Annotated in this window: 51 protein-coding genes and 1 other RNA gene (1 of these 52 running past the window's edge); 28 read left to right on the top strand and 24 right to left on the bottom strand. The window is 59.8% G+C overall.

Features of this window, described 5'->3' with window-relative positions; translation table 11 throughout:
- The 4 genes from BV106_RS01885 to BV106_RS01860 all read left to right on the top strand — a co-directional run.
- On the top strand, positions 1-9 hold the 3' portion of the coding sequence (locus BV106_RS01885) for a hypothetical protein (protein WP_038159644.1). Its footprint begins 495 nt before the window's first position; only the last 9 of its 504 coding nucleotides appear in the window; its start codon lies beyond the left edge, outside the window; its stop codon occupies positions 7-9.
- Positions 10-14: 5 nt separating this feature from the next.
- Positions 15-170, top strand: coding sequence for a hypothetical protein (locus tag BV106_RS37970; protein ID WP_265595229.1), 156 nt, complete (start codon positions 15-17; stop codon positions 168-170).
- 1,538 nt (positions 171-1,708) lie between these two features.
- On the top strand, positions 1,709-2,113 hold the full coding sequence (locus tag BV106_RS01865; RefSeq protein WP_038159634.1) for a hypothetical protein: 405 nt from the start codon (positions 1,709-1,711) through the stop codon (positions 2,111-2,113).
- Between the two features lie 295 nt (positions 2,114-2,408).
- On the top strand, positions 2,409-3,149 hold the full coding sequence (locus BV106_RS01860) for a hypothetical protein (protein WP_038159631.1): 741 nt from the start codon (positions 2,409-2,411) through the stop codon (positions 3,147-3,149).
- 634 nt (positions 3,150-3,783) lie between these two features.
- Here BV106_RS01860 and BV106_RS01855 read toward each other — a convergent pair.
- Both BV106_RS01855 and BV106_RS01850 read right to left on the bottom strand, forming a co-directional pair.
- The gene (locus tag BV106_RS01855) at positions 3,784-4,311 is read right to left on the bottom strand and encodes a DUF1269 domain-containing protein (protein ID WP_051944773.1); all 528 of its coding nucleotides are present in this window, start codon (positions 4,309-4,311) and stop codon (positions 3,784-3,786) included.
- 65 nt (positions 4,312-4,376) lie between these two features.
- Positions 4,377-4,799, bottom strand: a complete 423-nt coding sequence (locus tag BV106_RS01850) for a hypothetical protein (RefSeq protein WP_265595228.1) — start codon at positions 4,797-4,799, stop codon at positions 4,377-4,379.
- Positions 4,800-5,320: 521 nt separating this feature from the next.
- Here BV106_RS01850 and BV106_RS01840 point away from each other — a divergent pair.
- The 3 genes from BV106_RS01840 (at position 5,321) to BV106_RS01825 (ending at position 9,373) form a co-directional block, all read left to right on the top strand.
- The gene (locus BV106_RS01840; RefSeq protein WP_038159622.1) at positions 5,321-5,620 is read left to right on the top strand and encodes a hypothetical protein; all 300 of its coding nucleotides are present in this window, start codon (positions 5,321-5,323) and stop codon (positions 5,618-5,620) included.
- Between the two features lie 558 nt (positions 5,621-6,178).
- Entirely contained in the window at positions 6,179-6,502 is a 324-nt protein-coding gene (locus tag BV106_RS01830) for a hypothetical protein (protein WP_038159616.1), read from the top strand.
- A 189-nt stretch (positions 6,503-6,691) separates the two neighbouring features.
- A complete protein-coding gene (locus BV106_RS01825) occupies positions 6,692-9,373 on the top strand; it encodes a DUF4838 domain-containing protein (RefSeq protein WP_081891440.1) in 2,682 nt (893 codons plus the stop codon).
- A gap of 237 nt (positions 9,374-9,610) precedes the next feature.
- Here BV106_RS01825 and BV106_RS01820 read toward each other — a convergent pair whose 3' ends face one another.
- The 8 genes from BV106_RS01820 to BV106_RS01785 form a co-directional block, all read right to left on the bottom strand.
- Positions 9,611-10,207: an O-methyltransferase gene (locus BV106_RS01820; protein ID WP_038159613.1), complete on the bottom strand. Its 597-nt coding sequence runs from the start codon at positions 10,205-10,207 to the stop codon at positions 9,611-9,613.
- A gap of 105 nt (positions 10,208-10,312) precedes the next feature.
- Entirely contained in the window at positions 10,313-11,101 is a 789-nt protein-coding gene (locus BV106_RS01815) for an SDR family oxidoreductase (RefSeq protein WP_038159611.1), read from the bottom strand.
- Between the two features lie 53 nt (positions 11,102-11,154).
- On the bottom strand, positions 11,155-12,174 hold the full coding sequence (locus BV106_RS01810) for a zinc-binding alcohol dehydrogenase family protein (RefSeq protein ID WP_038159610.1): 1,020 nt from the start codon (positions 12,172-12,174) through the stop codon (positions 11,155-11,157).
- Positions 12,175-12,291: 117 nt separating this feature from the next.
- Entirely contained in the window at positions 12,292-13,206 is a 915-nt protein-coding gene (locus BV106_RS01805; protein ID WP_265595227.1) for a helix-turn-helix domain-containing protein, read from the bottom strand.
- Between the two features lie 55 nt (positions 13,207-13,261).
- Positions 13,262-14,197, bottom strand: coding sequence for a twin-arginine translocation signal domain-containing protein (locus tag BV106_RS01800; protein ID WP_038159605.1), 936 nt, complete (start codon positions 14,195-14,197; stop codon positions 13,262-13,264).
- Positions 14,198-14,246: 49 nt separating this feature from the next.
- Positions 14,247-15,779: a N,N-dimethylformamidase beta subunit family domain-containing protein gene (locus tag BV106_RS01795; RefSeq protein WP_038159603.1), complete on the bottom strand. Its 1,533-nt coding sequence runs from the start codon at positions 15,777-15,779 to the stop codon at positions 14,247-14,249.
- A 30-nt stretch (positions 15,780-15,809) separates the two neighbouring features.
- Positions 15,810-16,679: a DUF1080 domain-containing protein gene (locus BV106_RS01790; protein WP_051944770.1), complete on the bottom strand. Its 870-nt coding sequence runs from the start codon at positions 16,677-16,679 to the stop codon at positions 15,810-15,812.
- A gap of 84 nt (positions 16,680-16,763) precedes the next feature.
- On the bottom strand, positions 16,764-17,633 hold the full coding sequence (locus BV106_RS01785) for an AraC family transcriptional regulator (RefSeq protein WP_038159601.1): 870 nt from the start codon (positions 17,631-17,633) through the stop codon (positions 16,764-16,766).
- A gap of 161 nt (positions 17,634-17,794) precedes the next feature.
- Between BV106_RS01785 and BV106_RS01780 the strand changes: the two genes are divergently transcribed.
- The 3 genes from BV106_RS01780 (at position 17,795) to BV106_RS01770 (ending at position 21,033) form a co-directional block, all read left to right on the top strand.
- Positions 17,795-19,219 carry a neutral/alkaline non-lysosomal ceramidase N-terminal domain-containing protein gene (locus BV106_RS01780; protein ID WP_265595226.1) on the top strand — a complete coding sequence of 475 codons (1,425 nt, stop codon included), beginning with the start codon at positions 17,795-17,797 and terminating at the stop codon, positions 19,217-19,219.
- A gap of 85 nt (positions 19,220-19,304) precedes the next feature.
- A complete protein-coding gene (locus BV106_RS01775) occupies positions 19,305-20,261 on the top strand; it encodes an ABC transporter ATP-binding protein (RefSeq protein ID WP_051944765.1) in 957 nt (318 codons plus the stop codon).
- Positions 20,254-21,033, top strand: coding sequence for an ABC transporter permease (locus tag BV106_RS01770; protein WP_038159598.1), 780 nt, complete (start codon positions 20,254-20,256; stop codon positions 21,031-21,033). Before BV106_RS01775 ends, BV106_RS01770 begins: the two co-directional genes overlap by 8 nt.
- A 157-nt stretch (positions 21,034-21,190) precedes the next feature.
- Here BV106_RS01770 and BV106_RS01765 read toward each other — a convergent pair whose 3' ends face one another.
- From BV106_RS01765 to ffs, 3 genes are all read right to left on the bottom strand, one after another.
- The gene (locus BV106_RS01765; RefSeq protein WP_038159595.1) at positions 21,191-22,597 is read right to left on the bottom strand and encodes a DUF1501 domain-containing protein; all 1,407 of its coding nucleotides are present in this window, start codon (positions 22,595-22,597) and stop codon (positions 21,191-21,193) included.
- A 25-nt stretch (positions 22,598-22,622) separates the two neighbouring features.
- Complete coding sequence (locus tag BV106_RS01760) at positions 22,623-25,736, bottom strand: PSD1 and planctomycete cytochrome C domain-containing protein (RefSeq protein WP_038159590.1); 3,114 nt, start codon at positions 25,734-25,736, stop codon at positions 22,623-22,625.
- 309 nt (positions 25,737-26,045) lie between these two features.
- An RNA gene (gene ffs, locus BV106_RS36765) (signal recognition particle sRNA small type) lies at positions 26,046-26,140 on the bottom strand.
- Positions 26,141-26,314: 174 nt separating this feature from the next.
- Here ffs and BV106_RS01755 point away from each other — a divergent pair.
- The 3 genes from BV106_RS01755 (at position 26,315) to BV106_RS37965 (ending at position 28,542) form a co-directional block, all read left to right on the top strand.
- Positions 26,315-27,388: a hypothetical protein gene (locus BV106_RS01755; RefSeq protein WP_038159587.1), complete on the top strand. Its 1,074-nt coding sequence runs from the start codon at positions 26,315-26,317 to the stop codon at positions 27,386-27,388.
- Between the two features lie 75 nt (positions 27,389-27,463).
- Positions 27,464-28,249 (top strand): hypothetical protein, encoded by a 786-nt coding sequence (locus BV106_RS01750; protein WP_038159584.1) that lies wholly within the window; start codon positions 27,464-27,466, stop codon positions 28,247-28,249.
- Between the two features lie 89 nt (positions 28,250-28,338).
- Positions 28,339-28,542, top strand: a complete 204-nt coding sequence (locus BV106_RS37965; protein ID WP_265595225.1) for a hypothetical protein — start codon at positions 28,339-28,341, stop codon at positions 28,540-28,542.
- A 536-nt stretch (positions 28,543-29,078) separates the two neighbouring features.
- Here the strand turns inward: BV106_RS37965 and BV106_RS01745 are convergent.
- The 3 genes from BV106_RS01745 to BV106_RS01735 all read right to left on the bottom strand — a co-directional run bounded on the left by BV106_RS01745 (position 29,079) and on the right by BV106_RS01735 (position 32,098).
- A complete protein-coding gene (locus tag BV106_RS01745; protein ID WP_038159582.1) occupies positions 29,079-30,398 on the bottom strand; it encodes a GTP-binding protein in 1,320 nt (439 codons plus the stop codon).
- 59 nt (positions 30,399-30,457) lie between these two features.
- Positions 30,458-31,369 carry a sulfate adenylyltransferase subunit CysD gene (cysD, locus tag BV106_RS01740; protein ID WP_038159579.1) on the bottom strand — a complete coding sequence of 304 codons (912 nt, stop codon included), beginning with the start codon at positions 31,367-31,369 and terminating at the stop codon, positions 30,458-30,460.
- Between the two features lie 66 nt (positions 31,370-31,435).
- The gene (locus tag BV106_RS01735) at positions 31,436-32,098 is read right to left on the bottom strand and encodes a phosphoadenosine phosphosulfate reductase family protein (protein WP_038159577.1); all 663 of its coding nucleotides are present in this window, start codon (positions 32,096-32,098) and stop codon (positions 31,436-31,438) included.
- A 174-nt stretch (positions 32,099-32,272) separates the two neighbouring features.
- Between BV106_RS01735 and clpS the strand changes: the two genes are divergently transcribed.
- The 6 genes from clpS to BV106_RS01705 all read left to right on the top strand — a co-directional run bounded on the left by clpS (position 32,273) and on the right by BV106_RS01705 (position 39,083).
- Complete coding sequence (gene clpS, locus BV106_RS01730) at positions 32,273-32,569, top strand: ATP-dependent Clp protease adapter ClpS (protein WP_038159574.1); 297 nt, start codon at positions 32,273-32,275, stop codon at positions 32,567-32,569.
- A 15-nt stretch (positions 32,570-32,584) separates the two neighbouring features.
- Positions 32,585-33,127 (top strand): hypothetical protein, encoded by a 543-nt coding sequence (locus tag BV106_RS01725; RefSeq protein WP_038159570.1) that lies wholly within the window; start codon positions 32,585-32,587, stop codon positions 33,125-33,127.
- Positions 33,128-33,204: 77 nt separating this feature from the next.
- Positions 33,205-33,936, top strand: a complete 732-nt coding sequence (locus BV106_RS01720) for a VTC domain-containing protein (protein ID WP_038159568.1) — start codon at positions 33,205-33,207, stop codon at positions 33,934-33,936.
- Positions 33,933-34,649, top strand: a complete 717-nt coding sequence (locus tag BV106_RS34905; RefSeq protein ID WP_051944763.1) for a DUF4956 domain-containing protein — start codon at positions 33,933-33,935, stop codon at positions 34,647-34,649. The genes BV106_RS01720 and BV106_RS34905 overlap by 4 nt, the downstream gene beginning before the upstream one ends.
- Before the next feature lie 28 nt (positions 34,650-34,677).
- Complete coding sequence (locus BV106_RS01710) at positions 34,678-36,162, top strand: CotH kinase family protein (RefSeq protein ID WP_038159565.1); 1,485 nt, start codon at positions 34,678-34,680, stop codon at positions 36,160-36,162.
- A gap of 44 nt (positions 36,163-36,206) precedes the next feature.
- Positions 36,207-39,083, top strand: coding sequence for a c-type cytochrome (locus BV106_RS01705; protein ID WP_081891435.1), 2,877 nt, complete (start codon positions 36,207-36,209; stop codon positions 39,081-39,083).
- A 16-nt stretch (positions 39,084-39,099) separates the two neighbouring features.
- Here BV106_RS01705 and BV106_RS01700 read toward each other — a convergent pair whose 3' ends face one another.
- Complete coding sequence (locus tag BV106_RS01700) at positions 39,100-39,858, bottom strand: hypothetical protein (protein ID WP_038159560.1); 759 nt, start codon at positions 39,856-39,858, stop codon at positions 39,100-39,102.
- Positions 39,859-40,232: 374 nt separating this feature from the next.
- Here BV106_RS01700 and BV106_RS01695 point away from each other — a divergent pair, with 374 nt between their 5' ends.
- On the top strand, positions 40,233-40,655 hold the full coding sequence (locus BV106_RS01695) for a hypothetical protein (RefSeq protein ID WP_038159557.1): 423 nt from the start codon (positions 40,233-40,235) through the stop codon (positions 40,653-40,655).
- Here the strand turns inward: BV106_RS01695 and folP are convergent.
- Both folP and BV106_RS01685 read right to left on the bottom strand, forming a co-directional pair.
- Positions 40,639-41,535, bottom strand: a complete 897-nt coding sequence (gene folP / locus BV106_RS01690; RefSeq protein WP_265595224.1) for a dihydropteroate synthase — start codon at positions 41,533-41,535, stop codon at positions 40,639-40,641. The genes BV106_RS01695 and folP overlap by 17 nt on opposite strands.
- An 18-nt stretch (positions 41,536-41,553) precedes the next feature.
- Positions 41,554-42,345: a histidinol-phosphatase HisJ family protein gene (locus BV106_RS01685; RefSeq protein ID WP_038159552.1), complete on the bottom strand. Its 792-nt coding sequence runs from the start codon at positions 42,343-42,345 to the stop codon at positions 41,554-41,556.
- 82 nt (positions 42,346-42,427) lie between these two features.
- Here BV106_RS01685 and BV106_RS01680 point away from each other — a divergent pair, with 82 nt between their 5' ends.
- From BV106_RS01680 to tsf, 5 genes are all read left to right on the top strand, one after another.
- Positions 42,428-43,243, top strand: coding sequence for a hypothetical protein (locus BV106_RS01680; RefSeq protein ID WP_038159548.1), 816 nt, complete (start codon positions 42,428-42,430; stop codon positions 43,241-43,243).
- An 82-nt stretch (positions 43,244-43,325) separates the two neighbouring features.
- Entirely contained in the window at positions 43,326-43,853 is a 528-nt protein-coding gene (locus BV106_RS34900) for a type II secretion system protein (protein WP_051944758.1), read from the top strand.
- 301 nt (positions 43,854-44,154) lie between these two features.
- Positions 44,155-45,687 carry a proline--tRNA ligase gene (gene proS / locus BV106_RS01670; RefSeq protein ID WP_038159544.1) on the top strand — a complete coding sequence of 511 codons (1,533 nt, stop codon included), beginning with the start codon at positions 44,155-44,157 and terminating at the stop codon, positions 45,685-45,687.
- Between the two features lie 581 nt (positions 45,688-46,268).
- A complete protein-coding gene (gene rpsB, locus BV106_RS01665) occupies positions 46,269-46,961 on the top strand; it encodes a 30S ribosomal protein S2 (protein ID WP_038159541.1) in 693 nt (230 codons plus the stop codon).
- Between the two features lie 93 nt (positions 46,962-47,054).
- Entirely contained in the window at positions 47,055-47,645 is a 591-nt protein-coding gene (gene tsf, locus BV106_RS01660; RefSeq protein WP_038159538.1) for a translation elongation factor Ts, read from the top strand.
- A gap of 119 nt (positions 47,646-47,764) precedes the next feature.
- On the opposite strand, the gene BV106_RS01655 is transcribed toward tsf, so the two are convergent.
- On the bottom strand, positions 47,765-48,640 hold the full coding sequence (locus BV106_RS01655) for a DUF6263 family protein (protein ID WP_265595223.1): 876 nt from the start codon (positions 48,638-48,640) through the stop codon (positions 47,765-47,767).
- A gap of 230 nt (positions 48,641-48,870) precedes the next feature.
- On the opposite strand from BV106_RS01655, the gene BV106_RS01650 reads away from it, so the two are divergent.
- Positions 48,871-49,218 carry a P-II family nitrogen regulator gene (locus BV106_RS01650; protein WP_009958904.1) on the top strand — a complete coding sequence of 116 codons (348 nt, stop codon included), beginning with the start codon at positions 48,871-48,873 and terminating at the stop codon, positions 49,216-49,218.
- Between the two features lie 319 nt (positions 49,219-49,537).
- Here the strand turns inward: BV106_RS01650 and BV106_RS01645 are convergent, their stop codons facing one another.
- The 3 genes from BV106_RS01645 to BV106_RS37960 form a co-directional block, all read right to left on the bottom strand.
- Positions 49,538-49,999, bottom strand: a complete 462-nt coding sequence (locus BV106_RS01645) for a bifunctional nuclease family protein (protein ID WP_038159527.1) — start codon at positions 49,997-49,999, stop codon at positions 49,538-49,540.
- Between the two features lie 162 nt (positions 50,000-50,161).
- Positions 50,162-51,715: a 2,3-bisphosphoglycerate-independent phosphoglycerate mutase gene (gene gpmI, locus BV106_RS01640; protein WP_038159524.1), complete on the bottom strand. Its 1,554-nt coding sequence runs from the start codon at positions 51,713-51,715 to the stop codon at positions 50,162-50,164.
- A 120-nt stretch (positions 51,716-51,835) separates the two neighbouring features.
- Complete coding sequence (locus BV106_RS37960; protein ID WP_050030717.1) at positions 51,836-52,081, bottom strand: hypothetical protein; 246 nt, start codon at positions 52,079-52,081, stop codon at positions 51,836-51,838.
- A gap of 159 nt (positions 52,082-52,240) precedes the next feature.
- Between BV106_RS37960 and BV106_RS01630 the strand changes: the two genes are divergently transcribed.
- Both BV106_RS01630 and BV106_RS01625 read left to right on the top strand, forming a co-directional pair.
- Complete coding sequence (locus BV106_RS01630) at positions 52,241-53,560, top strand: homoserine dehydrogenase (protein WP_038159518.1); 1,320 nt, start codon at positions 52,241-52,243, stop codon at positions 53,558-53,560.
- Positions 53,561-53,635: 75 nt separating this feature from the next.
- Positions 53,636-55,792, top strand: coding sequence for a hypothetical protein (locus BV106_RS01625; protein WP_265595222.1), 2,157 nt, complete (start codon positions 53,636-53,638; stop codon positions 55,790-55,792).
- Positions 55,793-55,839: 47 nt separating this feature from the next.
- Here the strand turns inward: BV106_RS01625 and BV106_RS01620 are convergent, their stop codons facing one another.
- Positions 55,840-56,295, bottom strand: coding sequence for a hypothetical protein (locus tag BV106_RS01620; RefSeq protein ID WP_265595221.1), 456 nt, complete (start codon positions 56,293-56,295; stop codon positions 55,840-55,842).
- Positions 56,296-56,447 lie beyond the last annotated feature (152 nt).

The following is a 56,447-nucleotide window of genomic DNA, read 5'->3' as shown; positions in this document are numbered from 1 at the left end:
TCGCAGTGACGTCCATGATGGCCCTCATCCCCCTCGGCGACATTCGCCTAGTGAAAGACAAACTCATGACAGAGCATGCGAATTCTGTAGCAGGACTGAGTTGGCGTGAATCTGATCAGTTGATTTATGCCGGACGCAGGATCTATGGAGCGAAGATCACGGGCATTTGATTTTTTGTGGTGGCGTTTACGCCATGTGAGCACTCGATTTAATAAGGTATACGGGCACTTTTGAACCTGTTGACAGGTCCCCAATTTCTGGTTCATGGGGTGTGGGTGATTTCATTCAATAGCGCATCTTGTGAAACTACGTGCAACTATCACTCCGAAGAGTAAGTTCATCCATTTTGAGGAGATTGTCAGTACGGTCGTACACAATAGTCACGTCTGGGGGGAGGTGCCTTTAAAGATGGTAATTGGGGCGAGGGAGTTTCAGATGTTCCAAGGGGAGAAGGATAATTGTGTTGCGAGGATGGTTCAGTCCAAGGTGCGGAGGCCGTGGTACATTCGTCTCTTTGGAACCACCGAATGGTCGATTGAGTGTGGCGGTCGAATCTTGGCGAAGGCCATTTTGCCACTGGACGGTTTCGTCGTGGTCAAGTACGGAGACCGGGAGTTCAAAGTGCCTATCGGATGCGACTATTTTGCAAATGAAGATCTAAGTTGGCAGGTGTTCTTCTATCCTGTGATGCACGTGTACGTGGCGGCAGATGACGACTCGAGTCTCATTATCGCAATGTTCTTGGGATTGTATTCGGCGAAATATAGCTGGTATAGTGCATAGTCTGATTGCTCGAACCATGAATAGTGCGAATAGGCAGGCTGGAATGGCGGCGCTTTGATTTTTGGTGGTGGCGTTTACGCCATGTGAGCACTTGATTTAATAAGGTATACGGGCACTTTTGAACCTGTTGACAGGCACCAACTTTCTGGCTCATGGGGCGTGGGTGATTTCATTCAATAGCTTAACTTATGAAACTACGTGCAACTATCACGCCGGAGCGCAAGTTCATCCATTTTAAGGAGATTGTCAGTACGGTCGTGCACAATAGTCACGTCTGGGGGGAGGTGCCTTTAAAGATGGAAATTGGGGCAAGGGAGTTTCATATGTTCCAAGGGGATAAGGAGAATTGTGTTGCGAGGATGGTTCCGTCAAAAGTGCGGAGGCCGTGATACATTCGCCTCTTTGGAACCCCCGATTGGTCGATTGAGTATGGCGATCGAATCTTGGCGAAAGTCAATTTGCCACTGGATGGATGCATCTCGGTCCAGTACGGAGATCGCGAGTTCAAGGCGCCTATTGGATGCCGCTACTTTGCAAATGAAGATATGAGTTGGCAGGTGTTCTTCTATCCTGTGAAGCACGTGTACGTGGCAGCAGATGACGATTCAAACCTCCTGATCGCAATGTTCTTGGGATTGTATTCGGCGGATGATTGCTGGTTCAACACTTAGTCTGATTGTTTGAATGACGAGTAGTGCCGATGGGCAGGCTAGAATGGCGTCACTTTTATTTTGGTTGTGGTGTCCACGCAGGGGCGGTACTTGATCTGATAAACTATAAGAGTACAATTGAACACGTTGACCCGCATCAATATTCACGCTCATGTGGGGCAAGTGAATCCATCCAGTAATGATGAGCTATGAGATTGCAGGCTACAATCACGCCCCTGGTACGTTGCATCAATCCCGCAGATTCTGACTGCGTCGTGGCACATAACCTGCAGCTTTTGGATTCATCGTTGAAGACTAAGATTAAGAATGGAGAGCTTTTCCTCTTCACTGATGACTCCGTTTGCCTCGCAAAGATGGTGCATAGGAAGCGGCAGGGGACATTTTGGGAATCTCTCTTTTGGGCTGACGCTTACGATATCCTCCTCGATGGTCGTATCGTGGGGGGGGTTGATTTTACATGGAAGGGGACGTTGGAGATGCAGTATCTTGAGGAGAGGTTTACCTTGCCCCACGGAGCGTACAATTTCTCCAATCGTGATTTAGAATGGAAAATTTACATTGTGCCCAAGCGGCATGTGGTGGTCTCGGCCGAATCTGAAACAGTATTGATAGCCGCAATTTTTATGGGTCTGCTCTCAGGGCGTCACTATTGGTATTGACGCCGTTAATCGGGTGCCTCGCCTCCCAGTAGATGACTTTGAACTGGTGCAGTGCAGATAGGCGCGATCAGTTTGACTCTGACGAAAGCGTGGAGCACGCCCGATGCGGGCGGGCGCTATGGTGCAAACCGTCAGAGTTAAATGGTGTTGACCCAAGCCCCTTCTCTGTTCGAATCTGTGGTGGGGATCACATCTTGGGGTTCTTACGGCGTTTCGCTCGTCTAGAAGTTGAAAGGGAGAGGGATCATGGAAAACTCTTGCGCTGGAATACTCATTCAATAAGCAGGATGCTGACATGGAATCAGTTGCGAAATTAATCGCCCGATCGGGAGGCAAGGTGGCTGGAGAAAGCGCAGTGTCTTCCGAAGTGGAGCGTTTGCTGGATGAAGTGGGAGAGTTGGGCCGGGCGGCAAACAATCCGGATTTCCAGCGGAGAATCATCAGGGCACAGTTCCGACGTGCCAGTACGGTGCCCCGCATGAGCGATGTCCTTTTCTGGAGCGACATTCCAGTGGGAGTGGTGGTCGGGGACGGGGTCAGACGCTCCCAATCGTTAGTCATGGTTTGTCCATTTGACGCGGTTGTCGCCACCTCAGAGGTTGGAGAGGGCTCTTCGGTGCGATGGGGCCCTTCGGTGGTGCGCATATACCGTGAGGGCACAAATGTCCTGACCGTGCGACGCCATTCAACCGCGCGTTCAAAATGGGAGATCTGGCGGGTTTCGAGTCAGCACTGGTCAATCACTGATGCTCACGGGAACGAGATCTGGAGGGTAACATCAGTAGACCGTTGGCTGCTTGGTGCGAATTCTCTGCGTGCAAAGCATTCGGAGACTGCCATGGAGTTTGTCTTCAGGCTTTCTTCGAATCACTACGAAATGTCAAAGCTCGATCAATCCTACGGCAACCACAAAAACGTTCTGTCGGCCGAAGCGTTAACATCGGGATTGCCAGAAGATGACCTTGACGCATTGTTCCTGGCAAACATCGTGTTTCGGTTCATGATTTTCAACTTTGACTACGACAGCGGATCCTGAAGGCGATGATTGATCTCTAGGATCGAAATCGATAAGGCTGCTCGGGGGCCAACGTTACATTGCCGATTCATTGCCTGCGGTTGACAATTTGGAGGCGGGCGGAATGTCTTCGTGGTGGGCGTTCCAGCGGGCTACGTTGGGTATGGGCGTTGGAGAATTCTACTTGCGGCTCGTTCGGACTGTGTCGGAGCGGCAGAAGGCATAACGTAGGGAGGTTGAGGATTTTTGCCATCAGCATGAGTGGTTAGAATGTGGAGTAAGAGCGCGACGCCAGTCCCCAATTCTTGCGAGCTCCAGTACGGAAGTCCCAGAATTGGCAGCTCTGAAAAGTCGATCTCGTAGTGGCGCATGCACGTCAGTTTGTGCACCTGAGGTTGTCCAAGTTGCCCTTTGGACCAGCTATCCAAGGAGCGGCGGTTTGTGCTTGCACAACCGCCGGAGGTGGCCGGAGCAAGGTAGTCCCCGAGCCTGCAAGCAGCGGTGGAGCCGCACCAGGCGATGGGCAGGTGGCTGCCAACCACTCCGCTTCCCCTCGGCGGTTGTGCAAGCACAAACCGCCGCTCCTTGACATGCATTGGCCTTTATAAATACGGGAACGTGGACTGATCGAACCCTTAGGCGCTTCCAAGGCCCCCTATCGTTCCTCGGTGCCGGCAGAAGAAGCCGGCTCTTGCTTCCCCTCGATGAAGGCTCGCAGTTCCTCCTCCTTGTCGGTTGTCAGTGAGGTCTGAAGGATGGTGCCTTTGCCGGCGAAGGGCTTGAGAGCTTCGAGTATTTTGTCTGGCGTCGCCTTGCGCACCAGCAGGAAGAGCGCGGAGGTCCCGGCGGTCAACGTTGCGCCTAGGTGCTTCATGAACAGATCGTTGATGCCGATGTCCGAAAGTTTGCCAGAAAGCGCACCGGAACCGGCGCCGATCGCTGCACCTAGCAGGGGATTCAGAAAGAGCATGCCCAGCAGGGTCCCCCAGAACATGCCCCCAACGGCCCCGCTGGCGGTGAGATTCACGGCCTGATGCAGCTGTGGCCTACCTCCCGCATCGCGCGTCACCACGACCGCGTCTTCCATTTCGATCAGGTACTGGGTTTGCAATTTCGCAAGTTCCGCACGCATGGCAAAGGCGTCGGCTTCGTTGTTGAACCCAATGACAATGAGACTGCTCATGGAGAGACGCTACTCATGCGGTGCGAGCGATGCTATCGGACTTTGGCCCTATGCCGTGCCGAAGCCTACCGGTAGTGAATGACCCGTCCGTAGCCCATCGGCCAGCCACCCCAGGCACCCCAGTTCATCTGATGAAACGCCGCCGCCTGGTCCATCTGTTCTGCCGCCCGTTCCTCCTCGCGCAGCTTCTTCATGCAGAGGTGTTGATACGTCGTGAACTCCATCTTGCCCCCTACGAAGGCCTGGTTGTTCTCGGCGTCAGGCAGGATGTAGTACGTCTTGCCCTGGTAGTTGATGGGGGTGACTTTGTCTTTGGGCAGTGACGAAAGGATGGCCACCTGGTCCGGCTTCACTGGATGGATGACCTTGAATCCAGCGGAGTAGGCGATGGTCTTGTGTTCCTCGAGCCGGCTGCTGGTGGCGCAGCTTACGAGCAGCATGGCGAGAGCTGCCGAGGCGATGAATCTCACCGAGGGCGTTAACCTCATCAAGGTGAGTGATGGGATGGGGGGTGACACAGGCTTCATGCAGTTTGGTATTTACACAGAGTAACAACATTGCCTGCGCACTCGAGTAGGACCTAGGTCTGATGGATGCGCCGGATAAGTGTGCCATGCGGCAGGTTGTTGCGAGAAGCCTCATCTGAGCCCAGTAATGGCAACCGCCTCCTTTGCAGCCAGATGTCACGCTGTCCCTCGGAGGTGTGGAATCGGGGGTGGATGAAGAGTTGATACATGGCAAGCGCAGGGGCGTAATTGAAGGTGCTCGGCTGGAGAAATGTGTCCGGTGAGCGTGCGTCGGCAGCTTCCCCAGTACAGAGCGCGGAGAGCAACTCAGAATCCTCGCGGCGATACATAAAAATCGATGGCCGGCGTTGCCCGAAGGCTTGTCTTCGCCGAACAGTGCCAGACGGGAGGGTGTTTCGATGGGCGGAACCGCACGATGGCAAACGCCATCACATCTCCAGTCTCAGCTGGTGATCCCAATCGGAAATGAAAATAATCGGGTAATGAAGAACTCAGTCGTCACTTTTTTCACTATTCTGCAGTTAAGCGGACTTCTCGTCAGTGGATACTACCTTATTGTCGCAGGGAGTTTGCAGAACGCAGGCGACTGGGTGAGAATCAATGCCGAAGCGGAAGCCTATTGGCCCATGTTGATAAATACGATGTTGTGCATATTTGGCTGCGGTTTTCTTTTCGGGCGCTTGATTGAAGGTGGAAGAGCGTTGGCATTTCAGGCCGTATCTCAGGTCGCATGGGTTAGCCTGACTTTCTTCTCAATGTATGGTGTGTTTTATTCTGAATAGATGAATTGCGATTAGGCAGTGCGAGAAGACCTCCATTCCGAGGGGGAATCACAGAAACCTCGCGACCTTCTAGAAACGACGAACATGAGCATTGGGGAAGGGCCAGTTTGCGGATTGTTGAGCTATATCTTTCGGGCGTTGAGCGATGGGCCGCCGCAATTTCACGTTCGCGTGTGCGATCTCTACGAAAACGTATATGGAGGGCGTGGGGCTCAGCGAACGGGGGAGGATGTTGATGCCATCTTGAAGGCAGTGGAACGATTGAACCAGCGATGGCCGGGAATGTTCGTGCCGATCTGGCCTCCCGTGCCTCGGCCCGATGACAGGCTGCAAACGATCTGGATTTTCGATTCATTTGCTTTTTGGGATGTGTTGCAGTCTCCTGGTGCATTCCGAACTTTGCTCAATGTCGCTCAGGACGGAGAAGCGTAGTGCATGCAGACATCGGTCAGAGCTTGCGGCGTCGAATTGGGAAGAGGGGTGATTGCCGAGCAAATCTGGTTCCCGGGTCAATTCAACTCTGTACCTTTGGAACAAATCTGTTAGTCAAGTATTTGAATGGCACTCCCCTTCGCGGTTCTGGCAGCTTTATTCGTCAATACTTGTGCGACGATTTTCATGCACAAGCTGGCCTGGGCGTGGCGGATGTTGACCCACCTGGCAGTTTGGAGTGCTTTTGGGTTTATTGCATATACTGTCGATTGCACGCATAGCGCAGGCAATGATGTTCGCCTTGCCCTCGTCTATCAAAATTTTACCTCCGCCTTGGCCGCAGGGGGATTCCTCTTTGTGTGGATGCATGATGGGATGGTTTCTCTGGTGGTATCTTTTCTTCGTTGGTCGTTTCTGAAAATGCGGCGAATGCTGCGGCATGACGCTTGAAAATATCAACCGTTGCGTTCCGACTTCAGAGTTCCGGCAGGAACTGACTTTCGGATCTCTTGAGTGCAGTCATCAGGGCATTGGAAAGATACCTTGATCCCACACAATCGCTTCTGGGACAGTTTCGACTCTTCATCGTGACAAAAAAGCCGGGCTGCCCGCGTAGTCTGTGCGTTCGCCTTCCTTTCCATGAACCTTCGTTTCTCCCCGCCGGTCGATGTCCGTTGCCTCCTTACGTGGGCCGCGGCCTGTTTGATCCCCGCGTCTTTGCACTCGCAGTCTGCCAATGGAGATCTTTCTCTGTGGAGCGCTGGCAAGACGGACTATCAGATTGTGCTGCCGGATTCCGGTGCACTGCCGGCCACGACCCTCACGGGTTCTTTGCAGCAGACGGCGCGGATGTTGCAGACGGCGTTTGAGGCCAATGGCGTAAAGGTGTCGGTAGTGCAGGAGTCGCAACGCGAGCCGTCCAAGCCGGGAATCTACCTTGGACAGACGAAGTATGCCGCCCAGCAGGTGCCTGACGCCCTTCGACTGGAAGGCTGGGGCTATGTGCAGCAAGTCGTCGGGGAGAATGTTATCATTACCGGGCATGACGCACCTTCTCGACTGCCCGCCGGGACCAAGGACCGCCGGCAGCCTGGGTGGGACTTTGTCGGGACGGCCAAGGGTGCGGCGGACTTTGCGCGGGAGCATCTGGGGGTGCGTTTCCTGTATCCCGACCTGCCCTCCTACAGTCAGGTGGCGGATGCTGCCAAGGTGGACCTGATGAACTCGCCGGGGATTGAGTTTCTCAAGAAACCGGCGGCCATCGTGCCGCGGAATCTCAAGGTGAACCACGCCCCGTTGTTGAAGGTCAACACCTCCCATCCGGCGAATGCGGGCTTCTATGATCTTTCCTTGAACCGGTTTCCCCGGGTGGATTCTCTCTTTGGTGGGCACACCTGGGCACGGGCCATCCCGCCGGAGCAATACGCCAAGAGTCACCCTGAGTACTTTGCCCTGATCAATGGCGAACGTCAGGCCGCAGCATCGGGCAATGCCCAGTACTGCCTTTCCAATCCTCAGGTGCAGGAGTTGATCTACCAGGATCTGGTGCGGCAGTTGGAGAACGGATACACCTCGGTGGATCTGGGTCAGCCGGATGGGTATCAGGAATGCCAGTGCAGGGAGTGCGGGGCGCTCTATGGCACGGGGGACGACTGGGGTGAGAAGATCTGGACCTTTAACCGGCAGGTGGCGGAAAGGCTTCTGAAATCGCATCCGCAGGGGCGGATCACCATGATGTCGTACATCCTCACGGCACGTCCCCCCAAGACCTTCAAGGCGTTTCCGGCGAACGTGAACATCATGCTCACCGGCACGAATGAAACCGACATCGCTCCCTGGCGGGACTATGAGGTGCCGGGTGGATTCAGCGGATACGTTTACAACTGGTGCCCGAATCTGGTGACCCGCTACACTCCCATGCGCACTCCGGGCTTTGTGGAGACCCAGGTGAAGAGACTGGCGGAGAACAAAACACAATCTCTGCTGCGCGACGGGCCGGGCCAGCTCTTCGGGCTGGAAGGGCCGGTGTACTACACCATGGGCCGAATGTTTGACAATCCCACAGGCAACTCCGCGGCCAAGCTGGTGCCAGAGTTTTGCGAGGCGGCCTTCGGGAGCTCGGCTCCAGCCATGCTTTCATTCTATGACCGGCTCTACCACGCCATCAATCTCTACTCAGATCACATCGGCACCCGGGGCGATGCGTGGAGCTACCAAACCTATGACGGGCGGCGGCGCAAGACGGTGACGGATCCCTTCCCGCTGATTGCTTTCCTCTATCCTCCCCAAGTCCTCGCTGCGTTGGAGAACGATCTCGCACTGGCGGAGTCGCTGGCTGCGACACCCAAGGTGAAGACGCGTCTGGCACTGGTACGGACCGAGTTCGACTACCTCCGTCACCTCGCCAAGGTGGTGCATCTCTACCAAGCCTTCGTCCTGCTGGCGGATGCTCCCTCCCGCGACCAGTTGCTGAACGCGATCGATGCCCGCAATGAGGCGATTGAAGCGCTTTACAAGAAGGGGCCGCGCACCAAGACGGCAGGAGACTGGGCTCAGGTCTTCTTTCCCTTCTCCGGTCATTCGGCCGAGCACTTGAGGCTCGCTCACGATGGATACCAAGAGCCCTTCGCGAACACGTGCTTCAACTGGGACACCAAGAGCATGCGCAATGCGCCGCTGCCGGGCAAGAAACGGCTGCCCGTGGCCGCAGCCTCTTCGGCCGTGAGCCTGGAGCCCAGTGTCTGGGCGAAGGCCGAGGAAGCGGACTTCACGCGTGTTCCTCCCTTCCACAAGCTTCCTCGCAAGTCGTCCGTGCGGGCGCTGTATGACAAGACGAACTTGTACTTGTTGCTGACCAGCGAACTGGAGCCTGATGCGAAGCCGCCCTTGCCCGGCACACGGCGGGAGCAGCCTCTGGGGGACAAAGAATCCGTGGACATCTACCTGGCCCCTCAAGCAGGCCAGGAGCTGGCCTATCGCTTCATGACGGGCATTCATCCCACGGCCCGTTACGACGCGCTGAATGGAGCGGTGACAGACGTCATGGATCCGCGCCATGGCAAGGATGATCCCGTCTTCAAAGGAGAGTGGGAGGTGCAGTCCCGCACCGACGTGGCAACTCGAACCTGGCAGGCACTCGTCACCATTCCTTTCAAAACGTTGGGAACCACTGCCCCCACGGCTGGCACCATCTGGAGGGCGAACTTTGCCCGCAACCATCCCCTCATCCGCGATCAGATCGATCGCTACATCTGGTCTTCAGCCATTGGGAATGGCAACATGAATGACCGGAACCTATTCGGGGATCTGGAGTTTAGGTAATCGGAGCCCTCCAATCGGTCAAGTACAGCCTCCCTCCTGTCGGCGGGGCTGTCCATTGCGAGCTTCGTTCGATCTTGTACGATGCCTGTCAGTTGGCATTTCCTTCTGCTGGATCGCGCGAACGGGTCCGGGACTGGAAAGTCCCTGCCTCCTTTTACTGAGTGCGTTATAGAGGGCGTTGTCAGCAGAAGGAGCGAGGGACATTCCTGTCCCGGTTTGAGCCAAGTGTCTTTCCTCTTACAGAGCCTTCACCGCCACGAACTCCCCTTTGCCCACTGGCACCAGCGCGGTGGTGAACGCTTCATCGGCATTCACCACTGCCACGAAACCCGCGACTTCCTCGGGGTGGGAGGTGGCGTTGTCCACTACCACGGTGCCGCCGGGGCGGAGGATTCGTTTCAGGTGGGGCCACCAAGCCAGGTAGTCGGCCCGGTTGGAGTCGAGGAAAATCAGGTCGGCGCTGCCACTGTCGGCGTTGCTCAGGAACTCGCCGGCATCTCCTTCCATCAGGGTGATCAGTCCCTGCAACCCGGCCCGCTCATAGTTCTGCCGCGCCATGGCCACCTTGGCGGCGGAGCGCTCCAGCGTGGTGATGTGCCCGCCCAGCGGCTGGGTGGCGAAGGCCAGCCAGAGGGTGGAGTAGCCGTTGGAGGCGCCCACCTCAAGGATGCTGCGGGTCCCGGTTGCGCGGATAAGCGCTGCGAGAAACTCCCCGGTGTCGCGGGTGATGTTGAGCATCTTCGATCCCCGCGGCGTATCGCCGTGGTCGTTCTCTTCCCCGAAGCGTTCCAGCTCAGAGAGCAGACTGTTGAGGGAGTCGGGGAGCTTTGACATTGGGAGCAGGCAGACGGGGTGAAGAAGAGCCAAAAGAAAAACGCACCTCAACGGCGGTTGAGATGCGTCGAGTTGTTCGGGCCAGGGGCTCATCGCCCAACTCCCTTACGCGATCGCTTTCACGAGACCGCCTTCCACCCGGACGGAGGAGCCGTTGATGCCGGAGGCGAGGGGGCTGCAGACGAAGGCCACAACATTCGCAATCTCATCCACGGTCTCGAACCGCTTGAGCAGGGAGGTGGGGCGCACTTTCTCAAAGAACTCCTGCTCAAAAGCCTCGAAAGGCTGCCCGCCGCTGAGTTTGTCCACGAACTCTTCCACGCCTTCGGACCGCGTGGGGCCGGGTAGGACGCTGTTCACGGTCACCGCCGTCCCGGCGCTCAGTTCTGCCAGGCCGCGGGCCACGGCGAGCTGGGCGGTCTTGGTCATGCCGTAGTGGATCATCTCAGACGGGATGTGCAGTGCACTCTCGCTGGAGATGAAGATGATTCGACCGCGATTGCGCTTGATCATGCCGTCGAAGTAGAGGCGGCTGAGGCGCACACCGCTGAGCACATTCACATCAAAGAACCGCTGCCACTCCGCATCAGGGATCTCGGAGAAAGGCTTGGGATCAAAGATCCCCAGATTGTTCACGAGGATGTCCACTTCAGGGTAGGCTGCCGCGAGCTTCTCCGCCGTGGCGGCGTCAGAGAGATCCCCGGGGAACTTCTCAAGCTGGGCGTTCGGCACCGCCTCAAGGATCCGGGTCACGGCTTCATCCACGGAGGCAGCGCTGCGACCGTTGATGATGACGCGGGCACCCTCACGGGCGAGTGCTCTGGCAATGGCCAGACCGATGCCCTTGGTGGAGGCGGAGACGAGGGCGAGTTGATTTTCGATTTGCAGGTTCATGGTGATAACTAGGGTGAGATGTTAGGGATTGGGTGTTAAGAGTTGAGAAGAGTTCAGCTCCAGCCTGTCAGCACGGTTTTACCGATGCTGCGCTTGCTCTCCAGCAGGGCATGGGCCTGTTGCAGATTCGTGGCGTTGATCGGTGTCAGGATGTCGCGATGGATGGGTTTGATTTCGCCCGCATCGATCAGGCGCGCCACTTCGGTAAGGATGCGGCCTTGCTCGGTCATATCGGGCGTCTGGAACTTCGAGCGGGTGAACATGAACTCCCACACGAACGTGGCGCTCTTCGCCTTCAGTTCATCGATGTCCACCGGCTGGTCATTCTCCACGATGCCCACGATCTTGCCCTGGGGTCGGATGAGCTCTGCCATGGCCGACCAGTAGATGTCGGTGTTGAAAAAGTTGGCGATGTAGTCCACCTCGGCGAATCCCAGGTCCTTGAGCTGCGGGCCCAGGGGTTCGCGATGGTCCACGATGTGATCCGCACCCAGGGCCTGCACCCATACCGTCGTTTCCGGACGGGAAGCCGTCACGATCACCACCAGACCGGCACGCTTGGCCAGCTGGATGGCGATGGAGCCCACTCCGCCTGCGCCGCCGATGATGAGCAGCGTTTTTCCTGTATCCTTCTTCCCTTTTGGATCGATGCCGAGACGGTCAAACAGGGCCTCCCAGGCGGTCAGGGTCACCAGCGGGAAGGCGGAAGCGCCGGCGTCGTCCAGGGAAGCGGGCTTGTGGCCCACGATCCGTTCGTCCACCAGTTGATACTCCGCATTCGAGCCGGGGCGGGTGATGTCGCCAGCGTAGTACACCGCATCACCGGGTTGGAATCCGATCACTTCCGGGCCCACGGCTTCCACAATCCCGGCTGCATCCCACCCGAGCACCTTGGGCGTGGTTTCCACCGCGGGTTTCGGGGAGCGCACCTTGGTGTCCACCGGGTTCACGGAGACAGCCTGCACCTTCACCAGCAGGTCGCGGCCGCTCGGGATGGGCTTGGGCAGCTCGGTGTCGAACAGGGAATTCTCGTCGGCAATGGGCAGATAGTGAGTGAGGGCAATCGCTTTCATGGCTGGTGGGAGCATCTCTCACTACGCCCATCCGCACAATTCTGGATCCCAGCACTATCCGCGGACCGACCAGTACTTTTCGAGGATGACGTTCCGATCCGGGGTGGGGCGACCCCTTCAGGCACCTGCTCCAGCCCGGCAGGTCTCACGGATGGCGGTACGGAAATCCGCCGGGGCCTGGCCGGTGCTCTTGCGGAACACCCGGGCAAAGTAGGAGGGGTCCTTGTACCCCAGTTGATAGGCAATCTCCGAGACACTGAGCTCCGTGTGCATGAGCAACCGTCGGGCCTCCAGGAGCTCCCGGGCGTGGATCAGCTCCCCCGCCGTGCCAGCGGTGAACTGCCTCACCACATCGTTCAAATGCCCCGCTGTCACGCCCAGCCGCCTGGCGTAGGAGGCCACGGACATTGGCTGGCGGAAGCTGTTCTCCACCTCCGCCTGGAAACGCTGGAGTAGCTCCCGTGAGCGCCCCGTCTCCCTGGGCTCCGGTTGGTGTCGCAACCAGGCGCGACTGGCGAGCAGCAGGATGAGCCGGATGCTGTGCCGGCAGACTTCCATCCATCCCTCCCCGCGGCTGGCATACTCCTGCTCGCACCGGGCTATGAGCGGGGTGACATCCTCCTCAAGGTCGGCGTCCGCCGTGAGGACCGGTGGGTAGCACATGCGATTCACGAAACCCAGTTGCATGAGGCGGCTGGGCGGAGGCTCTCTGCCATCGAAGAACGCCGTGGTGAAGGAGATCAGCGTGCCGCGAATGTCATCGGCTCCCTCCCACCGGTGCAACTGGCCTGGGCTCACCAGAATGAAGGAGGGGCGCTCTGCCGGGAGCTTGAAGTGCTCAAAGTCATTGAAGTGCTCCGCAGGACCATGCAGCCAGAAGAGCTCGAAGTGCCCGTGGCGATGCATGCCGGGCGGGCGGTCCATCTGGGTGTTGAGCACCTCGAAACGTCCCACGTACAGGCCCAGCTCGGCGATCTCCGGCTGCACGTAGTCAGTGAGCGGATAGTCAGGGATGTCGCGCGTCTCGGCCATGATGCACTGGGAATGCATACATCAGCCTGGAGGACGATTCACGCATTTTAGACGCTCATGGCCGCACCACGTCGTTCGCGTGACGGGCGATCCAGTCCTTGGACCATTCCACGGCCTCCAGCTTCATGCCGCAGAGAGGCGTGCAGTGGAAGATGAGCCCCTCGATCTGGCCCTGCTTCAGCCAGTCCAGCCCGAGACGGCACTGGTGCTCCATCAGGGAGACGGGGATCGTCTTCTTCTCGCCAAAGTCCCACATGTAGATGCCCAGTAACGTGGGCTTGGTGGGGGCAATCTTGCGATACGCGGCAAAGTTTGCCTCCAGGTTCGCCAGCTCCCGGGCCTTCCAGGTCCAGAGGTACACCTGATCCACCACATCCACGTGGGGCTGGATCACCGGATGAAGCTGGTTCGTGTAAATCACCATGGAGAGATCCAGCGGCCGGCTCAGGGCCTTCAGGTCCTTCCTGATCTGGGCGACTTGCGCCACGGTCAGGTGCGCGGCAGCATCCGTTCCGCCGTTCTTGGGCAGGGCATCTCCCAGGAAGAAATCATCCATGTCCAGCCCGGTCAGGTGCGGGTTCTGCTTTGCGAGGTCCAGCGCCTGCTCAAGCTTCTGCGCGGTGGTGAAGTTCTTTCCTCCATCCACGAAGCTCCAGGTGAGGCGGCGGGTCTTGGCGAACTGCTTGACGTAGTCGTCGAAAGGGGGAAGTGGCGTGCCCGTGAAGCGCACCATACAGCAGTTCGGGATGCCCAGGTACTCCAGCGCGGCCGCGGGCTCGATGTCGCTGCCCTTGCTGCCAATGCCATAGCCCTGTACGAGCGAGCCGGAGTCATGCCCCCACATCCAGAGGCGGTCCCTCAGGGTGCGCTCATATGGCGGCTGGGCGGCCGTGGCCTGGTGGGCGGCTGGCAGCAGGCAGGCGCCGGCGGTGAGTGCCGCGTGGGTGAGGAACTGTCGGCGGCTCGGGGCAGGGGAGAGTGGGGGAGTCATGAGAACGGGTCGGAGCTGGGTGAGTCGATGAAATTACAAGCTGAGGGGATCAGCGGGATGCCAGGGCGCGGGTCAGCAGATTGCGCGTCATCCGCTGCACGCGCTCATCCGGGCCGTGGGGGCGGCTCCAGTGGGACCACGGCAGCACATGGCCGGGCGGTGTGGAGAGACCCTGGGCCCAGAAGATGGTGGAGGCGTTGAAAACAAAGTTGCCGCGGGGACCGGGATAGATCGTCGCCGTCCATTGCTGGGCAGTCGTGCCGCTCACCCAGGCCGTGCCACCACCCACCACTTCCAGGCCGGGAATCTCAGTGGCAGGCTGTCCATGGTACTCCCAGCCGATGAGACCAGGGATGGCCTCCCCCTTCTTCATCCCGGTGCCTTCGAAGATCCAGTGGTCCGGTTTCTCACAGATCCAGTCTCCGCCGCCATTCACTGGGCGGACATTGCGCGCGCCCATGAGGAGCCCTTCGTCCGGTCCCCGCTCGGGGAAAGGTCCGTGGTTGGCCTCCCGGTTCCTGGCGTACTCCTGCTCGGCCCCATAGGGACCGTCGCGTGAAATGATGCGATGTGGCACGCCGTCACTGCTGGGGCGCATGGGCGTGACCCAGCACACCGAGTTGCCAGAGAGAAAGAGCAGGTTGACTCCTGCATCCCTCATGGCCTCCACACTGCGGAACTGGCGGATGTCCCAGTACTCGTCATGCCCCACGCTCAGGAAGGCCTTGCAGCGCAAACCGCGGTCTGGGGTGACCATATCGCTGTTGGAGCAGTAGGTGACATCGTAGCCGTGTTGCTCCAGCCAGTAGGCGAGGGGAAACTCAAAGGGCAGAAACTCCCCGGAGCCGACCGTGAGAGGATCGTTGACCACCCCGTTGTACTGCGCCTCGCGGCCATAGGGCCGGTCAAAGCTGACATCCGCCCAAGGGCCCTGGCCGCCCTGCGGATGGGTGTAGAGGGAGAAGTCACTGGGCCAGCGGTTGTAGGCCTGCCAGGTGTTGTCACTGCACTGGAAGAGGATGTCTGCCGGGCGTTCATCCCTCACGATGAAGGTCACATAACTCTGCCAGTACGCCTCGTCTGCCGCGTCCGGGAGGGTCGTCATGCGACCGATGTAAACACCGCTGCGCCAGTCGGGTGGAATGGTCAGGGTGACGGTGGGCTGCCAGCGGCATTCGTGCAGGTTTTTTGCCCCGGGCTGCGGCGTGGGCTGGGTGGTGGCCTGCAGGGGACCCAGCTCATGCACTTTCCTCGCACCCCGTCCGCCGTAGTAGCCGAGCCGGAAGATTTCCAGGTGGAACTTCCGCGCCGGCTTGGCGGAGACCATGATGTCCAGCGTCTGGCCGGCCAGCACGCTCTGCCGGGAGCAGTAGCCTTCGATCCAGGGGGAGCGGAAGTTTTTGCCATCCACCCGGACGCGAGTGAGCTGCCAGTTCAGGGAACCCGGCAGGGCGTTCTCCTGCGGGATCGCCCCCGGGCTGGGAACGGCTTGAACCGACGTTGACCCAAGCGGCCCCGCCATGACGGCAGCACCGGTGGCAGTGAGAAAGTGACGTCGGTTCAGCGGAGGCGGCGTGCTCATGGTGAGGTGCGAGGAAACTGAGAATGGGCTCTACTTGGCGTCGGCCACCGTGGCGGGCTTGGACACCTTGAGGGCCCCCAGGGGATGCAACTCAAATTGGCGCACGATCATTTCTGCCCCTTCCGTCTGGAGGAGGATCTTACCCTGGCTGGGCTTGCACTCGAACGCCTCGTTCACCTTCGCGCCATTGACGAAGTATTGCAGCGTGTCGCCCTTGGCGATGACCTCCAGGCGTGTCCATTCACCGAAGGGCGACTCCACGTCTTCCTTGCCACGGAAGTTCACCACGTCCGCCCAGTCCACATCGCGTTTCTCCCAGTTGATGCGGCCCGCTGTCACCGTTTGGCGGGGAGCGCCGGGTTTCCAGATCTTCTCCTTGTCCCGGTCCAGTGCGAACTCTGCGCTCAGGGAGGTCGTCAGCGTCGTGCCGTCGGGCATTTTGGGAGAGAGGACCAGAATGTCACCCACTCCGCCTTCAATGATCTGCGCCTCGATGCTGGCCATCCAAGTGTCGCTGTACGCACCGTGAGGTCCGTGGGAGTGCAGGAGCAAGCCGTTGTCACGTGCCTTGGTCTCGCGTTTGCCCCAGGTCTTCGCACCCCACTTGAACTCCAGCACCAGGTGGTAGTCACGGTAGTCCTGCTTCGTGGCCACATAGCCGTAGCCGCGCCCGCTCACGTGGAGGTTCTTGTCCGGCTGGATGGTCCAGATGTCCTTTGGAGCATCGTGGAAGTCCGCCTTGGGGTTCACGTGGTAGTCCACATCACCGGTCTTGATGCTCTCCAGCAGGTCGATCTTGGTTTTGACCGGTTCTGCGGCGCTGACAGGCAGCAAGGAGGCCATGGGGAGCAGCAGGACACTGAGGGCCGTGGCTGCGGATTTTTTGGAGGGGATAATCATGGCCGATACTTACGCAAGGCCACGGCCGACGCTGTGTCGTCATTTCCGGCGAAGAAATCTCCTTTTCCGGCGTGGATGCATTTGTCATCCGCGGGCTCTTACCGCAGCGCGGTAGGCGAGCGGGGAGCGCTGTTGATGCCGATGAAACTGCCGCTGAAAGTTTGCCGGGGAGGGGTAGCCGCAAGTGGTGGCGATGCGGGCCACGGTGTCGTCCGTCTCAGCGAGCAGCCGACAGGCCCGGCCAATGCGCAGTTCATTGAGGTACTGCGGCACGGAGCGGCCGGTGCATTTCTTGAACAGACGACTGAAGGCGCTCTCACTCAGCCCCGCCATGAGGGCCAGATCGTGCACGTGGATGGTCGCGGCCAGGTGGGACTCAATGTGCGTGATGATGGGCGCGATGCGGTCTGTCGAGCCATGGCGGGCCGGTGCGTGGAAGCCCGGTGAGGCGATCTCCACCAGATCCTTGGATTTCGCCAGGTCTTCCAGGATCTCCAGCAGCAGCACCACGCGTCGCAGCCCGGCCGCCCGGGACAGTTGTTTCAATCTCAAGGCAGTCCGCCTCCGGGTGGCACCACGGACCTCCAGACCAAGTTGAGAACGATGAAACAACTGATGAACCCGTTGCATGGAAGCATGCTGCAGCCAGCCCTCCCCCAACAGATCCGGCATGAACTGCACCACGATCGCTTCCACCCGTGACCGGCGACCCGTGGCGGGGTGATCGTTGCGATAGTCATGCGGCAGATCTGACCCGAGCAGCGTGAGATCCCCCGGGCGCAGGTGGGTCAGCTTGTCCCCCACCATACGTTCGGTCCCGCCGCGCAGCACGAGGGTGATCTCGCATTCGGGGTGGTGGTGCCAGACGCAGCCGAAGTCGTCCCCCCGCACGACCTCACACGCCACCAGTTCCGTGGCGGCCAGGGGCGAGGGCTTTTCAACGACGAGATGCACGGTAGGAAATGTCCGCCTGGATCAGACTGTGACAAGTATTTGCGCCGAAGGAAATGCGAGTCATCTGCCTGATACTTATGTGCCCATGACTGGTCATCCCGGCACGGGCATGGCAAGCTTGGCCAAAACGGTCCGTAGGCAGGATACCTATGAGATCATGGATGCCTGTTTTCCTCGTGATGTGCCTCTCCGCAGGCCTGGTGGCTGCGGCGGCACCTTCGTCAGCCCCACTGCGTGCTGGGGCGGCCACGAGCAACATCACTCCAGAACTGGGGGCGAAGATCATCGGTGGCTTTGTGCCATTCCCGGCCACCGGCGTGCATGATGAATTGCACGCCCGCTGTCTGGTGTTGGATGACGGAAAGACCAAGCTGGCGCTGGTGGTGTGCGACCTCCTCGGCCTGCACCGCAGCGTGAGCATCGAGGCGCGACGCTTGATCGAGGAGTCAACCGGCATCCCGCCTGCGCAGGTGATGATCTCCGGCACTCACACCCACTCGGCAGCCAGTGCCCTGGGGGACAGCCGCTATGTCTCGGAACAGCCTCTCGATGCCTATCAGCAGTTCGTGGCCCGTCGCATCGCCGACGGCGTGCGTCGTGCGGTAAACACGCTGCGGCCAGCGCAGATCGGCTTTGTCACCGCGGAAGCGCCTGAGCATGTTTTCAACCGGCGCTGGGTGATGAAGGACGGGACCGCTCCCGTGAACCCGTTTGGCAAGGTGGACAAAGTGAAGATGAACCCACCGGGAGGCAGCCCTAACTTGGTGGAGCCAGCTGGTCCCACCGATCCCACGGTGACCATCCTCGCCCTGCGGGAGCCGCAAGGGCGGTTGATTTCCGTCTTTGCCGCGTATTCGCTGCACTATGTGGGTGGCGTGGGCAATGGGGAGATCTCTGCAGACTACTACGGCATGTTTTGCTCGGCGCTGGCGCGGCTCAATGGGGCAAAGGACGATGAATTTCCGCCGTTTGTGCCCATCCTGGCCAACGGCACCAGCGGGGACATCAACAACGTCAACTTCCGCAACCCACGCCCCTCGTCACCGCCCTATGCCCAGATGAGAAAGGTGGCGGAGGATGTGGCGGCCAAGGTGCAGGCCGCGCTGGCGGGTGTGGAGTGGAAGGATCAGGCGGCCCTGCAGGCGCGTTTCCGCGAACTCGAACTTTCCTGGCGCGTCCTGAGCCCGGAGACGCTGGCTTGGGCGAAAGAAAAGCTGCCCAATGCCGACGTGCCCTCTGTAAAGGCCGATCTGCCTGCCATCTATGCACGGCGGGTGCAGCAGCTCAGCGAGGGGAAGAGCCCCGCGCTCATTCCGTTGCAGGCGTTTCGGATTGGTGACATCTGCATCGGAACCTTTCCCTGTGAGACCTTTGCGGAAACAGGTCTGGAGTTCAAAAAGCGCAGCCCGCTCAAGCACTCGTTCATGGTGGAGCTGAACCACGGTTACTTTGGGTACCTGCCCACCCCGCGTCACTTTGAACTCGGCGGGTATGAGACCTGGCCGGGCACGAACTCATTGGAACCTCAGGCGGCGGTGAAGATGCTGGACGCCCTGCTGGAGATGACGGGAGAGATGTCGCGGTAGGCGGGCAGCCCGTATGGTCGGACGGTGTGCTGCGGAGGCACCCGTTGTGCTTGCACTTTGCCTCAGCGTCCCTACCATCGGGCGCGTGAGCATTGCCCCTGACACTCCGGCCGCTGCGGTCTCTGATGCTGAACCTGTCATCGTGGCCCGGGCTGTGGCCAAAAAGTTTGGCGACTTCGCCGCATTGCAGGGGCTGGATCTGGAGGTGAAAAGAGGGGAATGTGTCGGCCTGTTGGGGCCCAACGGCGCTGGCAAGTCCACCTTCATCGGCTGCTTGTACGGAGCGGTGCTGCGTACCGGCGGTGACCTCAGGGTCTTCGGCTACGATCCTGCGGAGAACCCGCGCAAGATCAAGGAAAGGCTCGGCGTGGTGCCTCAGGAGAATGCTCTGGATGAAGGGCTCACCGTCATGGAGAACATGCGGCTCTACGCGCGTTTTGAGGGGGTGGACAAGAAAGCTGCCCTGCCCCGCATTCAGGATCTGCTGGCCCACATGTCTCTGGATCACAAGAAGGAGGCCCCCATCAAGACACTCTCCGGGGGCATGAAACGCCGTCTCGCATTTGTGCGGGCGCTTCTCTCGGATCCTGAGGTCCTCATTCTGGATGAGCCCACCACCGGGCTGGACCCCGCCGTGCGTCACTTGCTGTGGGAAAAGGTGATTTCCTATCGCCAGGCGGGCAAGACCGTCATGGTCACCACCCACTACATGCATGAGGCGGAGATCCTCTGTGACCGCATCATCATTCTGAACCGCGGCATCGTGGTGGGAGCGGGGGCTCCACGTGCGCTCATTGATCAGGAGACGCCCGGGTTTGTGGCCACTTTCGGCCATGACCTGGAAGAGCAGATCAAAGCGGAGCTTCAGACAGGCTGGGAGTTGTTCCATCAAGGGCGACAGTGCTGTGTGCGTGCTCCGCGGATCGATGATCTGCTAGCCCTGCAGCAGACGCTGGGTGCCACCGCCCTGCAATTGCGCCCTTCCAATCTCGAAGACGTTTACCTGAAACTCACCGGCCGCGAGCTCGACGACAATGACTGACGAATTCCGCACCTCCTTTCAGCTCGCCTGGCATGTGGTCGTCCGCAACTGGGTGGTGTATCGCAAGGATTTCCTGGCGAACATCTCCCCCACGCTGGCAGATCCTGCGCTCATGCTCACCGCTCTGGGCATGGGCCTCTCTCCGTTCATTGGCGAGATCGGTGGCCTGTCTTATGCCCAGTATCTGGCCCCTGGCATGGTCGCCACGACTGCGCTCTTCACGGCCTTTTTTGAAAGCAGCTATGGGTTCTATGTGAAGATGACCTTCGAATCCGTCTTCAAGGCCATGCTCACCACCCCCATCGGGGTGAAGGAGGTGGTGATCGGGGAGTTTCTCTGGGGTTACATCCGCGCGGCGATGATGGGCGGCACGGTCGGGATCTTCCTCCTGTTTATGGGGCTGCTGAGCAATCCGTGGGCAGTCTTTGCCTTCCCGGTGATTTCTGGACTGCTTGCCGTGCCCTGTGGAGCCATCGGTCTGCTGGCCTCCGCCATGGTGCGGAACATCAACCAGTTCCAGACGGTTTATTCCTTCCTCATTGCACCCATCTTCTATCTGTCGGGCGTGTTCTTCCCGTTGGGAGACCGGCCAGTGCTGAGCGTGATTGTGCAGTTCTCCCCCTTCTACCACGGGGTGCGACTGCTCCAGCTCAGTGCCTGGGGGCAATGGCATCCCGGAGAGATCGCCTGGCATCTAGGGCTCTTGCTCGCCTTCACCGCCGGCCTGGGATATTGGGCTTACCGGAAAGTGCAGAAGATTCTGACGACGTAGGGGGCAAGGAAGCGCTGGGGCGCAAGGGAATGTAGAAGAGCCGTCCCGGCTCTTGGGGGGGCTGGGTGATTCGGGAGCAAGAACCGAGACGGTTCTTCTACAATGGCAGGCTCTGCACCTCAGGAACGCCCTTGCCTTCTTCCCCTCTCCACCTCCATCACGCCAACACACCTTTCACCACATGCCCGTGCACATCCGTGAGGCGGAAGTCGCGCCCCTGGAAGCGATAGGTGAGCTTCTCGTGATCAAAGCCCAGCTGATGAAGTAGGGTCGCGTTCAGGTCGTGCACATGCACGGCATCCTTGACCACATTGAAGCCTAGTTCGTCGGTCTCACCGTGGATGTGCCCTTTTTTGAATCCACCGCCTGCGACCCACATGGTGAAACAGCGGTTGTGGTGATCGCGGCCGTCATTGCCTCCTTGAACCATGGGCGTCCTTCCGAACTCGCCGCCCCACACCACCAGGGTGTCATCCAGCAGGCCGCGTTGTTTCAGGTCCTTCACCAGCGCCGCGCTGGCCTGGTCGGTGTTCTGGCAGTTTTCCTTGATGGCCTTGGTCAGGTTGCCGTGCTGGTCCCACGCCTCGTGAAAGAGCTGCACGAAGCGCACGCCGCGCTCAATCAGCCGACGGGCAAGCAGGCAGTTCCGGGCATAGGAGGCTTCCTTCACGTCCTTGATCCCGTACATCTCCAGGATGTGCTTGGGCTCCTGGCTGAGATCCATCAACTCCGGGGCGCTGGTCTGCAGGCGATACGCCATTTCATAGGCATCAATGCGCGCCGAGATCTCAGGGTCTCCGGCATCGCCCAGGGCCAGACGGTTCAGCTCATTGAGCGTGTCCAACGAAGCCCGCTGGGCCGGGGCGTCAATGCCTCGCGGGTTCGAGAGATAGAGTACGGGGTCCCCAGCGCTGCGGAAGGGGACACCACCATAGGAGGTGGGCAGGAAACCGCAGCCATAGTTGCTCGCGCCACCGCTGGTGCCTTTGGCACTGGTCAACACCACATAGCCCGGCAGATCCTCACACTCGCTGCCCAGGCCGTAGAGCGTCCAGGATCCGAAGCTGGGTCTGCCAAACTGCTGTGATCCTGTGTTCATCAGGATCTGGGCCGGCGCATGGTTTACCGCATCCGTCTGCATGGAGCGAATCATGCAAAGGTCATCCGCGATGCTGGCCGTATGGGGCAACAGCTCACTGATGTCCATGCCGCTGGCACCGTGTTTGGCAAACTTGTACTTCGCGCCCAAGAGGGCGGAGTTTGGTTTGATGAAAGCGGCACGATACCCGTTGAGCAGTTCTGGAGGAGGCAGCTTGCCATCCCGCTTGGTCAGCTCGGGCTTCGGGTCAAAGAGCTCCAGGTGACTGGGGGCTCCGGCCTGGAACATGTAGATCACCCGCTTTGCCTTTCCAGAGAAGTGCGGTGTCGGGAGGCTTCCTGAGGACGAGGAAGACATCGCTGCTGAAACCTCACGGGCCAGCAAGGAGTTGGCCGCGATCCCGGCCAGGCCCAGGCCGCAGTCGCGCAGGAACCAGCGTCGCTTCAGGTAATTGGTCGCAAACATGGGGAAAAGAAGAGGGCGAGGTCCGTCAGGACTTGGTCATGGTTTCGTCCAGATTCAGGAGGACACGGCTGACCACCGTCCAGACCGCGATATCGGTGGGAGTCGCGTTGGGAGGCAGGAGCTCGGGCTTGGTGAACGCAGAAAATGCGATCTGGCCTGCCTTGAGTTCACCTTTGATCAGCCGCTCCCGGGTGGTTTGCGCCAGACTTAGGATCTGGTTGCGTTCAGCTGGCTGGATGGCGCGCGAGGTGCACAGGCGGATGGCATACTCCGCCCTCGTGGCATCGTTGTCTCCACCTTCCCTCAAGACTCGCTGGGCCATGGCTTGTGCCGCCTCGACAAAGATGGTCTCATTGAGCGCTGTGAGCGATGATAACGGCGTGTTGGAACGCGGCCGCCGTGCGCAGGCCAGGTCGCCGTTCGGAGCATCGAAACTGCTCATCACTGGGTCTGGCATGGAGCGCTTGCGGAAGAGATACAGTGCCCGGCGATAGCGTTCTGGGCCATCGGGAGGCAGCCAGTAGGTGGGTCTTACATAATTGTAGTCCAGCACGCTCTGGGGCACAGGTGGGAAGATGCTGGGGCCACCCACTTCCTGATGCAGTAGCCCCGCCATGGTCAGGGCGGAATCGCGCAAGACCTCCGCCTCCATCCGGAAGCGTGGCCCCCGGGCCAGCAGGCGATTGTTTGGGTCGCGTTCCCGCGCTTCCGCGGTCACCCGGGAATCCTGCTGGTAGGTGGCACTGGACAGGATCGTGGAGATGAGGTGCTTGTGACTCCAGCCGTGGTTCATGAAATCCACGGCCAGCCAGTCCAGCAACTCCTGATGTTCTGGAACCGGTGCCCGCATGCCGAAGTCCTCGGACGTCTCCACGAGGCCGCTGCCAAAGAGGGCCTGCCACACCCGGTTCACCGCCACCCGTGCGGTCAGGGGCGCCTGCGGATCGGTGAGCCATCTGGCAAAGGTCAGCCGGTCGTTCGAGGTAGTTGGCGCCGCGGTCCCACGCGTGAGCTGGAGTGCCGCCGGGATGTGCGGGGGGATGAGTTGCTTGGGGCGGTCCCACGAGCCGCGATCCAGCAGATGGGTTGGGCGCTGACTATCCCCGCGACGCTCGGCGAGGTGCAAAATGGAGGTGCTTGCTGGCGGCAGCTTCTTCCATGCGGCGGCGATCTGGTCGTTCATGGGCGCGGCCTCCTTCACTGTCTTCCGCCACGCCGTGAACACAGCCTCTTGTTGGGCAGCCGTGCGCTGGTCCACCGGCGTTGCGATCGCCAGTGTCGCGGCGTGGTCCACGGGTGGGGCCTCCGGGTTGGTGGCCTCCGTCAGACTCACCCGGCAGCGACCCAGTTGGGTGTTGTGCCGACCATTGTCGCTGCCACTGTGGTAGAACTTGAGCAGAACCTTCAGTTTGGTGCCGGGTGGGAGATCCAGCGGCTTTTCGAACTGTACCACCGCCACGCCCTCCTGGTTGCGCAGGCCGGGGCCGCGATCTGCTCTCCATCCGGTGTCATCATTGCCATCAATGAGGTAGCTCACCGGGCCGCGCACCCGCTTTTGCTCCTTGTCGAAGTCCGCCTTCCAATCTTCCTCCATGCGTCCATCGGGTTCGGAGAAGTCGGCCGTTGCCCGAGTCAGTTTCACCGGCGTCCACTGCTCAGAGCCGGGAGCCTGGGTGGTCACCACCATCTCACTGATGGCCCAGGTGCCGTACTTGCTCCGGCCCGGTCCGTTAAAGGGCAGGTCTCCGTGGCAGAGCGCCTCCAGTTGCAGGCCGGTTGCTCCTTTCAGAGCAGGTTCAAAGATGGCGTAGATATCGCCCTTCGTGGTGGGGTGACCTTGGGTGAGGATGGAAAGATCGACTTCCTGGGTGGGGTGATTCAGTCCGGAGGTGCTACCCAGTTCGGTGGCCTTCAGTGGGTTCCAGGCGGGCTTGCCGACTTTAATTCCGGTTTCCCAAGCGGCGATTTCCTTCTGCCATTCCGGTCGGGAGCGTTTCAGCTTCTCCTCCACTCCGCGCACCGTGGATTTTACCTGTGCCACCTGCTTCTGCTCCTCAGGCGTGTACACCCACGACTGGGCTTCGTACGCGTTATTAAAATACGCGAAAATCCCGAAGTACTCTTCGTGGGAAATCGGGTCGAACTTGTGGGAGTGGCACTGGGCGCACTGAAGGGAGATTCCCAGGGTGGCTTTCCCCAGGCAGTCCATGCGGTCGAACATTTCATCCATCCGGAACTGCTCAGGCACGATCGCCCCCTCCTCATTGACCATGCTGTTCCGGAGCAAGCCTGTGGCGACGAGTTGGTCCTGCGTGGGTTGAGGCAGCAGATCCCCTGCCAGTTGCTCGGTGAGGAATCGGTCATAGGGCATGTCCGCGTTGAAGGCCCTGATCACCCAGTCGCGCCAGGCCCATTGCTCGCGGGGCAGGTCTTTTTCATACCCGTTGCTGTCTGAGTAGCGGGCCGCATCCAGCCAGTGCCGGGCCCACTTCTCTCCATATTGGGGAGTGGCCAGCAGTTTGGCCACCAGCGCCTTGACGGCCGATGGCCGATCTTGCCCCGCAGCGGCTTCAAACGCTGTCACCTCCGCGGGTGAGGGCGGAAGACCAGTCAGATCAAGGTACAGGCGTCGGGCCAAGATGGCTGCGGGAGCGGAGGGAGAAGGAGAGACCCCGAGCTTTGCCAGATGAGACTGTACCAAGGCATCCACCGGATCCCGCCCGGATTCCACAGGAGCCTGGACGGGTGGGACAAAGGCCCAGTGCTTCGCGTAGTTGGCCCCTTCAGTGATCCAGCGCTTCAATGTCTCCACCTGCGCAGCACTGACCGGCTTTTTCTCTTTTGGCGGGGGCATGACTTCGTCAGAATCATGCGTGAGTACCCGGGAGATCAGCGCACTGGTATCAGGCTGCCCCGGAACGAGGGCGGGGCCGTCCGATTTTCCACCCTTTAGCGCGTCTTCCCGCACATCCAGCCGAAGCCCTCCCTTCCGGGTCGCTTCGTCCTGCCCGTGGCAGTGGGTGCAGTGCTCAGCCAGGATGGGCTGTACTTCGCGGACGAAATCCACCGGGGCGGCGGGCAAGGCGGAGCCGGAGATCGAAAGGATGGCCAACAGACTCTGGGCAGGGGGGAAACGCATGGTCGGGCAGCGGCGGGCGCGAGGAATGGCAGGCACAGCCACTTGGGGAAGGGGTTTACTGGCCGGAAAGCACACATACGCGCCTGCAGGGTCAGTTCTTGTCCTGGCATCCTCTGGCTACCCTCCAGCCCGGGGTGCTGCTAAATTTGTCTATTTCAGACGATCATCTGCTCCATCTGCATGCCGCCATAGACCTCTTCACGGGTTGCAGGCGGTGCTCGCCTCATTTTTGGGGCGTCGTGGGAAAAGGGCGAACTCGAAAAGACCTTCTGTGGTTCGTCTAAACGTCACTCCTGAGGCCAGGATAAAATAGGCCAGGGAACCGCGGCAAAGTAAGACTGACTGCCGTTGCTGCCTTCCGGCCCTGGCGGGATTCGCCAGCTCGCCCTCCACGGTCCCTGACGGCCGCAGCATGGCACGTGACGGGTTGAATACAAACGGGAAGTGACAGTCGCGTTGCGATTTTCAAAAAAAGGTTCAAGGCATTTTCACGCAACGAACTTTTATGTTGTGTGGATTGGGCCTTTTCGATAGAAAGACCACTGCATCACGAATTTTTTATCAATCTCTAGGTCACCATGCTCTGGAAACTTCTCTCTGGTCTCGCCGCTGTCGCCCTCCTCGTGGGTGTATGGTCCAGCTACAACAATCGAGTCAGCCTCGAAGAAGAGTTGAAGCAATCCAAGCGTGCCGTGGAAAACAACAAGGCTGTAAAGGCTGAGTTCCCCAAGGTGACCGCTCAGAAAGAGCTCAAGACCAAGCAGCTTGAAGAGCAGAAAAAGGCTCTGGATGACGTAAAGCTTGAGAAGACCAAGGTCGACGGCGACACCGAGCTCAAGACCAAGGAAGGCGAGTTGGTGAAGCAGAACCTTGAAGATGTGAACAAGCAGCTCACGCAGCTTGAAGATCAGATCAAGAAGGTGGGCGACGTGAAGAAGTTGATGGCTTCGGTTCAGGAAGAAACCGAAAAGAAAAAAGCCGTTGATGCCTCCATTGCCAATCAGCAGCAACAGCTGGCCCTCTCCGATGAAAAAATCGGCAAGGTGCAGGCTGAAATCACCCGTTTCCAGGATGTTGAGAAGCGCCAGCGTTCCGGCGTGGTGGAGCCCGGCTTCACGGCCCGTGTGGCTCAGGCCTTCCAGGAGTTCGGCTTTGTGGTGCTGAACAAGGGTAACGCCAGCGGCATGTTCGCTGATGCCATGCTCGACGTGAAGCGCGGCCGTACGGTCGTTGCCAAGCTTAAGGTGCGCGACGTGGAGCAGGGTTTGTCCGTTGCAGATCTCGTTCCTGGATCCCTTGCCCCCGGCGAATCCATCCGTTCCGGCGACCTCGTGGTGGCCGCTCGTGAAGTTCCCAAGCCAGTTGCTGCTCCTTCCGCACCGGCTCCTGCCGCTGATCCTTCCCAGCAGCCTGCAGCTCCCGCTCCGATGGCTCCTGCTGGTGCTGATCCTTTCGGTGGCGCTCCTGGTGCTGCTCCCGCACCGGCTCCGATGGCCCCTGGTGGTGCTGATCCTTTTGCTCCCGCTCCTGGCGCGGCCCCGGCTGCTCCTGCGGCTCCGATGGCTCCTGCCAATGCCGATCCCTTCGCCCCGCCTGCTGGCACGACGCCTGCCGCCCCGGCCACGATGGACCCGTTCGCTCCCAAGCCCTGATCTCATCTCTACGAGGCCTGACTCCATTACCGACCCTGTACTTGATAATCTTCCAGCCCTGACAGCAGCAACACCATGACCAAAGTTCTTTTCCTACTCAGTGCCGTCGTGATGGTGGTAGCAGGATTCTTCAGCTACCAGAATCGCGATACATTTGTCAAAGCCCGTCAGGAGCGTCAGACGGCCGACGCCTCCACGAAGTCTGAGATGGTCAAGTTGAAGAACGAGGCCGGCGTCGTGGTGGGACTTCAGGGTGAAGTGGACAAAGTCACCGGCGAGATCACCAACGAAACCGAGCGTCTCAACCAAGCCAAAATCAAACTGCGCAACGTCCAAGCTGAAGCTGATCGTACTCAGGACCAGTTGAAGACTGCCCAGGAGAAGATCAATGGCTACAAGCAGGAGTTGACCAACATTCCTCCCGGCTTCTCGGTGGAGACCATCAACGAAGACATCAACAAGCTTAAACAGAGCATTGCTGATGGCGAAGCCCAGGTGGCCAAGATCCAGGAGCAGGTGACCGCCAAGGAAGGTGAGCTCAAGAAAGTTCAGGACACGGTCAACGACATCAAAGAACGCATCGAGACCCGCAAGAAGTCCTTTGATCGCAACTCGCTGGTCGCCACGGTCATCGCCGTGAACAACGACTGGGGCTTTGTGGTGGTGGATGGTGGCACGGACAAGGGCATCACCGCTGAGACGTCCCTCCTCGTCACCCGTGGCAATCAGACGATTGGCAAACTCAAGATCGTTTCCATTGCAGGCTCCAAGACGGTGGCGAACATCGACCAGAAGTCCCTTCGCTCCGGTCTCTCGATCACCCCTGGTGATCGGGTGATCCTTGAGACCCTCTACCGCTAAGCTGCAAGGCCCAACGGTGGAAGGACCGGCAGGGGCAATGACATCAAATGCCCCTTGAAGCGATCGTAATTCTGGCTACCAGATTCTCCATGAAGCGGACTCTTTGTCTCTTGTCGAAAATTGTGTTGTGTGGCGCATTGGCTGCCACCGTGAGCTGCGGAACTACGGAGCCCGTCAAGAAGAAGAAGAAAGCGGTGCCGCCGAGTGAAGACCTGAGTGGCCTTCCTTGGAACCGTCCCCGCTCCTTCGAGAGCAGCGCAGGTATGGGCCGCATGATGCCGCAGAGCCGTTAATGTGAAGCCCGTCAGTTGATTCCTTTCAATCCCCGCCAGATCTGATCTCGGCGGGGATTTTTGTTTGTTGGGATGACTACCCCTGCGGTGATACAGCGGGGTAGTCCGACGGTCCCCGTCGGGTTGGTGAGCGGAGAAGGGGGAGTATGGTGACGTCACGCGCGTGCTGGCCGCTCGGTGTGCTCCTCCATCAATCCTTGCGTCATCGCGGGCGAGCACATCACAGATTTGCTTCCGCTGCGCATTGGGAATGGTCGCCCTGCGAATCACCAGCCTCCCATTCTGCCCGGCGGTAGAAGCCCTTCCTCGGAAGTGGATGCTGCCAAGCTCAACGTTGACGACCTTCCAGCGAGGCTACGTTGGGAGCACTGGCGAAAGTTCCCTGCTCCAAAGGAGTGGTGGCGGTCTCGCGTTGCCCAGCGCGAACGAGCTCCCCCTCTCTCGTCAATGGTCCGTCTCTTCTCAAAACAAAAAACCCGGTGAACTCTCGTTCACCGGGTGTTCAGCTTAGAATCAACTCGCTTCTCGCCCTGGCTTTAGATCGCGAACTCGTCAGTGCTCTTGATGCTTTCGTCGCCGACGGCGCGGAGGATCATCCCGGCGGCCACCGTGTTGTTGGTCTGTTCATCCACCAGGATGAAGCTGCCCGTCGTACGGTTGGTGTTGTAGGGGTCGAAGAAGAGCGGGGAGGCGCAGCGGAGGCGGATGCAGCCGATGTCGTTGAGGCCAAATTCTGTCGGACCGGGAACGCGCTCCATGGTGCTGATGTTCACCTTGTAGAGCAGGTCTGGCACGGAGGCGCGCACGGTGCGCGTGGTGTGGCGCAGGTAGAACTTGCCGCGGGGCTTGAGAGGCTTTTCCGTGAACCAGCAGATCATCGCATCAATGTGCGGGCTGTGCTGCGGGGGCTCATCGGCCTTGGTGATCAGGTCGCCGCGGCTGATGTCGATCTCATTGGCGAGCGTGATGGAGTAGCTCAGTGACGGAATCGCCTCTTCTTTCGCACCTTCCAGAGTGTGGATGCCGGTGATGCGGGTGTTCATGCCGGCGGGATACGCCGTCACTTCGTCACCCACCTTGAAGGTGCCACTCGCGACGCGACCTGCGAAGCCGCGGAAATCATGGTATTCGTCTGACTGTGGGCGGATCACCCATTGCACGGGGAACCGGGCGGTGCCTTCGGACTCGCCCACGTGCACCTGCACGCTTTCCAGGTGCTCCAGAAGAGGTTTACCGGTGAACCAGGGCATGTTGGCGGACCTGTCCACCACGTTGTCGCCGTTGAGGGCGCTCATGGGGATGACCGTGACGTTGACCTTGTTTTCCAGGCTGCCGCGGAATTGCTCAAAGTCTGCGAGGATCTCGTTGTAACGCGCTTCGCTAAATTCCACGAGGTCCATCTTGTTGATGGCGAGCACGATCTGCTCAATGCGAAGCAGGGAAGCGAGGAAAGTGTGGCGGCGGGTCTGCTCAACCACCCCATGACGGGCATCCACCAGGATGATGGCGAGGTCTGCCGTGGAGGCCCCCGTCACCATGTTGCGGGTGTACTGGATGTGGCCGGGGGTGTCCGCGATGATGAACTTGCGTTTTGGCGTCGCGAAGTAGCGGTAAGCCACGTCGATGGTGATGCCCTGTTCGCGCTCTGCACGAAGCCCGTCGGTCAGCAGGGCCAGATTCACGTGCTCATCGCCGCGACGCTTGGACGATTCTTCGACCGCCAGAAGCTGGTCTTCGAAGATGGATTTGGAATCGTAAAGGAGGCGGCCGATCAAGGTGCTTTTGCCGTCATCCACGCTGCCGGCGGTGGTGAAGCGGAGAAGGCTGGACTCGGTGGGATTGACAAGAAGATCCATACAAAAAATTTCCTGGGAACTGGAGGAAGAAGGGGATGCGAGAAAGGGCGGGGCGAAACTCAGAAGTAACCTTCCTTCTTGCGGTCCTCCATGGCCGTCTCGGAACGGCGGTCATCGGCGCGGGTGCCACGCTCGGTCTGGCGGGCGGCGGCCACTTCTGCCACCACGTCGTCGATGGTGCTGGCGTCGGAGAGTACGGCGCCCGTGCAGGTGGCATCGCCCACCGTGCGGAAGCGTACTGTCATTTCCTTGATCCGGGACTTTTCCTCATCGAGGAGCTGGACGAATCCCGTCTCAGCATCCAGGAACTGGCCATGGCGCTCGATCACGCGCCGCTGGTGGGAGAAATACAGATTGGGGAGCGGGATGTTCTCCTGGCGGATGTACTGCCAGACGTCCATCTCCGTCCAGTTGCTCAGCGGGAATACGCGGAAGTGTTCACCAAAGTTCTTGCGGCCGTTGAAGATGTTCCAGAGCTCAGGGCGCTGGTTCTTGGGATCCCACTGGCCGAACTCATCGCGGTGGGAGAAGAAGCGCTCCTTGGCGCGGGCCTTCTCTTCATCGCGGCGACCGCCGCCAAGGCAGGCGTCGAATTCATGCTGCTCGATCGTGTCGAGAAGGGTGACCGTCTGCAGCTTGTTGCGGCTGGCGTTGTGCCCTTTTTCTTCGACCGCGCGGCCTTCATCGATGCTCTTCTGCACGGAACCCACCACCAGCGTGGCTTTGACCTCTTTCACAAACCAGTCGCGGTACTCGATCGCCTCAGGGAAGTTGTGCCCGGTATCGATGTGAAGCAGCGGGAAGGGGAGATGCGCAGGGTGGAAGGCCTTGCGGGCCAGCCAAGCCATGACAATGGAATCTTTGCCGCCGGAGAACAGCATGGCGGGCTTGCCAAACTGGGCCGCCGTCTCGCGCAAGATGTAGATCGCCTCGCTTTCGAGGTACTGGAGGTGCGTGATGGAGGATGACATGGAAGAAGTCTGAGACTGAAGGCGGGATGACATGGGCAGGCGGGCAGGCAGGTCGTTTGGGCGGGGTCAGCCTTTGGAGGCGTCGGTCACGAGTTTCGCATGCAGGCCGCACTCGTGTTTTTCATCGCCCTTGGCGGGATCGTAGTAGGTGCGCTCGTTGGGCAGCTCGAACTCAGCGAGGTAGGCCTCCATTTCCACCGGCGTCCAGTCGAGGATGGGGTTCACCTTCAGTGTCTGAAACTTCTCGTCCCACATTATCGGCTTGAGGGTCGCGGCGCGCTGGGGGTTCTGCTCCTTGCGGAGGGCGGTGATCCAGACGGAGGGGGCAAGCTCCTTCATCCCGCGCTCGAAAGGCTCCAGTTTCATGATGCGGCTGAAGCTCTCCACGCGTTCCACCTCATCCGGCATCGGGATGCTTCCGCCGTTCAGCGCCAACCAGTGGGAGGCGGTCATGAGCGGCAGGTAAGGACGCAGATTCAGGGAGAGCTGGGCGCGGCTCTTTTCCGCGAAGCGGTAGGTCTCGGGCAAATTGGTGCCGTGGTCCACCCAGAGGACCGGGATATCTGCCTGAGCCTGCGTGGCCAAGTGCAGAATGACCGCCTCGTACGGACGGAAATTCGTGGTCACAATGGCTTTTCCCCCAGCTTGCTCGACGGCCCAGCGGGTGAGTTCCAAGGGGGAGAAGCCCTTTACAGTGTCATTGAGAGCGGCAACCTGATCAGGAGTCATGGGGTGGCGAAATTAATTCCCATTTCCCGATATGACAAGTAGGAAATAGAAACTTCCTCGGCGTTTCCGGACAACTTTCTCCGCCTTTTGGCCTTGGATATGCAGTAGTGGTCCGGCCGCGAAATGACTTCCCCTCGATTTGCTCCAGCATCGTATTTTGTTTAAGATCATATCATGCCCTCCATCGCCACCCCCGATAAACAGACCTTGGTCGAGACCGACCCGAGCGTGGCTCTGGATTCACCCTGGAACGTGATCATTCACAATGACCCGGTGAATTTGATGAGCTATGTCGCCCATGTGATTCGAAAGCTCTTTGGCTACTCCGACAAGGAAGCGCAGCGTCTCATGCTCCAGGTTCACCAACAAGGACGCAGCCAGGTGTGGACGGGGCGCAGGGAGAAGGCGGAGCATTATGTCCGGGAGCTTCACGGGCATCAGTTGCTCGCCACCTTGGAGAAGTCAGACTAGAGGAGTGTTGTGCCCATGCGATTGAGCGTTCAAAAGATCACGGAAACCTGGCAGTTGGGGGACATGGAGGATATCCACGTCTCATTGCTGCGTCAGGCGGCGGAAGATGCAAGCATGACCGATTGTCCCGAAGGGCGGGCTCGGCTCGTGCCCAGCCCAGTGTCCGCCAAGGACCAATTGCGGGAGGGGGAGTTCCTGGAGGACTGGTCCGAGTTCGTCACCGAGGACCTGGAGAACCAGTTTGCAGAAGATGTGGGCACCTTGCTCGCGGATTTGGACGGACTGGAGTCCTACACCGTCGAGGATGAGCCGGACGAGGAGCGGTACCGGGTGTCCATCCCGCTCGACCACGGAATGGCCTGGTTCAGCACGCTCAATCAGGCCCGGTTGATGCTGGACCAGCGATTCATCCTGCATCCGCAGGGTCAGGAGTTCGAGCCCCACCCAGACCCTGACACGGTCAACGGGCTGGATTTCTCTGAGCGTTTTACTGCCTACATGCGTTATGAATTCTATGCGGTCGTGCAGGAATGGCTGGTGAAAGAGGTGCTGGTGTGAGCATCGAAATTGGGGGTTAAACAAATCTTCATTTGAGGTCGGGGAAGGCGCCCTTTAGCGCTGACGTTGCCCCCAGAATGAAGTTTTCCACCCCGCGTTTCCTTTCCCCACTTCCGCCTGCGGGGGAACAGGAGATCAAGTTTCTCATCCCCAGACATCAGTCCCCTGCATTCCGCTCCTGGATGCAGTCCCAGTTTGTGCCCCACCCAACGCACGGTGTGTGCACGGTGTGTTCTATCTATTTCGACACCCCGGATCAGGCTTCCTTCCGTGAGAAGGAGGCTAGCGACTACTTCAAATCCAAGTTTCGCATCCGGTGGTACGCCGCCCCATCGGGAGAGATCCTACCGGTCCCGGCCCATCTCGAGGTCAAGCTCAAGGAAGGGGTGGCGCGTACGAAGCATCGCGTGGCGCTGCCCGTCCCGGCCGAAACCCTGGCGGGGTGGTCTCTGGATGATCCGCGCCTTGCCGATCTGTATCGGCAGCATCTTCCCGCGGGGTTAGAGCTTCCTGCTGGCGGACTGAGGCCGGTCGTCGAGATCCGCTACCTCAGGCAGCGCTGGCAGCATGCCATCTTCCCTGAAACCTTCTGTCTGGACTCTGACATCCGTGCCGTGCGCACCCGCAGTGGGGTGATGCCTCCGGCGCATGGTGGGGCGTTGCCCTTTGATGTGTTTGAGCAAAAGGGGCGCAGCGTCCATCCGCTGCCTGCTCTGCGGGCCCTTCCGCGCTTCGGTGCCCGCCGCGCAGCGGTCTCCAAGTACTTCCTGACGGTGCGCAACCTCCAACCCCACGGCGAGCTGGCATGACCATTGAAGAACTTAAACGCGCGGCTGGCGTGGTGATGTTTGGCGGAGACGTGCGGGAGGTGGCTGATCTGGGGCTGGCCACGCTTTCCCTGAGCCTGGCGGCCTCGCTGGCCTCCTCCATTCTGCTTTCCTGGGCCTACAGTGCCTTCTTCGGCTCCCGTGCCACGGGCAGCAACGTGCATCGCGCCTTCCCGCTGATCAGTCTCGCCGTCACGGCCATTTTCATCTGTGTGCAGTTCTCGCTTCCTCTGTCGTTGGGGTTGCTGGGGTCACTGTCCATTGTCCGCTTCCGCACGCCTATCAAGGAGCCGGAGGAGATTGGCTTCATCATGCTGGTCATCGCCTCGGCTCTGTGCTGCGCCTCGTTTAACGTGGCCTTCCTGGTCGCCATCCTGGCGGCCGCAGGGGTGGCGATGGCGATTCTGCGCTGGAGTCCCGCCTTCTTGAGCCGGCGATCCGGTTCAGGCACCTTGGTCATCCGCTGTACGGTGGAGCAGTATCGCAAGGTCCTGCCCGCTCTGGTGCCGATTATCGAGTCTCACCTGAGCCGGCCGTCTTTTGACAGTCTGTCCACGGCGGACAGCGAGTGTGTGCTCACCTGGTCATTCCAGAAAGTTTCGCTGATCCGCTCTGCGGAGCTGGAGCAGAAACTTCAGGAGCAACTTCCAGATGCCAAGCTGGGGCTCTACTACCACGGCCACGCCAATGCTTGAGCACCCCTCCGAGCCACTGCCCCAGCCCATGGCCTTTCCTCGCAGGCGCTCCCTGCTGGTGGTGCCATGTGCCATGCTGCTCGTCGGGATGGCGATTCTCGTGGAGTTCTTTCCGCTGGAAGGTCTGGAGGCTTACGAGGACCGATCGGCCCCTGCGCTCGTGCTTGGCCGGGATGCTGTGACCAGTCGCAACGCAGCGCTCATCCGCATGGGCCTGTTGCAGATGAGCCACAAGTACTGCGAACCCTGGGAACTGGCGGCTGATTCCAAAGAGGCCGTGGCACTCTTCAAGCAACCTTGTCCGGCTCCGCCGAAGGAAGTATTCGACCAGAAAAGCCCGCCTTCCACAGCGCTGCTCGGGTCCCGCCTGGCCACACTGCCCGCAGACACGGTCATCGTTTCTCTGGTGTGTCGCAGCAGTGAGCTTTTTGATCCTGACCACGGGATTGTCACCCATCCCCAGGAGCACAACCGGGACGCAGAGCGGCCCGCCTGGTTTTCTGCCTGGCAGAACTCGCGGCTGCTGATCGAGTCGCCTGTCGGGCTCCGGGTTCACGGTGGCCACAGCCGCACCCTTCCAGCCAAAAGCTTCGCCCTGCGTTTCCGTGAAGAATACGGTGGGAGAGGGACGGGCCCGGCGGGGTTGTTCTTCGGGGCGGATGCGCCTCCCGTGCGGGAGCTGGTCTTGACCAATGCGGATCACCCCAGCCGCTTCAACGCGGCTCTGGCCACAGAAATCGCCGCCCTGGCGGGGTGCAAAGTTTCCCGGAGTGTGCCTGCCATCGTGTTCCTCAATGGGACGGAGATTCGCTCTCCCTTCTTCATCTATGAGCACCAGTCCGCGGACTTCGTGGAAGGTCGTTTTGGGCTGGCGGACGTTGACTGGGTGCGTCTGAAGTCGCGTGAAGCCATCGAGAACGAGGCTTATGTCGAATGGCGTCGCTGGATCCGCCGTCCCCGCAATCCGATCCTGATGGAGGAAGAGGCAGCCAAGTTCAACCTGCAGGATCTGAATGCCTGGGTGCTGACGATGAGCTTCACCGCCACGGGCGACAACAACCAGGGCGCTTATTTCCGCGATCGGCGAAATCCACAAGCCGTCTGGCAATCCCTCGTCTGGGACATGGATTGGTCCTTTGATGAAGGTGTGCATCAAACCGCTCACGGCCCCTTGCGGCCCTCCAAGGATTCTTTCGATGTTCTGCTCGGGGATCGGGCCCGGCTCTTTAACCGGCTTTTCGACCACAATGCAGAGTACCGGGAAGCTTACCAGCAGTTCGCACGAGAACGGCTGAGTACCCAGTTGAGCCGGGAGACAGTGTTGAAGCTCATGGATCGCTACGAGAGCCTCGCCCGCCGCCATCCTTCTTCCAGTCCCAGGCTCATGGCCGTGATGCAGAGCACTCGCGCTTTCTTGGAGCGTCGTCATGCGGAGTACGATGGGCTGCTGGAGGAGCGGGTGCGTAAAGCGCTCAATGTCTCCAGGGAGCCGCGTCCCTTGGCAGAGCGTTGAATCGGCTGACAAAAGGTGCGCTTTTATGACGTAGTTGTCCGGCCATGAGTCGGAAAATCCTCGCATTGACGGCACTTTTGTATCACTTCGGGTCACAACCAGGATCCGCAGCGCCTCCTCAATACACCTTGCCGGATGGTCTCGAGCTGGTTTCTGCGGCAGCGCCAGCGTTGGTTCGCCACCCGATCATGGGGTGCGTGGATCCTCATGGGGCGCTCTACGTGGGGGATGCCGCGGGGCTCAATCTGAACAAAGCGGAACTGGAAGCCCAGCTGCCCAACCGGGTGCTCAAGCTGGTGGATGACAATGCCGACGGGGTCTATGATCGCGTGACCGTCTTTGCAGACAAGATGACTTTTCCCCAAGGGGCCTGCTGGTACGAGGGTGCTCTTTATGTGGCCTCACCTCCCGGCATCTGGCGGTTGCGGGACGCCAACGGCGACGGGGTGGCGGAAGAGCGGACGATGATCGTGGGTGGCTTCGACTACACGGGCAATGCGGCAGATGTCCACGGTCCGTTTCTCCATCCCAGCGGCAGATTGTACTGGTGCCACGGCCGCAAAGGACACCGCGTCGTTCAGGGCGCCGATGGCAGGCTCGTCCACGAAGGACTGGCTTCCGGCATCTGGTCTTGCCTGCCAGATGGCGCTGACGTGAAGTGGCATTCACTGGGGTGCGCGGACAATCCCACCGAGATCGATTTCACCCCGGAGGGGGATATCATCGGCACCTGCAATCTCTATCACTCCCAGCCTCGCGGTGACACGCTCATGCACTGGCTGGAAGGTGGGGTGTACGAGCGTGCGGACATGATGAAGGCCATCACCGGCCTGCCCCGGACGCTGGATCGCATGCCGGTGATCCACAACTTCGGCCACGTGGCCGTCTCGGGTTGCACGTTTGACCGGGCCGGAGTGTTATTTCCTGCATCACCCGGAGTTCGGACCCTGTATGTGACTCACTTCAACACGCAGCGGGTGGTACGGATGGAGTTGGAGTCTTCCGGATCCACCTACAAAGCAGTCGAGCGCGAGTTTTTGAAGATCCATGATCCCGAAGCTCACCTGACGGACGTGATCGAAGATCGCGATGGTTCGCTGCTGGTGCTCGACACAGGAGGATGGTTCCGCATCGGTTGTCCGAGCAGCCTCATGGCCAAACCGGACGTGACCGGCGCAATTTACCGCATCCGGAGGGCTGGGGAAGGGCGGCAGGCGTCCCCGCATGTGAAAAACGAGGGCGTGGTGCCTGCGGCAAGTCCGTGGTTGTGGCGCACGGAGGGGGAGATCCGCGCGGCGCTGACGTCCGGCATCCCTGCCCGGCAGCGGATGGCTTGCGATGCGTTGACGCACCACCCCGGATTCAGCACCCTGCTGGAACCGCTGAAGAAATTGCTCGGATCTGAAGTGGATCCCTCTCTGGAGCATGCGGGCATCCGGGCCCTGGCTGCTCTGGCGAAAACGGAGGATCTGCTTGGGGATCTGGGGGCAGCGAAGGGCGATCTCCTGCGCAGCCGTGAAGTTCGAGCGGCCAACTTTTCCGGAATCGACGCCAGCGGACCCGTGGAGGTTCGCGTTGCGCATGCATCGCGTCTGGTCAGTTTCGCCAGCGGTCTGGGCAGTGATCAGCCCCGGACCAGGGAGGCAGCGTTGTTTGGGCTCGATCTGATCCCGGAGGCGGCAGAAGCCAGTGCGGCGGAATTTCATGAATGGCTGGCGTCGAACCAGCTCAGCTCCGGACAAGCCGCCGTATTGGAAAGGGTGCTGAAGAATCGGCTGGGTGATCCGGCCGCTGCCCAAGTATTGGCTCGCATGCTGGCCCATGCCGACGCGGGGTGTCGGCGTCTGGCCCTGCAGATCGCCGCACAGGCTTCCACCATCCCTCCAGATGAAGGCATCATCGCCCCGCTGTTGGCGGACTTAACCCGGCTCACCGCCGCTGATGCGACGAGGAAGGAGGCGTTGCCTGTGATTCTCGGAGTCGTGCAACGGCTCAAATCCCCCAGGTTTGACCCGGTGCTGGAGCGTCTTGCTGCGAATGACGCCCAGCCGCCCTCGCTCCGCTTGAAGGCCATGGCGGCTCTTTCTTCCTCGGGCGGGGCTGTGAAAGACGCCACGTTTGACCTTCTGACCAAAGCGGCATCGGACCCGGTCAACGTGACCGCCCGCATCGAAGCCATCCGGATGCTGGCTGCCGCACGGCTCACCGATGCTCAACTGACCACGGTCCTCGCGGAACTGCCAGCTTGCGGCCCTTTGGAGTTGGCGGAATGGCTCAAGGGATTGCGGAAATACAGCAAGCCAGAGCAGGGACGGAAGATCGCGCCTGCCCTGGCGGCCTCTCCCGCATTGGGCAGTATTGAGGAAAGCGCCATCCGCACGCTCTGCAGTGGCTGGCCTCCCGAGGTCTTTGCCGGTCTGAGCCCATCCTTGGAGAAGGCGCACGCCGCGCTGGAGGTGAAGAAGCGGCGGCTGGAAACGCTGGCCATACAGGTCAAAGAGAAGGGTCGTCCTCAGGAAGGGGCCAAGCTGTTTGAGACTGGGAGGGGAACCTGTGTGGCGTGTCATCAGGTGGCGGGGATGGGGCGTGCGCTGGGGCCTGATCTCAGCCACATCGGAGCCATCCGCCGTGAGCGTGATCTCCTGGAGAGCATCATGTTTCCCAGCGCCACGCTGGCCCGTGATTATGAAACGCATGCGATTGAGACGACAGACGGTCAGAGCCACATGGGGCTGATCCGCAGTCACACCGCGGAGGGGCTGTTGCTGGTGGATCTCGCCGGCCAGGAAAAAAGCCTCGCGCATGACCGCATCTCGGCGCAGACCACCCTCACCACGAGTCTCATGCCCATGGGGCTGGACATGACGCTGAGTGAACAGGAGCTCTGCGACCTGGTGGCCTGGCTATGCTCCCGTAAGTAGAGGGAGCACCGCAGGCTTACTTCTCGAAGCAGCGCCAGAGATAGCTCAGCTCATCATCGAGTTCCGCCTCACTCACCATCGGCTTGATCACCTCTTCCAGCATCTGGCGGAATTTCCGGCCAAAGCGGGAGACGCGCTGACGCATGGTCACTTCCGTGATCCCCAGGCGGCCTGCGGCCACTTCGTAGCTTTCGCCTTCTCCCCGCTTTCTGAGGAGGAAATCCTGAAGGGTGTCAAATTCTTCACCCCGGCCTTCCGCAACAAACTTCGCCCTCAGCCGGTCCAGGGCTTCACGGAAAGTGGCAAGCGTCCAGGCGCGGTCGAACTCTTTGTCTGGAGTGTTGTCATCCCGCGGCTCCACCGCCGTGCGGTTGGTTTCGCTGGGGAACTCCGCCGGCACGTGAATCGCATGGCCCCCACGCTTCTGGGCATGTTGCTTGCGGCGGTGATTGGCCACGAAGTTGTCCAGATAGCTCAGCAGGAAAGAACGGAAACGGCCCTTTTCAGGATCGGCGCGCTTCAGGTAGTCGCCATGGATCAGCCAGGTGATGAAAGTCTGGGCCAGATCCTCAGAGTCATGATGCTCGTACCCGTGCTTGAACCGGAGGGCGATGTAGATCGGGTGCCGGTAGATCCGGCAAAGTTCCTCCAGCGCGTTCGCAGAGTCGCGGTCCATCCCGCCGCCCTTGGCGCGGTTAACCACGTCCCACTTGGTCACGAACGTGGAGTCATGAGAAGTGGTGGAGAATCGGGCAGTGGAGAACTTGTCGTTCATAGTGGCTCACGGTGTTGCGAGTCGAACTGGGCCGCTGTAGCAGGGACGATAAGTGCTTACCAAAGCACAAAGTGCACCGGAAGCGAGCACTACCCTGTATGGAATTCTACGGACGGCAGGGAAATAGTTTTACTTTTCCCGTCACATTGATCCGGATTTGCAAATGCATGCTCTTGAAGGCCCCACACGGTTCGCCCCCCTTCGAGCCCGGGGTCTTCACAAAACCCCACCGGCGCGCCCCTTTGCGGGGGTGCGCCGGACACCCCGTTTACACCGGTATCATGAATCCTGCCGTCCCCCCCTTGCGGTCAGAAGAAATTGAGCGGTTGCCTGAAATGCGATTCGCTCCTAAATCGTTGCCATCTGCCAAAACCATGCCCTTTCCCCGTTTCGTTCTATCCCTCGTCGGGGCATCCCTCATTCTTTGGGGTGCCAAAGGCGAGGTCTTGAACATGCCGATGATCGGGGTGGTGAGCCTCTTTGAGATGAACCGCGCTGCCGCGTGGACCCTCGTCTCTTCCGCCGTGATCGTAATGGCCCTTTCCTGGCTGAGATCCGCCAAGTTTGCCTGGATCGCCTGGATCATTGCCGTCAGTGCACTGGGATTTTTGGTCAAGGATCTATGGAGCAAGGTGGATCTCCTTGCCGCAGGCTTTGAGGAATTGAAGGCCGCAGGCCTCCCTGCGATGGACCTCAACTCCATCATCGCGAAAACTCAAATCAAGCCTGGTGCCGTGTCTTTGGCCGTGGGCCTGGTCATCCAGATGGTGGGCTTGCTTCTCACCCGGCGGAAGTAGCCGCAGGTTTCAGGTGAGTGGCCTGCCAGAGGACTTTCACCACCTGAGCTGCTGCTTCCACATGGTGGACGCGGAAGATGTGCGCACCGCGGCGCATCCCGGCGGCGATGCAGGCCACGGTGCCGGCATCCCGGTCCTGTGGGTTGGGCAAGTCCAGGATCTGGCCGATCACGGTTTTCCGTGAGACCGGCAGCAGCAGCGGCCGGCCGAAGCGGTGCAACCGCTCAAGCTCCCGGTAGATTGCCAGATTGTCGTCGCGCTGTTTGGCGAAATCGATGCCGGGATCCAGCATCACATACTCCTCTGAAAGCCCGGAGCTCGTGGCTAGAGCCAGTTTGTCTTCGAAAAAACGGTCCAGCGTCGCCATCACGTCCGGATAGCTGACATGAGTGTGGGGGACTTTGGGCTCACCCACACTGTGCATGATAAGCAGGGCCGCATCGTGCTTGGCGCAGAGTTCAGCATTGCGGGCGTCAGGCAGGCCGGAGATATCGTTGATCAGATCTCCACCCAAGGGAAGGACCCGCTCGATCACGCCGCTGCGCCAGGTGTTGATCGAGAGCAGGGGAGGCCAGAGTTGGTCTGCATCCCACGGCGGGCCGGCATATTCTGCGAGCAGCGCAGGCCAGGCGGCCAAAAACGGTACGAGCCGGGCGACCTCCTCCTCTTCCGTGATGGCGGCCCGGTTGGTCCGCGCGCTCTCTGCGCCGATATCGATGATGTCGGCCCCAGATTCCAAAAACTGCCTTGCCTGAGCCAGGGCAACCCCGGCGTCGAGCGATCCGTCGCCAGAAAAAGAGTCGTCATTGATGTTCACAATGCCCATGACCAGCGGGCGACGTGGGAAGCGGACTTGATGGCCTCGGGCTCGGAGCAACATGGCGGCGCGGGCTGAATTTCAGAGCGGGATGGGGGTGGCAGTGCGGCCCACAAACTTGAGGGTGTGCGTGTAACCCACTTCCCGGGCCAGCGCCACGCCCTTCCCGAAATCCGCGCCCACCTCACCGGGGGCGTGAGCGTCAGAGTTGATCAGCAAGGGGACCCCTGCGGAAAACGCCATCTCAAGAAATTCGCGACTGGGGTACATCTCCCGCACGTCCTTGCGCAGCCCTGCGGTGTTGATTTCGATCGCGGTGCCAGTGTCCGCCAGGGCCTGGATCGTGGGTTCGTAGTACGGGCGCAGGTCGCCTGAAGGGCGGTGGCCGAACTTCTTGGGAAGGTCCGGGTGACCCATGAAATCGAAAAGCCGGGAACGAATCGCCTTTTCGAACAGCCGCCAGTAGGTGCTCCAGATCTCCTCCACGCCGTGCTCCGCGAAGCGCGAGAGGTGCTTGGGATTGTCCACATCCCATCCGGGGGCGATGTAGTGCACGCTGCCGATCAGGTAGTCGAACGGGGCCTTGGTCGCGAGTTCTTCGACCCAGGCCTCCCCTCCTTCCAGATAATCCACCTCCAGACCCAGGCGAATAGGCAGGGAGGGGTACTCGGCCCGGGCTTCGTCCACCATCTCCAGATAGCGGGGAAATTCCTCCCACTCCATGCGCCAGTCATCAAAGTGTGACTTCATCGGGCTGTGATCCGACATGCCGATCTCCGGCAGTCCAAGTGCCACAGCGGCAGCGGCATACTCACGGGGATGGCCCTCGGCATGTTTGCAGAGAGGGGTGTGCAAATGGTAGTCCGGCGGCATGGGGCAATGCAGTCGGAGCGAAACGAATGAATTTCAAAAAAAATCTTGAAGGGATGTGTACGAGTCCGCTAGTTTCGAGGCCATGACTAAGAAAAAGCTATTTTCAGTTCTTGCTGGTCTTGCGCTCCTGTCGGGCTCACAGGCATTTGCCTGGGTGGGCGGTCCATTTGATGGTGGTGACTACAGCGCCACGCTGGACAATGAAGGTGTGTACCAGGCCTCCCTGCGGTACAAAAACGGTTCCGGCTACGCACAGTGGGCGAACAACGTGGACCTTGGTCCTTCGGTTGCCTCAGGTGCTACGGGCGGCGGTGGCAGCACGACCACTTCCAACTCGACGGTGGGCAGCTACCTGAATCGCAGCGTCCTTTACTACAAGGGCATCGCGTTCTTCGGCACCGCATCCGGCATGGTGGACATGGACCGCCGTGAAGTGACTTGCGTCACCAACTCCCAGTCCGAAGTGACCCTGAGCGATCAGGCTTCCACGAACACCCAGGGCAGCTTCTTCCTCTTCGGCTCCAGCAACACCGTCAACTCCTCCACCAGCGTGGTGAACAACGGCGGCCGTGGTTTCGTGGCCAACACGAACTTCGTTGCCAAGATCACGAAGACCTATCCTGAGCTCCGCTTCTCCGGCACTGGCAAGATCACCCTGATCTCTCCAGACGCTCAGCCGATCATCTCCGGTCTTGCCCAGCAGATCGCTGAGAGCCTCTCCGACATCCAGGCGGGTGACGACGGCACGGTGGATTTCGGTGCTCTGTTTGATTTCCTTAGCGATCCCGACTTCCTTGCCGCGATCACGCCGAAGAACATCGATCAGGTGCAGGAAAACGCTGAGACCTACAAGATGAATGTTTACGGCAACCGCCGCTTCTTCTTGGGTTCCCGCTAATCTAGTCAGCCTGTTTCCAGCTTGATCTGAAGTCCCTTTGTGCCGCGCGATTCGTCGCGCGGCATTTTCCTTTTAGTGAGAGATGAGAAAACGCCCCGCTCCCCACGGATACACCCTCATTGAGATGTTGATCGTCATCGCCATTGTGGCGTTGCTTGCGACCATCTCGTTTCCCGTGTTCGGTAAATTCCGGCACATGGCAGGCTACGCTGCCTGTATTTCCAACATGAGGATCATGCATGTGGGGTTCAACACCTACATGCAGGACCATGAAATGGTGTGGCCCCAGCTTCCTGAGGAAGGCTACGATGATGAAGAGAGGGAGTGGAAGTGGTGGTACGAGAAACTGAAGGATTACGGCATAGCCAAGACCAATTGGGTCTGTCCGGCAGATGACACCCACCGAGGTGAGGCCAATGATGACAGTGGGGATGAGATCTACACGAGCTCCTATGTGCCCACGACATTCGATGACTCCCCGAACACGGCTTTCCGCTGGAACCAGCCCTGGGTGCTGGAGCGGGGCGGCTTCCACAAAAAGACGCAGGGGCCAAACATGCTGATGCCTGATGGGACGATCCAGCAGGGGCCCTCGATGATGCCGCAGTAGTAGCGGCGGTCCGTTCATTTGAGGCGGATAAGAGGGTAGGCACTCGCGTTTGACGAGGCCGCCCTGGGGAAGGTGTTTGTTGGAGATCCTCGGAATGAGAGGGTTCTGGGGGCCAGTAAAGAGGGGGCCTCAGCGGTATCACAAGCCTTTGTCGCGCCAAACACCGGTCGCTGTGGCAATGCCGCATCGGTTTTGATTGTGCATCCCGCCAGGGTTGGCTCCGGGGCATCCGTTCGGTGCTTCCTCCCCAGTTGGTGCTTGCAAGTGGGCGTGGGCTCCTGCATTGCTTGGGCTTCCAGACATGAGCAACGCCTCCGCCATCTCCCCCACCCGCGCCGACAACTTTCCTGAGTGGTATCAACAGGTCGTCCGCGCCGCCGATCTCGCCGAAAACTCCGAGGTGCGCGGCTGCATGGTCATCAAGCCGTGGGGCTACGGGGTGTGGGAACTCATCCAGAAACACCTGGATGCCAAGTTCAAGGAAACGGGGCACCAGAATGCGTATTTCCCCCTGCTGATCCCCCTGAGCTACCTGGAAAAGGAAGCTCAGCATGCCGAAGGCTTCGCCACCGAATGTGCTGTGGTGACCCATCATCGCCTGGAGGCCGTGAAGCAGCCCGACGGCACCGTGAAGATGGAGCCCACCGGAAAGCTGGAGGAGCCTTTTGTCATTCGCCCCACCTCTGAGACAATCATCGGTGCGGCCTTCGCCCGCTGGGTGGAAAGCTATCGTGACCTGCCGTTGCTCATCAACCAGTGGGCCAACGTGATGCGCTGGGAGATGCGCCCCCGTTTGTTCCTCCGCACGGCGGAGTTCCTCTGGCAGGAGGGGCACACCGCCCATGAAACCTCTGAGGAGGCCATGCAAGAGGCCAAACTCATGCACGGCGTCTATGAAGAGTTCCTCCGCAACTACCTCGCCATTCCCGCCATTCCAGGGGAGAAGACCGAGCGTGAGCGGTTCCCCGGCGCACTGAACACCTTCACGGTTGAGGCCATGGTGCAGGATCGCAAGGCCATCCAGGCGGGCACGTCGCATTTCCTGGGTCAGAACTTTGCCAAGGCTGCCAACATTGAATTCCTCGGCCGCGACAATCTTCGCCATCACGCTTGGACGACGAGCTGGGGTGTGAGCACCCGGTTGATCGGCACCCTGCTGATGGCTCACGCGGACGATGACGGAGCAGTGTTGCCGCCTCGCATCGCTCCCACGCAGATCGTGATTCTTCCCGTCACGCCCAAGCCTGATACCAAGGATGCGGTTATCGATGCCTGCGAAGCGCTGGCCAAGACTCTGCGCGCCCATGCCTTCCATGGCGAGCCGCTGCGCGTCCACGTGGACAAGCGGGACATCGCCGGCGGTGCCCGCAACTGGGAGTGGATCAAGAAAGGGGTGCCGATTCGTGTCGAAATCGGTCCTCGCGACATCACCAGCCGCAGTGTGGCGGTGGTGCGTCGCGACCGCGGCCCCAAAGAGAAGGAATTCATCCCCAAAGAGCAGTTCATTCAAGACGTCGCCGACATCCTCGCCGACATCCAGAAGCAACTCCTCGAGCGCGCCACGGCGCTGCGCGACGAGCACATGCACAAGCTCAGCACCGAAGAGGAGTTCCGCGCCTTCTTCACGCCCAAGAATGAAGACAAGCCTGAAATCCATGGCGGGTTCGCCCTCATGCATTGGGCTGGCAGCAGCGAAGACGAAGACCGGCTTCAGAAGGAGCTCAAGGTGACGATCCGCTGCATCCCGAACGGCGACGAGTATGCCGAGGAGGGAACTTGCTTCCTGACGGGCAAGCCGAGCTCCCGCCGCGTAGTGTTCGCGAAGAGTTATTGATCGGCGCCCAATCAAGATTTCGGGAATTTCCCCGGGAGAGCAGGGGCAAAGAGCTGTGAGGTTCTTTGCCCCTTGCCGTTGGGACAAGGGGGGCGGAGGGCGGCGGACAGGGAGTCTGACCGCCGTAACTCCTTCGGAGTAAGCGCTATTTCATTGCCCACCTAACGTAGGTTCGCTGGGAGCTCGCCAACGTTGGGTTTGGGGCCGAATCCTCTTCGAGGAAGAGCTTCCGACAGGCTACTTTGCACGCACGGTTTTTTGGAAGCTGTGCGGAGTCCAGGCTTCAGCCTGCCTCAGTGCATCCGCCGCAAACTGAAGTCCGCCTTTACTTTGCCGGCGCTGAGCCTTGCCCGGTCCCCGACTTTTGACTTTTCACTCTCTACTTTTCACTTTTTCCACCCCGGCAATTCTCCTTGCGCATTCAGCATTTGCCTTTAATCTGCCTGCCCCTTTCCGCCGGGCGGGAAGGTTTTCAGTATCAGTTCAACGTTTATCCGCCTGCCGACCGGATCATTCCCCAAAGAATGAGCTGGCCCGTCCTCCAAAGACGGGAAAGTGCGGTCTCAGGCTCAGTTAGCATCATGTCCTACCAACAACTCGCAGAACTCGTCGAGGCCGGAGTACACTTCGGTCACCAAACCCGCCGTTGGAACCCGAAGATGAAGGGGTTCCTTCTGGAGGCCCGCAACGGCATCCACATCATCAACATCGAGAAGACGCTCGAGCAGGCTGAAGTTGCTGCCAACTTCCTTGCTGACCTGACCCGCAAGGGCAAGCGCATCCTTTTCGTGGGTTGCAAGCGCCAGGCTCAGGAAGCCGTGCAGGAAGCGGCTACCGCCGTCGGCCAGTTCTATGTGAATCACCGCTGGCTCGGTGGTACGCTCACCAACCAGGCGACCATCCGCAAGAGTGTGGCCCGCTGGCAGTATCTCGAAGATCTCCCGAAGCTCCCCGAGTTCAAGGCGATGTCCAAGAAGGAAATCGCGGCCCTCAACCGTGAGAAGGCCAAGCTTGAGCGCAACCTCAAGGGCATTCGCTACATGGACGGCCTTCCGGACGCCATGGTGATCGTTGACAGCGCCCGTGAGCACATCGCCGTGCATGAGGCTACCCGCCTGCACATCCCGATCGTGGCTCTCGTGGACAGCAACGCCGACCCGAACGCTGTGGATTATCCGATCGCTGCGAACGACGACGCGATTCGCTCCATCCGCATCATCCTTCAGAAGCTGATTGATCCGATCCTCATGGCCCAGGCCGAGGTGAAGAAGTAAGTCGGTTTCGTTGCTTGCTGCTTCGTTTCCTGGCGCGCAGCGTTTGCTGCGCGCCCTTTAGTTTCCCTCCAATCTTTCATTCTGTTACCACCCATGGCTGAAATCACCGCTGAACTCGTCAACAACCTCCGCAAGAAGACCAATGCGGGCATGATGGACTGCAAAAAGGCTCTCACCGAAGCCAAAGGCAACATCGAAGAGGCTGAAACGATCCTGCGCAAAAAAGGCATCACCAAGGCTGAAGGCAAGGCTGACCGCGAAGCCAAGGAAGGCATCATCTCCAGCTACATCCACATGGCTGGTCGCGTGGGCGTGCTGATCGAAGTCAATTGCGAAACCGACTTCGTGGCCAAGAACGAAAACTTCCAGGCCTTCGTGAAGGATCTTACGCTTCACATCGCCGCCGCGAACCCTTCCTTCCTCCAGCGTGAAGATGTGCCCGAGAGCACCCTTGAGAAAGAGCGCGAAATCGCCGCTGAAATGGTCAAGGGCAAGCCTGCCAACGTGGTCGAGAAGATCGTTGAAGGCAAAATCAACAAGTACTTTGCTGACAACTGCTTCCTTGAGCAGCCCTTCATCAAGGACGACAAGATCGTCATTCGTGACCTTGTGAAGAGCAAGATCGCTGAGCTCGGCGAGAACATCGTCGTGCGTCGCTTCACCCGCTACGCGGTGGGCGCTTGATTGATCTGCTCTGACTGAGAGCTTTTTCCGGCCTGAGTGGCCGAAACAAAAAAGCGGATGATGCCTCGCATCATCCGCTTTTTCATTTCTCCCGTAGTTTTGCGGGAGGGAGGCTGCCCTTACTTAAGATTTTCGATGCCGGTGAGCGTGGTGGTGACCTTCTGCGTCATGGGGGCTTCTTTTCCGCCAACATTCAGCTTCAGAGTCGTGTTGGTCACGTTGTTGACGACCACCTTGCGATCCAGGTCGAAGAGCACCTCCGCATCGAACTTGGAACCTTCACCGAGTTTCACCATCTGGTTGTCGCCTTCGGTGGAAAACTCGCCTGTGATAAGCAGCTTTGCGGTATTGGCTCCTTTGACCGTGGCGAGGGAATCAAATTTTCCGGTGGCTTTGATGACGAGTTTTCCGATGGGGGGCAGGTCCATTTTCTCTTCCAACTTCCAGGTGTCGCCGACCGCCACGGGGTCCTTGGGCAGGCCCATCTCGCTGGATTTGCGGAAGGCTTCCGCCAGCTGTTTGCCGTCCATGGCCTGGGTCTTGCCCAGCGGGGTGGGGGCCAGGTTTTCAATGCCTTTCACGGAGACGAACTTGTCGTCCTTGTCGTAAACGATGGTGAAAGACTTGCCGACCATTGCGCCAAACGCCTGCTGCAGGAACGGTTGGGACTTGGCGGGATCGGTGGAATCGTACGTCATCACTTGGCCCATCATGGTCATCGAACCTTTGATGGCGGCAAACTTGACTTCAGCGGACTTGTTATCGGAACCAGGATCTTTGGTGACGCCGACGGTAAGACTCTGGATGATGTTCGTCTTTTGCTCCCCTGCGGCGCCCAAGCCAGGCATGATCATGGTCATGTCCGTGACGTTTTCTTGTTTATACAGCTTTCCGGGCTCCCAGTGCTGACGCAGGGTGATTTTGTCTGCGCCGTTGGCGTTGAGGGTGAAAGCGGCGAGAAGGGCGGGGAAGAGAACTTTAATTGGTGTTTGCATGAGGCAGGTTTTGATTGGATAGGCTGATAGAAACATGCCGTGTGAGGCTTGCCAAGCTTCGCGACGGGGGTTTGCAAAAATTCAATGTGCCGGAAGTGGTCTAAACCATCTTTTTCAAAATTCGTCGTGAGTTGGCACGGTGCCCGCTAATGTCTTGATCAGGAATCAGGCAATCCAGCCGGACAACCGCAACAACCTCTCACCCCATCCCCTCCACCAAACCAAACTCTATGAAAAAAGTCGAAGCCATTATCAAGCCCTTCAAACTGGAAGACGTCAAAGAAGCCCTCGCCGAAGTTGGTGTTCAAGGGATGACGGTCGTTGAGGTCAAGGGCTTTGGTCGCCAGAAGGGACATACTGAGATCTACCGCGGGAGTGAATATACGGTGGACTTTCTTCCCAAAGTGAAACTCGAAGTTGTGGTTGAGTCTGATCGCTGTGACACGGTGGTGGAAGCGATCGTGAAAGCCGCCAATACCGGCAAGATTGGCGATGGAAAAGTTTTCGTCAGTGAAGTTGCGGAAGCCATCCGGATCCGCACTGGGGAGCGTGGACGTGATGCTGTCTCCGGCAGCTAGTCTCCCATGACAAGGATTTCCGACTAACCATCGGAGTGAGGAAGCGTGCGAAAAAGGCAGGTCGGACCGGGTGGTCCGGCCTGTCTTTTTTTACCCCTTCGGGGTGGACGCAAGACTTGAAGACACAAGACACAAGACTTGAGCTGACGCGTGGATGGTGGCTCCCAGCGAAGCGGTCAGTAAAAGGAGTGAGGGACATTCTTGTCCCGGTCCCGTCGCAAACTTCCCATGACAAACCTAAGCGGCCAGCGTTTCCACTTGGGCGTCAGCTCAGGTCTTCTGTCTTGAGTCTTCGAGTCTTGTGTCCACCCCGAAGGGGTTATTCATCTTCCTTGCGGCGGCCGCGTTTCTGCACCTGGTCCAGGGTCTCGCTGACGTCATCCACGGACTGCCAGACTTCGTTGGACACGAGGATGGGGGCATTCTGCGCGACGGCGAGGGCAATGCTGTCACTGGGGCGGGCGTCCAGCTCCACCACCTTGCGTTGTTGCACTTCGTTCTGGGCGCTGATGATGAGACGGGCGTAGAAGACGCCGTTGTCCAGGGCGTTGATGATCATGCGCTCGACCTTCGCTCCGAAGGCCCGCAGGAGGTGACTCATGAGGTCATGAGTGAGGGGACGGTCTTTGACAATGCCGCGCATCGACATGGTGATGGCAGTGCCGACGGGCTCATCCACGAAGATGACAAAGGTCTTCTCCGCGTTGCCCAGGAACACCGCATGGCCGTTGTCCATGGGAAGCACGTTGCGCAACTCCACCGCCACCACATCATTGTTCATATAAAAAGGATACGCTTTCGGCTGGGGGAGGCAAGCAAGACTGGCGGAACCGGGACATAACGCCCTATCAGGGCGTACTGATTTGCAAAAAAGCTGCTTCCCCGCTGAGACGAGGAAGCAGCTTTTCAACCAGATCGGTGATGATTGTCAGGTCAGGCCCAATCAGGCCTTGGGCTCAAGGAGCGATTTGCCGGTCATATCTGCGGGCTGCGTGACTCCCAGCATGTGCAGCAGGGTGGGGGCGATGTCCGCCAGCCGGCCATTGCGCACCTGGTGCTCCGCTGCATCGGCGGCCACGTAGATGCCGTGAACCAGATTGGTGGTGTGGGCGGTGTGTGGGGTGCCATCGGCATTGCGCATCTGTTCGCAGTTCCCGTGGTCCGCCGTGATGAAGAGCTTGCCCCCCAAGGAGAGCACCTTTTCCACCACCAGGCGCACGCCAAGGTCGATGGTCTCCACTGCATGCACGCCAGCCTCGACGATTCCGGTGTGACCCACCATGTCGGGGTTGGCAAAGTTGATGATGACCAAGTCGTAATTCCCGATGCGGCGTACGAGCTCGAAGGCGAGGTCCGGGGCGCTCATCTGGGGCTTTTGGTCATAGGTCGCCACTTCCTTGGGGCTGATGGCGAGGTAGCGGTCCTCCCCTTCAAACGGGGTCTCGAGGCCGCCATTGAAGAAGAACGTCACGTGGGGGTACTTCTCTGTCTCTGCAGCGCGCAGCTGCTTGAGGCCAGCGGCAGACACCACCTCACCGAGGATGTTTTTCATGCTCTCGGGCCCGAAGATGACCTGGCAGCCGAGGTCGTAGTAGGTCTGGTCGTACTCTGTGAGGGTGTAGTAGGCCACCTTGGGGGTGACTTCGCGGTCGAATCCATCGAAGCCAGGCAGCAGGAAGGCCTCGCTCAGCTGGCGGGCGCGGTCCGCGCGGAAGTTGAACCAGAGGACCACGTCGCCCTCATGGATGCGCTGCTGATTGGCGTCAGCAAAGATCATGGGGAGCAGGAATTCATCGCCCCGAGGTTCGGTGGCGTAGGCGGCGGCGACGGCGGCGCTGGGGGCATCGCTGTGGACTTCACCACGGCCGAGCACGATGGCGTCCCAGGCGAGCTTGTTGCGCTCCCAGCGCTTGTCCCGGTCCATCGCATAGTAGCGGCCGATGACGGTGGCGATCTTGGCACCGCTGGGGATGAGGTCCTGCTCCAGCTTGGCCACGTAGGCGGCACCGCCCTTGGGGGAGGTGTCGCGGCCGTCCGTGATGGCATGGACGAAGATGTCATCCACTCCGGCGGCCTTGGCGGCGTCGCACAAGGCGGCCAGGTGGTTCTGATGGGAGTGCACCCCACCATCGCTCACCAGACCGAGGAAATGCAGGCGCTTTCCTTTGGCCTTGGCAAAGGCGTCCACCAGCACGGGCTGCTGGGCGAGTCCACCTTCCCGAATGCACTTGTTGATGCGGGTCAGGTCCTGATAGACCACGCGGCCGGCACCGAGATTGAGGTGGCCTACTTCACTGTTGCCCATCTGGCCTTCCGGGAGGCCCACGTCTTCACCGCTGCCACTGACCGTGCTCCAGGGGTACTTGGCATAGAGCTCGTCGTGAAAAGGGGTGTGAGCCAGCAGGGTGGCGTCGCCGTTATCGGCCGCCGCCGCTTTGCCGCCGGGATTGATCCCCCAGCCGTCGCGAATGATGAGTACAACAGGTTTCCTGGACATGGTGATAGATTGGGAGCTGCTTCCATGCCCGCAAAGGGGGCGGGAATCAAGCAAAGGAAATGGCCCTTGCCCGTCGAAGCCCAATCAGGTGCTGGCTCTCGCACGAATGCGGAGCGTGTCTCAGGCGCTTTTCCTGGGGGCAGTTAGAGCCCGCTGGAAGGTTACCAGGACGGCGGCCACCCCAATGACGAGCACAATGGCCCGCGAGTTGTGCGGCAACGCGGAGGAGGGCAGCACGGCACTGGCGGTGCCACTGGCTCCTACGGCCGCTGCGCTGGTCACCACAGGTACCCCGCCCGCATCGTCAGCGTGGACGACGGAACCGCTCAAGAAGAGCATGGCTACCAGGGTACTGAAAATGCGCATGGAGGTATCCCAACAGACCGCAAAGGCGGTGACAAGGTTGAATTTTTTTCAAATCGATAGTTTGTTTCTCAGATTTATAGAAATCTTTCAAGATGAAGACTGGGTTGCGTGAGGGAGGTATCCCATGCATGATGCGCGCCTCATTTTCCCGCTAAAATCATGTCCAGCAACGTGCCCAGCCCCCGTCTCGTTCGTATCGGTCTCGCAGGTTTGGGAAACGTGGGGATGGGAGTTTTCAAAAATCTCCGGCAGAACGGGGGGCTGCTCAAAGAGCGCACCGGTTGTGTGCTGCGAGTGGACAGAATCGCGGTACGCGATGTCACCAAGCCGCGCGGTGCTGAGATCCCGGCCAACATGATCACGGGCGACTGGCGGGAGCTCGTCGCGGATCCGAACCTGGATGTGATGGTGGAGCTGGTGGGTGGCACGACAGAGGCTTTTGATCTGGTGTGCGCCTCGCTGCGGGCGAAGAAGCCGGTGGTGACGGGCAACAAGGCGCTCCTCGCTGAGCGTGGGCAGGAACTCTTTGCCCTGGCGGAGCAGTGCCACGTACCGATTTACTTTGAGGCAGCCGTGGCGGGTGGCATCCCTATCATCCAGACGGTGCAGGAAGGCTTCGTGGGCAACCACATCAAGAGCATCCACGGCATCATCAACGGCACCTGCAACTACATCCTCTCCCGCATGAAGGAGGCGGGGATCAGCTACGAGCAGGCGCTGGACGAGGCCCAGGCGCACGGCTTTGCCGAAGCGGATCCCACGCTGGACGTGAGCGGCTGGGATGCGGCGCACAAGGCGATCATCCTTGCCTCCCTGAGCTACGGCTTCTGGATCAAGCCCCAGGACGTGCATGTGGAGGGGATCGAGCGTGTTACGCCCACGGAGATGGCCTTTGCTGAAAAGCTGGGCTACACCATCAAACTGTTGAGCGTGATCCGCGCCGATGCCGAGGGGCGTGTGGAGGTGAGCACCCGTCCGAGCCTGCTGCCCAGCAGCCACATCCTGGCGAGCGTGAGCGGTGCCTACAATGCGGTGCTCGTGAATGGCGACATCGTGGGGGAGACCCTCTTCTACGGCAAAGGGGCCGGGCAGGACCCGACTTCCTCCAGCGTGATTTCCGATTTGGCCGAGGCGGCGGCCACCCTGGTGTATGGCCAGCGCCACAGCGGGTTCGTGCCTCACGGTCTCTATGGGAAGAGCAAGCCGGCGGCCGAGACCATCTCGCACTACTACGTGCGGCTGAAGGTGGACGACAAGCCGGGAGTGCTGGCCCAGGTGGCGGCCCTGCTGGGCGACCGGGGGATCGGCATCTCCAGCGTCATGCAGCCAGAGGAGCTGGGCTCGGAGTTCACCTCCCTGATCCTGATGCTCGATGACGCGACACTGGCGACCGTGAAGGAAGCGATCGGCAGCATCGCGGCGCTGGAGTGTGTGCGGGAAACGCCGGTGTGGATGCGGGTGGAGACGATGGAGGGGTGAGCAGCACTGAGGGGCCGGCCAGATAACGAGGTTTTTGCATCGACTGACGCAATCTCGTCATGCCACCATGGCGGCGTGGTAAAAATAGTGTTTCTGTTTCTCTGGAGCTTTAGCCTCCTGCAAACCTCACTTGCGGCAGGGGCACCGGAGAAGTTTCGCTTCACCCTGAATGGCGAACCTATCGAGCCACCAATTTGGCATGTGGAGGGCGGCGACGGGCCTGAGCCAGGCGACAAAGTGATGGTGAACCGTCTCGCACTGACCCTGGATGAGCCGGGGAGCTACGACTTTGAGGGGCAGCAGCAGGACCATTTGCTCTATCGCCTGATGCCAGGAGGTGGGAAAGTGCTGGCGGCGTGTCGAGTCGATGCGGGGGCTGACGCGGAGCTGGAGCATCGTCTTGTGAACATGAGCGAGGCAGACCTGCGGCAGCTCAGGGGGGTGACTCTGGAGAAATGGTCTCCTGCTCTGGAAGCCCTGCTTCACAAACTGGATCTGGCTCGGGTGATGGTGGTCCTGGAGAAGGGGTCGATGCTTGATGGTGGAAACCGGCTCCCGACGCTGCCTGCCACTCTGCGTCACCTGGAGCTGGCCTCCTCCTCCAGCGGAGGGTTTGAAAACGTGAGCCAGTTGCGACGTCTCCGAGAGCTGAGGTTTCTTGCGTTGCGGTCGATCAGTCCGGAACGCTTTGACTTTGCCACTGTGGAAGGGCTGCCATTGGAGTACCTCAGCCTCCCCAGATGCCGTGAGGCGCAGCAGGTGCAGGCACTGGGCAGTCTCACCTTCCTGAAAACGCTCGTCGCCGACGCCTGTGACTATCTTGGGAGGGCAGACTGGCTTAGCGGGTTGGTAGAGCTCCGTCAGCTCCGGGTGGGGCACATCCGCACGTTCGATAAGAGGCTGCTTGTGCCGTTGAATCTCAAGTCGCTGGAAACTCTCCCGAAGCTGAGAACCCTCGATGTCGCCGTCTCTCCGGTGGGGAACCTGCCGCAAATTACTCTGCCTGCCCTGAAATCAGCCAACCTGCTGCTCGCAATAGTGAATGAAGGCAAGGTGGACCGGTTCGCGGAAATGAATCCTCAATGTGAGGTGCGCCGCAGCATGAATGCGGTGCTGGCACCAGTCTTGAAGTCCGCAGACCGTCTGAAGGTCCGCACGGGTGGAGCCCCTCTTTATGAGAGGGAAGTGGCGGTGACGTTTCATGACACGCGGGATCCCCGTATCATCGCAGAGCTGGCCACGCATCTGGAAGTGTCGGACAGCCGGGATGGATTTTTCTGCATGTGTCGCGGTGAGCCGACGTTCGAGTTCTATGATGGGGATGTGCTTGTGGCAGCCATTAGCCATCATCACGGAAAATCCATCCGGTGGCGTGGGGGAGAGTGGCCGTCAGACGGGGTGCTGACAGATCGGGCCGCTGCGTATCTCCAAGACTGGCTGGCCCGCCATGGCCACGTCCGGGCCAAGGAGGAAATGGACATGCTGGAGCGCCGGGCCAGCGCGGAGGAACGCAGACGGGAGAGCTACCGCAGGTGCCTGCCGTGGACCGTGACGGATGCCACCCTCGCTGGAGAGGGGCCGGAGGCGTTTCTCAAGATGTTGAAGAGGGAGCTTCCGTCCGCAGAGGATCAGGCGACGTTATTCCTGAAACTCCTCGGTGGTGACCACAACAACTGGTCAATGGTGCCGCGGTTTGAGCAGCTGATCCTGACAGAATGGATCGTGGCCCTGCCGCAGGAGGCGGTGGCTGCGGCGATTCGAAAGGCGCGGCCTTCTACAGCCGAAGGGGAAGGGGCGGCGCGCTGGATCTTTGGGCTCGGAAACTTCAAACCGTGGCTTGGCGAATGGCCGCTGCTGGAGCCCCTTGCCAGATTTTCATTGTCCCATCCGCGTCAGGCCAATAGGTGGCGTACGATGGCCACCCTGCGCGATATGGGAGATGCGCCGTCGCTGGATCTGCTGCGGTTTATGTTGGAGGGGGGCTACATTCTGCGATCCCTCCCCTACAATGGTGTGGATGAACCTCGAGGCGAACTGACCGTCGGTCCCCATGCCATTGATCTTCCTGAGGGCGCGCCGGATGCCCTGGTTGCCGCGTTGTGTCTGGCGGCGCTGAATGACCAGCCCAGCAAGGCGGACGTGGAAAAACTGCTGACCCAACAGCCCCCGGAATTTCAGAAGGCCTTTACGCAGAGTTTGCGGAAGTATCGTGAGCGGAGCCGCAAACGATGACGGAGCTGCGGCAGAGCTTCTCCGATGGTTGTTTCACATAGGCCTGGTCAGGACGGCTTCTTCACCGGGTACTCCTTCTTCAGCTCACTACCGCGCTCGTTGCGGAGTTTCTTCATCTGCGCCATCTGCTCCGGGGTGAGGATCTGGGCGAGGCGGGTGTCGGTGTCTTCCTTGATGCTCTTGAGCTCCTGCTTGGATTGCTCCAGGGCGGCGGCTTTCTGTTCACTGCTCTTGTTGCCGCTCAGGTTCTTGAGCGCAGACTGGAGCAGGGCGTTGCTGCGGACCAGGGCGTCCTCGAAAACGGGCCGGACCTGGGTCTTCTGCACGTCGCTGAGATTCAGCTTGTCCATCATGACCTCCAGCTCCTGGCGGGCCTTGGTCGCGAGGGTGTTGGTCGAGGGGAGGGCGGGCGTCTTGCCGGGGTCTGCCGCCGGGGCCGGGATCGAGGAAAGTATCACGGCGGCGGCGGTGCCGGCCATCAGGCGGGAAAGGGCGGATCTCACGGTGGGACGGGGATTTGAGGGTTGGGATCAGATACGGCTGGCAGGCCTAACATGCGCTGAAATCTCGTCGGATGCAAAAAAGCGGCTCCTGGGGGTGCCAAGAGCCGCTTGTATGGGGTGCAAGAGGTTTAATTACACCACGTCCTTGTCCG

This window comes from Verrucomicrobium sp. BvORR106, assembly GCF_000739655.1.
GTDB lineage: Bacteria > Verrucomicrobiota > Verrucomicrobiia > Verrucomicrobiales > Verrucomicrobiaceae > Verrucomicrobium.
This window is presented reverse-complemented; position numbering and strand designations above follow the sequence as displayed.

What these genes read in the sequence shown, in the direction of transcription:
- cysD (WP_038159579.1), bottom strand. Translation starts at nt 31,369, where the DNA reads ATGTCATCCTCCATCACGCACCTCCAGTACCTCGAAAGCGAGGCGATC.
- BV106_RS01630 (WP_038159518.1), top strand. Translation starts at nt 52,241, where the DNA reads ATGTCCAGCAACGTGCCCAGCCCCCGTCTCGTTCGTATCGGTCTCGCA.
- BV106_RS01755 (WP_038159587.1), top strand. Translation starts at nt 26,315, where the DNA reads ATGCTCTGGAAACTTCTCTCTGGTCTCGCCGCTGTCGCCCTCCTCGTG.
- BV106_RS01780 (WP_265595226.1), top strand. Translation starts at nt 17,795, where the DNA reads ATGCCTGTTTTCCTCGTGATGTGCCTCTCCGCAGGCCTGGTGGCTGCG.
- rpsB (WP_038159541.1), top strand. Translation starts at nt 46,269, where the DNA reads ATGTCCTACCAACAACTCGCAGAACTCGTCGAGGCCGGAGTACACTTC.
- BV106_RS01805 (WP_265595227.1), bottom strand. Translation starts at nt 13,206, where the DNA reads ATGGCCGAGACGCGCGACATCCCTGACTATCCGCTCACTGACTACGTG.
- BV106_RS01800 (WP_038159605.1), bottom strand. Translation starts at nt 14,197, where the DNA reads ATGACTCCCCCACTCTCCCCTGCCCCGAGCCGCCGACAGTTCCTCACC.
- BV106_RS01795 (WP_038159603.1), bottom strand. Translation starts at nt 15,779, where the DNA reads ATGAGCACGCCGCCTCCGCTGAACCGACGTCACTTTCTCACTGCCACC.
- BV106_RS01650 (WP_009958904.1), top strand. Translation starts at nt 48,871, where the DNA reads ATGAAAAAAGTCGAAGCCATTATCAAGCCCTTCAAACTGGAAGACGTC.
- BV106_RS01700 (WP_038159560.1), bottom strand. Translation starts at nt 39,858, where the DNA reads ATGAACGACAAGTTCTCCACTGCCCGATTCTCCACCACTTCTCATGAC.
- BV106_RS01810 (WP_038159610.1), bottom strand. Translation starts at nt 12,174, where the DNA reads ATGAAAGCGATTGCCCTCACTCACTATCTGCCCATTGCCGACGAGAAT.
- BV106_RS37965 (WP_265595225.1), top strand. Translation starts at nt 28,339, where the DNA reads ATGAAGCGGACTCTTTGTCTCTTGTCGAAAATTGTGTTGTGTGGCGCA.
- BV106_RS01820 (WP_038159613.1), bottom strand. Translation starts at nt 10,207, where the DNA reads ATGTCAAAGCTCCCCGACTCCCTCAACAGTCTGCTCTCTGAGCTGGAA.
- gpmI (WP_038159524.1), bottom strand. Translation starts at nt 51,715, where the DNA reads ATGTCCAGGAAACCTGTTGTACTCATCATTCGCGACGGCTGGGGGATC.
- proS (WP_038159544.1), top strand. Translation starts at nt 44,155, where the DNA reads ATGAGCAACGCCTCCGCCATCTCCCCCACCCGCGCCGACAACTTTCCT.
- BV106_RS01705 (WP_081891435.1), top strand. Translation starts at nt 36,207, where the DNA reads ATGAGTCGGAAAATCCTCGCATTGACGGCACTTTTGTATCACTTCGGG.
- BV106_RS01720 (WP_038159568.1), top strand. Translation starts at nt 33,205, where the DNA reads ATGAAGTTTTCCACCCCGCGTTTCCTTTCCCCACTTCCGCCTGCGGGG.
- BV106_RS37970 (WP_265595229.1), top strand. Translation starts at nt 15, where the DNA reads ATGATGGCCCTCATCCCCCTCGGCGACATTCGCCTAGTGAAAGACAAA.
- folP (WP_265595224.1), bottom strand. Translation starts at nt 41,535, where the DNA reads ATGTTGCTCCGAGCCCGAGGCCATCAAGTCCGCTTCCCACGTCGCCCG.
- BV106_RS01710 (WP_038159565.1), top strand. Translation starts at nt 34,678, where the DNA reads ATGGCCTTTCCTCGCAGGCGCTCCCTGCTGGTGGTGCCATGTGCCATG.
- clpS (WP_038159574.1), top strand. Translation starts at nt 32,273, where the DNA reads ATGCCCTCCATCGCCACCCCCGATAAACAGACCTTGGTCGAGACCGAC.
- BV106_RS34900 (WP_051944758.1), top strand. Translation starts at nt 43,326, where the DNA reads ATGAGAAAACGCCCCGCTCCCCACGGATACACCCTCATTGAGATGTTG.
- BV106_RS01655 (WP_265595223.1), bottom strand. Translation starts at nt 48,640, where the DNA reads ATGCAAACACCAATTAAAGTTCTCTTCCCCGCCCTTCTCGCCGCTTTC.
- BV106_RS01770 (WP_038159598.1), top strand. Translation starts at nt 20,254, where the DNA reads ATGACTGACGAATTCCGCACCTCCTTTCAGCTCGCCTGGCATGTGGTC.
- BV106_RS01685 (WP_038159552.1), bottom strand. Translation starts at nt 42,345, where the DNA reads ATGCCGCCGGACTACCATTTGCACACCCCTCTCTGCAAACATGCCGAG.
- BV106_RS01840 (WP_038159622.1), top strand. Translation starts at nt 5,321, where the DNA reads ATGAAGAACTCAGTCGTCACTTTTTTCACTATTCTGCAGTTAAGCGGA.
- tsf (WP_038159538.1), top strand. Translation starts at nt 47,055, where the DNA reads ATGGCTGAAATCACCGCTGAACTCGTCAACAACCTCCGCAAGAAGACC.
- BV106_RS01680 (WP_038159548.1), top strand. Translation starts at nt 42,428, where the DNA reads ATGACTAAGAAAAAGCTATTTTCAGTTCTTGCTGGTCTTGCGCTCCTG.
- BV106_RS01725 (WP_038159570.1), top strand. Translation starts at nt 32,585, where the DNA reads ATGCGATTGAGCGTTCAAAAGATCACGGAAACCTGGCAGTTGGGGGAC.
- BV106_RS01815 (WP_038159611.1), bottom strand. Translation starts at nt 11,101, where the DNA reads ATGAACCTGCAAATCGAAAATCAACTCGCCCTCGTCTCCGCCTCCACC.
- BV106_RS01645 (WP_038159527.1), bottom strand. Translation starts at nt 49,999, where the DNA reads ATGAACAATGATGTGGTGGCGGTGGAGTTGCGCAACGTGCTTCCCATG.
- BV106_RS01790 (WP_051944770.1), bottom strand. Translation starts at nt 16,679, where the DNA reads ATGATTATCCCCTCCAAAAAATCCGCAGCCACGGCCCTCAGTGTCCTG.
- BV106_RS34905 (WP_051944763.1), top strand. Translation starts at nt 33,933, where the DNA reads ATGACCATTGAAGAACTTAAACGCGCGGCTGGCGTGGTGATGTTTGGC.
- BV106_RS01750 (WP_038159584.1), top strand. Translation starts at nt 27,464, where the DNA reads ATGACCAAAGTTCTTTTCCTACTCAGTGCCGTCGTGATGGTGGTAGCA.
- BV106_RS01860 (WP_038159631.1), top strand. Translation starts at nt 2,409, where the DNA reads ATGGAATCAGTTGCGAAATTAATCGCCCGATCGGGAGGCAAGGTGGCT.
- BV106_RS01855 (WP_051944773.1), bottom strand. Translation starts at nt 4,311, where the DNA reads ATGAGCAGTCTCATTGTCATTGGGTTCAACAACGAAGCCGACGCCTTT.
- BV106_RS01695 (WP_038159557.1), top strand. Translation starts at nt 40,233, where the DNA reads ATGCCCTTTCCCCGTTTCGTTCTATCCCTCGTCGGGGCATCCCTCATT.
- BV106_RS01745 (WP_038159582.1), bottom strand. Translation starts at nt 30,398, where the DNA reads ATGGATCTTCTTGTCAATCCCACCGAGTCCAGCCTTCTCCGCTTCACC.
- BV106_RS01765 (WP_038159595.1), bottom strand. Translation starts at nt 22,597, where the DNA reads ATGTTTGCGACCAATTACCTGAAGCGACGCTGGTTCCTGCGCGACTGC.
- BV106_RS37960 (WP_050030717.1), bottom strand. Translation starts at nt 52,081, where the DNA reads ATGCGCATTTTCAGTACCCTGGTAGCCATGCTCTTCTTGAGCGGTTCC.
- BV106_RS01830 (WP_038159616.1), top strand. Translation starts at nt 6,179, where the DNA reads ATGGCACTCCCCTTCGCGGTTCTGGCAGCTTTATTCGTCAATACTTGT.
- BV106_RS01825 (WP_081891440.1), top strand. Translation starts at nt 6,692, where the DNA reads ATGAACCTTCGTTTCTCCCCGCCGGTCGATGTCCGTTGCCTCCTTACG.
- BV106_RS01850 (WP_265595228.1), bottom strand. Translation starts at nt 4,799, where the DNA reads ATGAGGTTAACGCCCTCGGTGAGATTCATCGCCTCGGCAGCTCTCGCC.
- BV106_RS01760 (WP_038159590.1), bottom strand. Translation starts at nt 25,736, where the DNA reads ATGCGTTTCCCCCCTGCCCAGAGTCTGTTGGCCATCCTTTCGATCTCC.
- BV106_RS01735 (WP_038159577.1), bottom strand. Translation starts at nt 32,098, where the DNA reads ATGACTCCTGATCAGGTTGCCGCTCTCAATGACACTGTAAAGGGCTTC.